Raw genomic sequence first — 55,802 nt, forward strand, 5'->3', positions numbered from 1 at the left:
CCACGCTCCGGGGACGGGTCGTCGCTGTCGGAGCCGTGCCGTGGGGCGGGGACACGGAGGAGGGTCCCCGCAGGACGAGCGCGCAACCCAGGCCGTCTGGCAGAACCACGGCCGCCTGGCGCGAGCCGAGGAGACCCTCCTGCGGGGCACCGCCCCACCCATCAAAGCCCCGCCGGCGTTTGAGGCGACCCACCTCGGCACGAGGCAACGTGCCACCGAGCCGCAAAACCGCCGAGCCCCCGCAGGGGACCCGGCCCCGCCGGCGTTTGAGGCGACCCACCTCGGCACGAGGCAACGTGCCACCGAGCCGCAAAACCGCCGAGCCGCCCGCAGGGCACACCGCAGGGCTACCGCCGCGTCAGGAACGCGGCCACGCGGGGGGAGCGTTGGTGGGGGATGAGGGTTGCGGCTGTTTCCGAGAGCATCGACCGGATCCGGGTGGACTGGACCTCGGTCAGCAGGTCCAGCACCCGGCCGCCCGCCCACGCGGCCTCGTCGGGGGCGCCCGCGCGGGCCAGGTCGCCGGCCAGCTCGGCGGTGTAGAGGGCCACGTTCCGGGCGAAGTGCGGGTCCTGGAGGTCGGCGGCGCGGCGGGCGTGCCGGGCCGCACGGGCGTGTTCGCCCAGCGCCGACCAGCAGCGCGCCTCCAGGGACTCCAGCTCCGCCTGTCCGAAGAAGGACATCCATTCGGGGTCGGCGTCCGATTCGCCCCGGGCGAATTCCGTGTGCGCCCGGGTCAGCGCATCCTCGCAGGCCCTGCGGTCGGCCAGCCCCGCCCAGCCGCCGGCCTCCCGCAGCGCGAGCAGGGACAGCAGCCGCGGGGAGCCGAGGGAGCGGGCGGCGCGGTAGCCCGCCTGGGCGGCCCGTACCGCTTCCCGGGAGCGGCCGCAGTCCCGGGCCAGGAAGGCCATGTTGCTGAAGGCGTGCGCCTCCAGGCCCGCGTCCCGCGCGACCCGGGCCGTCGCCAGGGCCTCCGCGTAGTGCGAGCGGGCGTCGTCGAAGCGGCCCGAGTCGTGGGCCAGCCAGCCGACGGAGACGGCCAGTTCGCCGGCGCCCGAGTGCAGCCGGTCCTCGGTGGACTGCCGGGTGGCTCCCGCGTCGAGCAGTGCGTAGGCGGTGCGCAGGGGTTCGGCGGCCCGCCGGTACAGGGAGTCGGCGCCGTGCCGGTCGTCCAGGAGGCGGATCTGGCGTACCGCGTCCTCGACGGCGGCGGCCTCGGACTCGCCGGCGCGGGTGGGGAGCCGGCGGGCGTCGCCGAGCAGGGTGAGGCTGAGCGTCGCGGCCGCCACGGTCGCGGAGCCGCCCGCCATGAACGCGCGACGCAGCACGTCGCTCTCCTTGGCACTGGAAGGGGAACGGGGTACGGGGACGGAGAGGGGATCGCGCTGGGCCGAGCGGCCGCGGACGCTCTCGCGGGGGGAGAAGCCCAGATCGGCCAGGGCGCGGCCGGGGAACATGTGGAGGAAGACCCGCTCGTAGGCGTAGTTGGGGCAGCGGATCTCGCCTGATTCGACCCGGCCGATGTAGCGCGCGTCGCAGGAAACCGTTTCTCCGATCTCCTTCGCCGCCCGGCGCACCAGGGCTGCGAACTCGGCCGGGGAGTGCTGTCCGCGCAGCTGCCGGAACGTGGAGTTGGGTGAGTGGGGGGACGCCGCCATGGACGTGACCTCTCTGGCAAGGAACGCAGCACCGGTGGTGTGACGGGGGGTCCGGCGCGCACGAAAGTACCGCCAGCGAGGGGGTGTTCATGCAATGTTTGGCCACAAAAGGGATATCTCACCCGCGATCCGCCATGAACTGCCATCCTTTGTGGCGTCTTGCCGCCGCACCTGTTGACGTTCCCGTGCGTTGAACCCGTGCGGATCCGGATCGAGGAGGGGTTCCCTTGGTGGAGGGCGGCATGGAGAGCACTGCAACGAACACCGCGTCCGAGTCCGGCGCGGCCCCGGACCTGGACCTGGTGACCGTTCCCACGCGGCAGGGGCTGGAGGCGGTGGACATCATCCGCCGCGCCGCCAGCCAGGCCGGCGGGGTCGGGCCGGTCCTGCACGACGGATCCGGTGACACCCTCGGCTTCCTCGTGCCGTCCGGCACCGCCGACGCGTGGGACCTGCCGGGCAGTGCCTGTACGCAGACCAACGGGCGCGGCATGCGCTTCGGCGACGCGGCCTCGCCCACCGCGGACGCCCCGGACGCCACCGGCTGGCTGCTCCCGCCGGAGGCCGTCGCGCCGGTCACCGATCCGGACGTGCTGCGGGCGGCGCTCGGTGAGGCGGCCCGGCTGATCGAGGCCGCGGACAACTGCCGCTGAAGCGTCCGGGCCGGGTGCTGCGCCGCCGCCCGTCACAATGGGGTGGTGGCAGGCAAGGACAGGAACAAGGGCAAGCAGCGCGGCCGCGGCAGCGCCGAGGCGGTCGTCGGGCAGGTGGACGGTGGCCGGGCGGAGCTGGAGCCGGACCGGGAGCGGGCCGGGGCCTGGACCCTGTTGATCGACGGGGCCCCGCAGTCGCACGTGGACCTGGAAGATCCCGGGTACCTGGACTTCGCGTACCAGCGGCGGATCGGCCACCTGATCGACCTCGTCGCACCCGCCCGGCAGCCCCTGAACGTGGTGCACCTGGGCGGCGGCGCCTTCACCCTCGCCCGCTACACCGCGGCCTCCCGGCCGCGCTCCACCCAGCAGGTCGTGGAGATCGACGCCGCCCTGGTGGCCTTCGTACGGGAGCACCTGCCGCTGGACCCGCAGGCGCGGGTCCGGGTCCGGGCCGTGGACGCGCGGGCGGGCCTGGCCAAGGTCCCGGACGGCTGGGCGGACCTGGTGATCGCGGACGTGTTCAGCGGGGCGCGCACCCCGGCGCACCTGACGAGCGGCGAGTTCCTGGACGACGTGCGCCGCGCCCTCGCCCCCACCGGGTGGTACGTGGCCAATCTGGCGGACGGTCCGCCGCTGACCCATCTGCGGAGCCAGATCGCGACGGCCGCGTCCCGGTTCACGGAGCTGGCGCTGGCCGCCGATCCGGTGGTGTGGCGGGGGAAACGGTTCGGCAACGCCGTCCTGGTGGCCGCCGACCGGGAGCTGCCCGTCGCGGAGTTCACCCGCCGGGTCGCGAGCGACCCGCACCCGGGCCGGGTCGAGCACGGCCGGGCCCTGGCCGACTTCGCGGGCGGCGCCGCGCCGGTCGTGGACGCCTCGGCGGTGGCCTCTCCGCAGCCGCCGCCCTCGGTCTTCCGCTAGACGGTCTTCCGCTGGACGGTCGCCCGCCCCTCAGGGGTCGACGATCTCGACCAGCGGCGGGTGGTCGTGCCACGTGCAGAACACCGACACCTCACGGCCGTCCCGGGTGAAGGTGACCCGGATCCAGAAGTCCGTCTTCCACACCTGCATCCGCCAATCGGCCGCCGGCGTCGCCGAGACCAGCTCGGCCGAGGAGGCGCCCAGGGAGAAGACGACCCGGCCGCCGGAGACCGGATAGGCCTGCACCTTCCCCGCGTCCTGGCCCAGCCGCTGGTTCGGGCCGGGGGCGGTCGACGGCTTCGGGGACTTCTCCGGGGAGGTCCCGGCGCTCGGCGACGCGTCCGCGGTGGGCGACCCGGAGGGCGACGGGGATGCGGACGCGGACGGGGTCGGGGAGGGGGACGGGGAGGCCTGCGCGCCGTGCGTCGACGAGGACAGCGGACGGTTGGTCAGGGGCACCGCGAGGGGCGGATCGTAGGCCGTTCCCGACATGACGGTGTGCACGCCCCACCACGACAGCGTCACCGCCGCGCCGGTCGCCAGCATCCATGCCATCGCATGAAGAAGTCCTCGTCGCATCAACGCACATACTGCACCACCCGCCACAAGAGTGGCCCGACACCCCGCCGGGTCGCCCGGATGGACTACGGTGCGGGCCATGGCAAGTGTGCTCGTGGTCGAGGACGACCAGTTCGTACGTTCCGCCCTCATCCGGCACCTGACGGAGGCCTCGCACACCGTGCGGAGCGTCGGCACGGCCCTGGAGGCGCTGCGCGAGGTCGCGCACCACCGCTTCGACGTGGTCATCCTCGACCTCGGACTGCCCGACCTGGACGGGTCCGAGGCGCTCAAGATGCTGCGCGGCATCACCGACGTACCCGTGATCATCGCCACTGCGCGCGACGACGAGGCGGAGATCGTCCGGCTGCTCAACGACGGCGCCGACGACTACCTGACCAAACCTTTCTCCGTGGAGCACCTCTCCGCCCGGATGTCCGCCGTCCTGCGCCGCGCCCGGGCCGCCGCCGGGGCCGAACCGCCCTCGCGCGTCCTGCGCGTCGGCGGACTCGCCATCGACCCGCTGCGCCGCCAGGCCGAGCTGGACGGGGCCGTACTGGACCTCACCCGCCGGGAATTCGACCTGCTGGCCTTCCTCGCCGGCCGCCCCGGGGTGGTCGTGGCCCGGCGCGAACTGCTCGCCGAGGTCTGGCAGCAGTCGTACGGGGACGACCAGACCATCGACGTCCACCTGTCCTGGCTGCGCCGCAAACTCGGCGAGACCGCCGCCCGGCCCCGCTACCTGCACACGCTGCGCGGGGTCGGGGTCAAGCTGGAGCCGCCCCGGTGAGCGCGCGATGAGATGGGCGCTCGTCAAGGTGTGCCTCGCGGTCACGGCCATGGTGGTCGTGGCCTTCGCCGTACCGCTGGGCCTCGTCGTCCAGGAGATGGCCAGTGACCGGGCCTTCTCCAACGCCGAACGGCAGGCCGCCAGCATCGGCCCGACGCTGTCCATCACCACCGACCCCGTGCAGCTGCGCAAGGCGGTGGAGTCCACCCAGATGGGCGCCGCCCGGCGGATGGCCGTCCACGTGCCCGCGATCGGCGACAGCCCGCCGGTGAACATCGGCCGGGGGCGGGCCGGGGAGCGCGCCGTCGCGGAGACCCGGCGGATGGGACGGGGTACGACGGCCAAGGTCTCGGGCGGCGGCTCGGCGCTGCTCCAGCCGACCGCGCTCGGCTCCGGTGACATCGCCGTCGTGGAGATCTTCGTACCGGAGAGCGAGGTCAGCAACGGGGTCGCGACCGCCTGGCTGGTGCTCGCGGGCGTCGGCCTGGCCCTGATCATCGGCTCGGTCGGGGTCGCCGACCGGCTCGGCGCCCGGCTGGTCCGGCCCGCCGAACGGCTCGCGGACGCGGCCCACCAGCTCGGTGAGGGCCGGCTCGGCGCCCGGGTGCCCGAGGCCGGGCCGAAGGAGCTCCGCTCGGCGGCCGCCGCGTTCAACGCGATGGCGGACCAGGTCGTCGAACTCCTCGCCAACGAACGGGAACTGGCCGCCGACCTCTCGCACCGGCTGCGCACCCCGCTGACTGTGCTGCGGCTCAACACGGCCTCGCTCGGCGACGGCCCGGCCGCCGAGCAGACCCGCGCCGCCGTGGAGCAGCTGGAGCGCGAGGTCGACACGATCATCCGTACCGCCCGGGAGCAGCGCCCGGCCACCGGCCCGGGGGCCGGGGCGGGCGCGGGCTGCGACGCCTCCGAGGTCATTCGCGACCGGATGGCCTTCTGGTCGGCGCTCGCGGAGGACGAGGGCCGCGAGGTGCGGCTCGCCGGCGTGGACCGTACGGTACGGATCCCCGTGGCGCGGCCCGAACTCGCCGCCGCCCTCGACGCCATGCTCGGCAACGTCTTCCGGCACACCCCCGAGGGCACCCCCTTCGCGGTGGACGTCCACGACGCGGGCGACGCCGTGATCGTGCTGGTCTCGGACGCGGGTCCCGGCATCGAAGACCCGGACGCGGCCCTGCGCCGCGGCAACGACGGCGGCCGCGACGGGTCGACGGGCCTCGGCCTGGACATCGTGCGGCGGGTCGCGGAGTCGACCGGCGGCGACGTACGGCTGGGGCGCTCGGTGCTCGGCGGGACCGAGGTCCGGGTCTGGATCGGCCTGGACGGGCGGAGCCTCGGCGGCCCCGGCGCGGGGCGGGCCGCGCGCGGCCGACGCGGCAACCGACGTAACCGGGGGCGCGCCTCGCAGGCGTGATGTCGCCGTCTCGGTACGGTCCGCGGCATGGACACCCTGATCTTCGGCGGGCTCCTCGCCACGCTGATCGCCCTGTACCGGGGCGCGTCCCGGACGGTCGTGCTCGGCGCGTGGTGGGCGGTGCTGATCGCCGTCACCCTGCTGACGGCGCACCACATCACCAGCGGCCTCGCCCTGAAGCTGAGCTACTGACCGTGACCGCGACGATGCACAGCCTCGTGCCCGACGCCCCGCCGGAGAGCGGCCTGCTGGGCCGGGTCCAGTACTGGTTCGCCTGCCTCTTCGCCTTCGGCTGGTCGGTAGCGGTCTGCGCCGGCCTCTACTACCAGTTCGGCCGCGGGGACATCCCGTGCCCGCTGTGCGTCGTGCAGCGGATGTTCATGCTGCTGGCCGCCCTGGGCGCGGCGTACGTCATCCGCGCGGCGCTGCTCAGCGGCACCGTGCCGGCCCGCGTCTACATGACGGGCTGGGGGATGTCCCTGGTCGCGGCGATCGGGGGCTCCTTCGCGTCCTGGCGGCAGACCATGCTGTACGTCCTGCCGGGGGCCGAGGGGTACGGGGGCGAGGTGCTCGGCCTGCACCTGTACCACTGGGCGTGGATCCTCTTCCAGTTCTCGGTGGTCGCCATCGGCGTCGTCCTGGCCTTCGCCCACGCGACGGCCGACCGCGCCGTCCTGGCGGTCCGGCCGGGACCGCTGCGCACGGCGGGCATGTGCGCGCTGTGGTTCCTGGGCATGGTGATCGCCGTGAGCACCCTGGCGGTCTTCCTCCAGGAGGGCTTCCACTGGTTCCTGCCGGACGGCCCGAACCGGTACCAGTTCTTTTACGATGTCGGGATCTTGGGCTGACCGGGTCCGGGGTGGGCCGGGACGGCCCGGCCTCCGTTCGACGAATGGATCTCCGCAATGCGCTACGCAGTCCTCGGCACCGGGATCGTCGGCCGTACGGTGGCCGCCCGGCTCGACGGCCTGGGCCACCAGGTGGTCATCGGCACCAGGGAACCGGCAGCGACCCTCGGCCGCTCCGAGTACGCCGAGTGGCAGGAGGCCCACCCCGCGGTCGGGCTGGCCACGTTCGCGCAGGCGGCGCGGGACGGCGAGGTGCTGGTCAACGCCACCGGCGGGCAGGCCAGCATTGCCGCGCTGACGGAGGCGGACGCCGCCCACCTCGACGGCAAGGTCCTCATCGACATCGCGAACCCGCTGGACTTCTCGGGGGGCTTCCCGCCGGTCCTGGACCCGGTCAACGACGACAGTCTGGCCGAGCTGATCCAGCGGACCTTCCCGCGGCTGCGGGTGGTCAAGACGTTGAACACGATGAACTGCCAGATCATGGTGGACCCGGCGCGGGTCGCCGGCGAGCACCACGTCTTCCTCTCGGGCGAGGACGCGGACGCCAAGAAGTCCGTGCGCGAACTGCTGTACGCCTTCGGGTGGCCGGAGGCGAGCGTCCTCGACCTCGGGGGCATCGAGACGGCCCGGGGCACCGAGATGCTGCTGCCGATCTGGCTCCGCCTGATGGGCGCGCTCGGCCACGCGGACTTCAACTTCCACGTCCAGGGCGCGTAGGTCGTCCCGGGCCCGCCCCGGACGGGGGCGCACATGTTGCTGCGCCCCCGCCCCCGGCCGAGGGTGGGCCTGAGGGAAGGAGCCACGCATGAGAGTCATGCTCAGGGCGCACATGGACACGGCCGCCACCAACGAGGGCATCAAGACCGGCGCGCTGCCCCAGGCGATCAAGACGCTGATGGAGAAGGTGAAGCCGGAGGCGGCCTACTTCGGCCTGCACGAGGGCGTGCGCTCCTGTTGGCTCGTCTTCGACATGCAGGACAGTGCGCAGATGCCGCCGCTGATGGAGGACCTGTTCCTGCATTTCAACGCCGAGATCGACGTCGCTCCCGTGATGAACGCCGAGGAGCTGGCGAAGGGCCTGGCGGCGATGAAGGCCTCCTCCTGACCGGCTTCTGACCGGTTTCCGACCGGTTTCTGACGTTCTCCTGCCCGGCTCCTGAGGGTAAAACCGGTGGAGCGGCGCCGCTGTGCGCCGTTACCGTGCTGCCGAGTCAAGTCGTCTAGGCAAGGACGTGCCGTTGTACACCCTGTGAGACCCCCCGAGTGCTGATCTGCCGCGCGTCGCGCCTGTGCGCCGCGCTGCTTTTTGCTGCGGACTTCTCACTGAAGGTGTACTTCTGTGCTCAATGACTGGGTGGTCATGCCCACCTGCCTACCGACCGTTCTCCGCCGTTGTCCCGCGTGCGCGTCCGACCGCTTCCGGGCGAACGGCAAATTCCGCGTCAACGCACACCACAAGCTCCTCGACGCCTGGCTCCTCGTGCTCTGCACCGCTTGCGGGGACACGGCAAAGCTCACGGTCCTCGAGCGGGTGAACGTGCGCTCCGTACGACCCGATCTGCTGGACCGGATGCATGACAACGACCCTGACCTGGCAGCTGAGTTGCTCCAGGATCCCGTCATGCGGCGCCGCAATCGCATCGCCCTCGACTGGGACGGCGCATGGCGCCTCGACACCGGCGGATCGGATCACCTGGACCGCGAGGTGATCGACGTTTCGGTCCGCTTCGCGGCCCGGATCCCGGTCCGGCCGGTGCGACTGATCGCCGAAGGGTGCGGTCTTTCGCGGGCCGAGGTCGAGGGGCTGATCACGGAGGGCGCACTCGTTTCGGCAGTCCGGCTGAGCGGCAAGCTCTCCGGCGACTTCGCTTTCACGCTCAAGCGCTGAGCCCTCCTCGGGACCGGGGGCCCGTCCGGCAAGATCCGCCGGACGGGCTCCCTCCCGGCGTCGGAGCCGTCAGCGGAGGGAGTCGATCCAGCGTTCCAGGCGGCGGATCTCGGCGGCCATCAGCTCCGGGTCGCGGAAGGTGTTGGTGAGCAGTGAGATGCCCTGGTAGGCGGCGATCAGGGCGACGGCGAGTTCGCGGGCGTCGGCCCGGTCCATCTGCGCGAACTGCTGCTCGGTCCAGTCGAGCAGGACCTGCATGACGGCGGCGATCGAGCGGCCCGGGCCGTCGGCGCGCTTGTCCAGCTCCGAGGCGAGGGTGCCGGTGGGGCAGCCGTACTGGGCGGTGAGCTCGCGCTGTTGGGCCCAGCCGGCCAGCAGGGCCTTCAACCGCTCCTCGGGGGTGGGCAGTTCGTCGAGGGCGGCGATCAGGCCCCGGAGGGTCTGGGCGTGCGCGTCGATCGCGGCCTCGACGAGTTCTTCCTTGGTCTTGAAGTAGTAGTAGACGTTGCCCACGGGGACATCGGCCGCCCGGGCGATGTCCGCGAGCGTGGTCGGGGCGACGCCCTGGGCGTGGAGGACCCGGGCCGCGGCGGCCGCCAGCCGCTCCCGTTTGCCGGACGTCCGCCGGCCCTTCTTTGAGTCAGTCACCTGACTCACTCTAGACGAGCGATCGGGCGAGGGGCTATGGTCACAATTAAGTCAGCCGACTAACTCACAAGGGGGATCACCATGATCGTAGTGACGGGCGCGACCGGGAACGTGGGGCAGGAACTCGTACGGATCCTCGCCGACGCCGGCGAGCGCGTGACCGCCGTCTCCCGGCGGCCGGCAGAACTGCCCGAAGGCGTCCGCCACCACCAGGGCGACCTCGCCGAACCGCAGGGCCTCGGCCCCGCGCTCGAAGGGGCCGACGCACTGTTCCTGCTCGTCGCCGGCGAGGACCCGCACGGCATCCTGGAGCGGGCCGCGGCCGCCGGGATCCGCCGGGTCGTGCTGCTCTCGTCCCAGGGCGTCGGAACCCGCCCCGAGGTGTACGCCCACCCCGCGCGGTTCGAGGACGCCGTCCGCAGCAGCGGCCTGGAGTGGACGGTCCTGCGCTCCGGCGGCCTCAACTCCAACGCCTACGCCTGGGCCGAGACCATCCGCACCCGGCGCACGGCCGCCGCGCCCTTCGGCGACGTGGGGCTCCCGACCGTCGACCCGGCGGACGTCGCCGAGGTCGCGGCCGCGGTCCTGCGCGAGCCGGGCCACGCGGGCCGGACCTACGAGCTCACCGGGCCCGCCCCGGTCACCCCGAAGGAGCGGGCCGAGGCGATCGGCGCGGCCCTGGGCGAGCCCGTCCGCTTCGTCGAGCAGACCCGGGAGGAGGCCCGCGCCCAGATGCTGACCTTCATGCCCGAGCCGGTCGTGGAGGGCACCCTCGGGATCCTCGGGGCACCCCTGCCCGCCGAACGGGAGCCGAGCCCCGCCGTGCGGCAGATCCTCGGTCGGGCTCCCCGTCCGTTCGCGGACTGGGCGGCCCGCACGGCCCCGGCCTTCCGCTAGAACGCCTCCTCCGGATAGGCCCGGAAGCTCCCTTTCCGGGCTAGGCGGGCGTACCAGTGGGCGCTGGAGCGGGGGGTGCGGGCCTGGGTCTCGTAGTCGACCTGCACGATGCCGAAGCGCTTGCTGTACCCGTAGGACCACTCGAAGTTGTCCATCAGCGACCAGAGGAAGTAGCCCTCCACCGGAGCGCCGTCCACCAGGGCGCGGTGGACGGAGGCGAGGTGGGCCTCCAGGTAGCCGATGCGCTGCGGGTCGTGCAGGTCCGGGGCGTACGCCGCGCCGTTCTCGGTGACCAGCAGCGGCAGCCCGGGCGCCTCGCGGGTGAAGCGCATCAGCAGGTCGTACAGGCCGGTGGGGTCGATCGACCAGCCCATGTCGGTCCGCTCACCCGGGGGTTGGTGGAAGGCGACCGACTCCGCCCCGGGCCACGGGGAGTGCGCCGCCGCCCCGTGCCCGTCGGCGCGCGGGCCGGTCCCGCCGGGGGCGGCCGAGACCACCGCCGGCGTGTAGTAGTTCACCCCGAGGTAGTCCAGCGGCTGGTGGATCAGCGCCTCGTCGCCGTGGCGGACGAAGGACCAGTCGGTCACCGCGGCGGTGTCCGCGAGCAGGTCCTCGGGGTAGGCGCCGTGCAACAGCGGGCCGGTGAAGACCCGGTTGGCCAGGGCGTCGATCCGGCGGGCCGCGTCCAGGTCGGCCGCCGATCCGGTCAGCGGCCGTACCGCGCTGGGGTTGAGCGCGATACCGGCCCTGGCCCGGGCCGGCAGCGCCGCCGCGGCCAGCCCGTGCGCCAGGTTGAGGTGGTGGGCGGCGCGCAGCGAGTCGGCGGGGGAGGTGCGGCCGGGCGCGTGGACCCCCGAGGCGTAGCCGAGGAAGGCGCTGCACCAGGGCTCGTTGAGGGTGGTCCAGAGCTCCACCCGGTCGGCGAGCGCCGCCGTGACCTGCTCGGCGTACCGGGCGAAGGCGTAGGCCGTCTCCCGCTCGGGCCAGCCGCCCGCGCTCTCCAGCTCCTGCGGCAGGTCCCAGTGGTACAGGGTCACGCAGGGCCGGATCCCGTACGAGAGCAGCTCGTCGACCAGCGCGTCGTAGAAGCCGATCCCGCCGGCGAGGACCCGTGGCCAGGACACCGAGAACCGGTAGGCGCCGAGTCCGAGCGAGGCCATCAGCCGCACGTCCTCCCGCCACAGCCGGTGGTGGTCGACGGCCACGTCGCCCGTGTCACCGCCGTGCACCTTGCCCGGCGTACGGCAGAAGGTGTCCCAGATGGACGCTCCGCGCAGGGCCCGGGCGCCCTCGATCTGGAAGGCCGCCGTGGCCGTCCCCCACAGGAACCCGTCGGGGAAGCTCAGCTCCCGCCCGCCGGTGTCCGTGTCCGTGTCTGCTTCCGCTTCCGCGTTCGTGTGCGCGTTCGTCGGGAGTTGGGTCATCCCTTCACCGCTCCTTGCATGATGCCGCCGACGATCTGCCGGCCGAAGACGAGGAACACCAGCAGCAGCGGGAGCGTGCCCAGCAGCGCGCCCGCCATGATCACCGATTGGTCGGGGACGTAGCCCCGGCCCAGCCCGGTCAGGGCCACCTGCACCGTCGGGCTGCCGTTCTGGGTCAGCGCGACGACCGGCCAGAAGAAGTCGTTCCAGGCCATGACGAAGGTCAGCATCCCCAGCACCGCCATCGCGGGCCGGGCGGCGGGGAACACCACGTGCCACAACACCCGCAGCGAACTCGCCCCGTCCGTGCGGGCCGCCTCCACCAGCTCCATCGGCAGCGCGTGCACCAGGTACTGGCGCATGAAGAACACCCCGAAGGCGCCCACCAGGGTCGGCAGGATCACCGCCTGCAGCCGGTCGGTCCACGACAGCTCCGCGATCAGCATGTAGAGCGGCACCACGCTCAGCTGCGGCGGGATCAGCATCGTCCCGATCACCAGCGCCAGCAACGGCCGGCTGCCGCGGAAGCGGAGCTTGGCGAAGGCGAAGCCGGCGAGCGTGGAGAAGAACACCGTGCCGGCGGCGACCGTGCCCGCCACGATCACCGTGTTCAGCAGGGCGGTGCCCATGTTGGCGTCGGTCCAGGCGACGTGGAGGTTGCGCCCCAGATTTCCGCCGAACCAGAACGGCGGCGGGGTCTGGGCCAGGCGGGTATTGCTCCGGGACGCCGCGATCGCCGTCCACACGAGCGGGAAGAGCGAGCCGGCCGTGAACAGGGCCAACACCACGTACGTGAACCGGCCCGCGCGCAATGACCTCATCGGGAGTCCTTCCGTCCGCGCAGCAGCCGCGCCGCCCCGGCGATCACCAGCAGGATCAGGAACATCGCCCACGCGATCGCCGAGGCCCGCCCGAGGTGCAGGTTCACCCAGCCCTGCTCGTACAGGTACAGCCCGAGCGTCTGGAACTGGTGGTCCGAGCCGCCCGTCGCGCCCGCCCCGCCGTTGAACAGCAGCGGTTCGCCGAACAGCTGGGTCGCCCCGATCGTCGACACCACACAGGTGAAGAAGATCGTCGGCCGCAGCGAGGGCACCGTGACGTGCAGGAACTGCTGGAAGCGCGAGGCCCCGTCCAGCGCGGCGGACTCGTACAGCTCGCCCGACACGGCCTGCATGGCCGCCAGGTAGATCAGCGCGTTGTAGCCGGTCCACCGCCAGATCACGATGGTGGAGACGGCGAGTTGGGAGGCGAAGGTGCCGTTCTGCCAGTCGACCGCCTCGAAACCCACGGCCGAAAGCGCCCAATTGACCATCCCGTGGTCCCGGCCGAAGAGCAGGACGAAGACGAGCGTGGCCGCCGCGACCGAGGTCGCGTACGGGGTGAGCACCGCGACCCGGAAGAAGGCGGAGCCCCGCAGCCGGTAGTTGAGGAGGTGGGCCAGCCCCAGCGCGATCGCCAGCTGCGGCACCGTGGACAGCAACCCGATGGTCACCGTGTTGCGCAGCGCGTTCCAGAAGAACGCGTCGTCCCACAGCCGGGTGAAGTTCCGCAGCCCCACCCACGTCATGCCGTCCGGATTGGTCAGCTCCACCTGGTGCAGCGCCGCCCAACCCGTGTAGAGCAGCGGGAACAGCCCGAAGGCGGCGAAGAAGAGGAAGAAGGGCGCCACGAAGGCGTACGGGCTCCAGCGCAGGTCCCAGCGGTAGCGGCGCGAGCGCCACACCTGGCCCGGCCGGCCCCGGCCGCCCCCCTCCGCCGCCGGCCGCTCCGGGCCGACGGCGGAGGGGGACAACACAGCCGTCTCGTCCGTCACCGCCGCCTCACTGGTCCAGGGCGTTGTCGATCGCCTTCACCGCGGCCTCCCAGCCCTCCTGCGCGCTGCGGCCCTTCTGGTCGACCTGGAGCATCCCGATGTCCGCCAGGTTCTGCGCGATCACGAGGTCCTTCGGGCCGACCACCGTCACCGGCACGCCCTCGGCGGCCTTCGCGAAGATCTCGCCGATCGGGGCGCCGCCGAAGTACGCGTGCTGCGCGCCCGACACCGTCGGCAGCTTGTACGCGGCGCTCGCGCTCGGGAAACTGCCGCGCTTCTCGAAGAGCTTCGCCTGCTGCTCCGGGGCCGTCAGCCAGGCCGCCAGCTTCGCCGCCTCCTCGGCGTGCTTGCCCGCCTTCGGCACCACCAGGAAGGACCCGCCCCAGTTGCTGGGCTTCGGCGCCTGGGCCACGTCCCATTTGTCCTTGCCCGCCGGGCCGGCCTTGTCCTGGATGTAGCCGAGCATCCAGGCCGGGCAGGAGACCGTGGCGAAGGAGCCGTTGGAGAAGCCCTGGTCCCAGGCCGGGGTGAACTGCTGCAGTTTGGCGCTCAGCCCGCCGGTGGCGAAGGAGGCCGCCAGGTCGAAGGCGCCGCGCACCGCCGGGTTGGTCTTGTAGACGACCTTGCCCTGGTCGTCGTAGAAGCGCTGGGCGCTGCTCCCGGTCACCGCCGCCATGACGCCCGAGGCCGAGTCCACGAAGGCCTTCCCCTCGCCGGCCTTCGCCTTGTAGGTCCGGCCCGTCTCCAGGTACTTGTTCCAGTCGCCCGCCCACAGCGCCCCGACCGCCGTCCGGTCGGTGGGCAGTCCGGCCGCCTCGAAGAGGTCCTTGCGGTAGCAGATGCCCTGCGGGCCGATGTCCGTACCGAGGCCGACCGTGGCCCCGCCCTTGGCCGCGGGCGCCGTGCCCTGGGCCCACTTCCAGGGCAGGTACGCGGCCTTGTCCACGCCGGGGGCCTTCGCCAGGTCCACCAGCTTGTCGGCCTGGGTGGCGGTGATCTCGGCGATGTTGTTGACCTCGACGGCCTGGATGTCGGCGAGCCCGCTGCCCGTGCCCAGGTGGGTGAGGAGCTGGGGGTAGTAGTTCTCGTTCCGCTCGATGGAGGTCTGCTCGATGCGGATCCCGGGGTTCTGCGCCATGTACGCGTCGTAGAGCCCGGCCTCCTGGAGTCCGAAGGCCCCGAAGACCCCGACGGTGAGGGTGGTCCGTGCGCCGCCGGAGGTGCCGGTGGAGGGGGCGCCCCGGCCGGGGCCCTCGTCGGGGTCCTGTGCGCACCCCGCGAGCAGCAGGGCCGCGGTCGCGACCGCGGCGACGGTCGTGACGAGGGCTCTTCGGGATCGGGCTCGGGATCGGGATCGGACGCGCATGTGCTTCCTCCCAGAAGGACGAAACGTGCCGGGTGTCGTGTGACACAGTGTGGGAGCGCTCCCACAGCCGTCAAGAGGTAGATTCACAACCGGGAGGAAGTCATGAACGGGCACGGGCGCAGTGGGGGACGACCGACCCTGGAGGAGGTCGCGGCGCGCGCCGGAGTCGGGCGCGGCACGGCCTCCCGGGTGATCAACGGATCCTCCAAGGTCAGCGAGCACACCAGGGTCGCCGTCGAGGCGGCCGTGGCCGAGCTGGGGTACGTACCGAACCGCGCCGCGCGCGCCCTCGCGGCCAACCGCACCGACGCCATAGCCCTCGTGATCCCCGAGCCCGAGGCCCGCTTCTTCGCCGAGCCCTACTTCTCCGAAGTGGTCCGCGGGGTCGGCGCCGAGCTCGCCGACACCGAGGTCCAGCTCGTCCTCACCCTGGCGGGCAGCGACCGCGAGCGCCGCCGGCTCGCCCAGTACCTGTCCGGGCACCGCGTCGACGGGGTGCTGCTCGTCTCCGTCCACGCCGGGGACCCACTGCCGGAGCTGCTGGCCGAGCTCGGCATCCCGACGGTGATCAGCGGCCGCCGCTCCGCCGCCGAGACCCTGCCCAGCGTGGACTCCGACAACCTGGCGGGCGCGGCCGAGGCCGTGAGCCACCTCCTCGACCGGGGCCGCCGCGCGATCGCCACGATCACCGGCCCGCTGGACGTGTACGGGGCCCAGTGCCGCCTCGACGGCTACCGGCAGGCCCTGGCCCTCGCCGGACACCCCGTCGACGAGCAGATGATCGCGGTCGGCGACTTCACCGAGGAGGGCGGCCGGCGGGCCATGCGGGCCCTGCTGGAGCGCCGCCCCGGGCTCGACGCGGTCTTCGCCGCCTCGGACGTCATGGCGGCGGGCGCCCGGCGGGAGCTGCGCGCGGCAGGCCGCCGGATCCCGCGGGACGTGGCGCTGGTCGGCTTCGACGACTCGGTGGTGGCCCGGCACATGGACCCGCCGCTGACCAGCGTCCGGCAGCCGATCGAGGAGATGGGCCGGACCATGACCCGGATGCTGCTGGACCGGATCGCGGGGGAGCGGGCCGAGGTGGCCGCCGTGCTGCCGAACCGGCTGGTGGTCCGCGAGTCGTCCTGACGGCCCCGGCCGTGGGGCCGGGAGGAGACCCCGGTACCCCGGTCGTGAAGAAGGCCCCTGGTCATACAGAAGGCCCCGGTCCGCATCCGCGAACCGGGGCCTTCCCACAGGGTGAGTGACGGGACTTGAACCCGCGGCCACCTGGACCACAACCAGGTGCTCTACCAACTGAGCTACACCCACCATGTCCGGTCGGAAAACCGACCGGCCGAAGAAAAGGGTACAGGGTCCGGGAGGGTGCTCGCTCCTCCCTTTCCCCGCGCCCCCTCCGGAGGGGCCCGGCCGGAGCTACGCGCCCGGCACGACGTGCTTGGCGGCGATGCTGCGGGCCGTGTCCGAGTCGGGCCCGGGCTGCGGTACGAAGACCGCCTCCCGGTAGTAGCGCAGCTCGGTGATGGAGTCCTTGATGTCCGCCAGCGCCCGGTGGTTGCCGTTCTTCGGCGGGCTGTTGAAGTACGCCCGCGGGTACCAGCGGCGCGCCAGCTCCTTGACCGAGGACACGTCCACGATCCGGTAGTGCAGGTAGCTCTCCAGCGCGGCCATGTCGCGCAGCAGGAAGCCGCGGTCGGTGCCGACCGAGTTTCCGCAGAGCGGCGCCTTGCGGGGCTCCTTCACGTGCTCCCGCACGTAGGCCAGGACCTGCGCCTCGGCATCCGCGAGGGTGGTCCCGCCGGCCAGCTCGTCGAGCAGGCCGGAGGCGGTGTGCATCTCGCGCACCACGTCGGGCATGGTCTCCAGCGCGGCGTCCGGCGGGCGGATCACGATGTCCACGCCTTCGCCGAGCACGTTGAGCTCCGAGTCGGTGACCAGTGCGGCCACCTCGATAAGTGCGTCGTCCGTCAGCGAGAGCCCGGTCATCTCGCAGTCGATCCACACCATGCGATCGTTCATGTGTCCCACCTTATGCGGTCCCCCACGGCGCGGACCGCATATGCGGAAGGTCCTCCATCGGCGGTGACCGATGGAGGACCTTCGTGCGCCGTACTCAGCTCGCGGTCAGGCGTGTTCCCGCAGGACCCGGCCCGGGGCGTACAGCTCCGTCACCGTGGGACCCGATGCGGCCAGGGCCGCCGCCGCCCGGTGGGGCTGCGGAGTGCGTTGGTGCGGAACCGGACCGGCGTTGATGTCGGACACCTGCGCCACGTCGGCCTGCGGCCGGCGTGCCCGGTAGGCGGAGCGGTAGGCGGCCGGGGAGGACCCCAGCTGCCGCCGGAAGTGACCCCGCAGGGCGACCGGCGAGCGGAACCCGCAGCGTCCGGCGACCTCGTCGACCGAGTAGTCGGAGGTCTCCAGCAGCCGCTGTGCCTGGAGCACCCGCTGGGTGATCAGCCACTGGAGCGGAGCGCTGCCGGTGAGCGAGCGGAACCGCCGGTCGAAGGTGCGCCTGCTCATGTAGGCGCGGGCGGCCAGCGTCTCCACGTCGAACTGCTCGTGGAGGTGTTCCAGTGCCCAGGCGACGACCTCGGCCAGCGGGTCGGCGCCGATCTCCTCCGGCAGCGACCGGTCGAGGTAGCGTTCCTGGCCGCCGGTGCGGCGCGGAGGCACGACGAGCCTGCGGGCCAGGGCCCCGGCCGCCTCGCTGCCGTGGTCCGTGCGCACGATGTGCAGGCACAGGTCGATTCCGGCCGCAGTGCCGGCGGACGTGAGCACGTCGCCGTCGTCGACGAAGAGTTCGCGCGGGTCGACGTGGACGGACGGGTACCGCTTGGCCAGCGTCGGCGCGTACATCCAGTGCGTCGTCGCGGGCCGGCCGTCCAGCAGACCGGCGGCGGCGAGCACGAAGGCTCCCGTGCACAGTCCGACGATCCGGGCCCCCTCCTCGTGCGCCAGACGCAGTGCGTCGAGCGCCTCCGGCGGCGGCGGCGAAGTGATGGAGCGCCAGGCGGGAACGACGACCGTTCCTGCCCGGGCGATCGCCTCCAACCCGTACGGCGCGGTCAGTTCGAGTCCGCCGGTGGTCCTGAGCGGACCGTCCTCACCAGCGCACACGAGCAATCGGTAGCGTGGAACTCCCGCGTCCTGCCGGTCAATGCCGAACACGGAGAGTGGAATGGAGCTCTCGAAGATCGGTCCGCCGCTGAAGAGCAGCACCGCGACGATCTCCCTGCGGCGACGCCCCGCGAGCTTCCGGCCGGCGTCTGCTGCGACGACGGCGGTGGAATCCTGGCTCATGGCGCTAAGCCCCCCTTGGGTGTCGCGACTCCTTGGTCTGGTCGCACCTGCACGTTTCCCCTCGGCCTTGCACGTGGATCCCCCGCCGTAAATACATGATCGAATCTACTGCGTCCCGTGGTGTCGGCGTGACAAGTTCAGCACGCAGCGCTATGTCGACTTCTCAACTTGGCGAAAAGCATTCGATCAGTAAGCGTTCCACTCCGCTACCCGAACGGGAAGCGTGCCGCCCGGCCATGGCCAGTACCTGTAGGGCCGGAACGCCCCCCGGGGTCTGTCGTCGCTGGTGATGAGGGGGACGGGGGGACATTCCGGCAAGGAGGGCACCCTGTCGGGAAGTTGGCTGAAAACATGCGTGTGTGGGTGTGCGAATGAGTCAGTCGTGCGGGGAGAGTAGGCGGGAACCCCGGCATCCGCGGTGCATCCCGCCACCGGCGCGCGAGTGTCGGCCGCGGTGGGCGGGCGGAAGGTGGCCCTCCGCGGGCCCCCGGGCCGCGGCCCGCCGGTTCTCCTCCGAGTGGCGCAGCAGGACCCGGCACACGGCCGTGACGGCGAGCAGGCCGAGGGTCGCGACGGCCGCCCCGCCGAAGGAGGTTCCGTAGACGACGAGGACCACGGGGACGAGCAGGCAGCTGAAGGCCGCCCAGCGCACCACGTCACCCGCGGGGTCGTCGTGGGGCCGCCCGGCGGAACGCACGGACGGGTGAAGGTTCGAGCGGGGGGCTGGGGCGAACTGCGGGGCGGGGTGGGCGTGCTGGGGGTACGGGGCGGACTGCGTCGGCTGAGCTGGCTGGCCGGGGTGAACCGGGTGACCGGGCACGGCGTGCTCCCTGCGGGCTCTTACCTGTTGGTCGGACGCATGTCCCAACGCCCGGCGGCGGGCTCGGTCACTGCGCCAACGGGTGGCGGTGGCCGGCCTCGTCACTGGCTGTAGGGGACAGCGGACATTGCCAAGGCGCGCTCGCTCCGGCATGCTCCCTGGGACGCTCTCCAAGGGCGGCATGCCCTGTGCAGGACAGGAGTGTCGCCGTACCCTGGTGGGTACGGGCTTGGGAAGATGCTTCCCGGACAGAGCTCCGTCACACTGCGTCGCCGATTTCGCCCCTGTTGCTTCCTCCAAGGACCTCTTCGCCGAGACACCCATGGCCGGTCACGAATCCCCCGAACCCGCGGACCGCAAGCGCAAACGCGTCGTCGACCCCGAGTCGGCCGCCGATCTGCGCGCGGCGGAACAGGCACGTGTGCACTGCGATCCGGCCTTCCGGCACGGGGTCGTCGTGGGATTCGACGGATCCACGTCCAGTGAACGCGCACTCGCCTATGCGATCGGCATGGCCCGACGCTCCGGATCCGGTCTGATCATCGTCCATGTCGCCAATCGACTGCCCACCACGGTGTGGGCCGGCTGCGAGCCGCCCGTCTTCGTCGACGTGCCGGACCACCGCACCGAGGTGCTCGGGCTGGAACTCGCCTGCGCGGACTATCTGGCCGAAGTGCCGTGGATCCTGGTCGAGCGCGGTGGTGACATCTGCCACGAGCTGGAGGAGGTCGGCCGGGAGTATTCGGCCGACGCCATCGTCGTCGGATCCACGCACGGGATCGTGGGCCGGATCTTCGGTTCGGTCGCCGGCCGCTTGGCCAAGCGCGCACAGCGACCGGTCGTCGTCATTCCTTGACCGCCTCCTCCCTCGAGCGCGACGGTGGGCGACCGGACCGGTCGCCCACCGTTGTCGTTCCGTGACCGTTCGTTAAGCCGCTTGTACGGTTGTGCCCCTGTGTAAAGGGTAGATAAATGCTGCTGGGACGCAGCAAACAACTGCAGATCGAAGGGAGCCCGCCGTGGACAATGGTGTCTCTGCGGGAAGCACGGCCTCGACTTCGACCCTCGGGAACATCGCCCTGGGTCTCACCCTTCTCGCATTCGGTATCGGCCACACCGGCGTCATCGACGGCGTGTCCGCTGCCAACTCCGTGTCGCTCGCGATGTACGTCGGTGGCGCGGCCCTGTTCCTCCTCGGCCTCCTGGAGTACCGCGGCGGCGACGGGTTCAACGGCACCGCGTTCGCGGGCCTCGGCATCTTCTGGTTCACGTGGGCCAAGGGTGCGGGAGGTTCGGTCTCCGACGAAGCAGCCGGAACGTTTCTTGTCCTCTTCGCGATGCTCGCGCTGACCCTTGCGGTCGCCGCCGCGAGCGGTCTGTTCGGTCAGGGCGTCTACGCCCTGCTGACCCTGTCGCTGCTCCTGCTGGCGCTGGGCGCGTTCGTGGACAACGGCACGCTCGCGAAGGCGGGCGGCTGGGTCGCCGCCGTCTCCGGACTGCTGGCCTGGTACGGCGCCACCGCGGCGCTGGCGCACTGGCCGATGGCCTTCGGCAAGGCCCGTAGCGGCGGCGCGGTCGCCGCGAGTTGATCGGCTACGTAAGAACGGAACGGTCCCCGAGATTCTGGGGGCCGTTCTCATCTATAAAAGGGCATTTTCTATCTTTTTCGCGCATAGGGGCATTGCGTTGATGAGTCGTCGGCACGATAGGCCGCGTGAAGGCGGACGCGGGGCGCAAGTATCGTGCGTACCCCACCGAGGTCCAGGACCAGGTCCTGGTGCGGTGGGGGCATACGGCGCGTGCTCTTTGGAACGTGGCTCTTGAGCAGCGGGTGTACCTGTGGGAGCAGCGTCGGTACACCCTGCGTTCTGTCGAGCAGTGCAAGTTCCTGACGGCCGCCCGGACCGACCTGGACTGGATGGGTGACCTGCCCGCGCAGTCCGGGCAGCAGATTCTGCGCAGCCTGGACCGTGCGTACGACAATTTCTGGAACCCAAGCCACTCCGCTGGGTTTCCGGCGCGGAAGAAGCGCGGGCACCGTCTGTCGATCCCGCTCCCTGGCCAGGCGGTCGAGGTTCGCAAGCTGAACCGCAAGTGGGCCGAGGTGCGTCTGCCCAAGCTCGGCTGGCTGCGGTTCCGGCTCTCCCGAGCGATCGGCGGCACGGTCCGCAATGCCACGGTCTCCCGGGACGGCAATGGCTGGCACGTCTCGTTCGGCGTCCACACGGGCCGCATGCCGGACGAGCTGAACGGGAAGCCCGCGTGCGGGGTGGACTTCGGTGTTGCCGCGTCCGCGTTCGTCTCCACCGACACCACACCCCGCCTCATGCCCCCGTCACTGAAAGCCAAGGAGAAGAAGCGGCTCAAGGCGCTGGAACAGCGCAAGGCGCGACAGATCACCTACGCCAAGAAACACAACGGCGGGAAGTACAGCTGCCGCCTGCGCACCACGATCGCTCAGATCGCAAGGCTCACTACCCGCCGGGCCAACCGACGACGGGACTTCACGCACAAACTCACCACCGACCTCGCCAAAAGCCACGGCCTGATCGGTATCGAAGACCTGCGCGTGAAGAGCATGACCGCCTCTGCGAAAGGTACTGCCGCGGCCCCGGGGAGGAACGTCCGGGCGAAGGCCGGGCTGAACCGGTCGGTCCTCGACAACACTCCGGGGGAGCGGCGGCGGCAGCTTGAGTACAAGGCGCGCATGTACGGGTCTGTACTCGTCGCCGTGCCGCCGTTCCACACCTCTCAGACCTGCGCCGCCTGCGGCCTGGTCGATCCCGGGTCCCGTAAGGGATGCGGCCGGCTGTTCGCCTGCACCCGGTGCGGGCACGAGGATGACGCCGACCGCAATGCCTCGATGGAGATCGAGGCCCGAGCCCGCCGGACGGGCGGCTCGGACATCAACAGCACGCGCAGCATCCCCCGGATGCGAGTCCCGGCCGCCGGCCGGAGGCGGATGCGTGAAGCCCTTCAGCCCGCTCACGCGGGCTGAAGGGAATCCCCGCCTTCAGCGCGGGGAGGATCGTCACTCGACCGTTACCGACTTCGCCAGGTTGCGCGGCTTGTCGATGTCCCGGCCCATGGCCAGGGCCGTGTGGTACGCGAGCAACTGGAGCGGGATGCCCATCAGGATCGGGTCCAGCTCGTCCTCGTTCTTCGGCACCACGATGGTGTGGTCCGCCTTCTCCTGCTCGCGGTGGGCGACCGCCAGGATCCGGCCGCTGCGGGCCTTGATCTCCTCCAGCGCCGCGCGGTTCTTCTCCAGCAGGTCGTCGTCCGGGACGATCGCGACCGTCGGCAGCGAGGGCTCGATCAGCGCCAGCGGACCGTGCTTGAGCTCGGAGGCGGGGTAGGCCTCGGCGTGGATGTAGGAGATCTCCTTCAGCTTGAGGGAGGCCTCCAGCGCCACCGGGTAGCCACGGACCCGACCGATGAACATCATCGACTTGGCCTCGGCGTACTCGGCCGCCAGCTTCTTGATGTCCTCTTCGCCCTCGAGGATCTCCTGGATCTGCGCGGGCAGCTTGCGCAGGCCCTCGATGATCCGCTTGCCGTCGGTGACCGAGAGGTCGCGGATGCGGCCGAGGTGCACGGCGAGCAGCGCGAAGGCCACGACCGTGTTGGTGAAGCACTTGGTGGAGACGACGCAGACCTCGGGGCCGGCGTGCACGTACACGCCGCCGTCGGCCTCGCGGGCGATCGCGGAGCCGACCACGTTGACCACGCCGAGGACGCGGGCGCCCTTGCGCTTGAGCTCCTGCACCGCCGCGAGGACGTCGTACGTCTCACCGGACTGGGAGACCGCGATGTAGAGGGTGTCGGGGTCCACGACCGGGTTGCGGTAGCGGAACTCGGAGGCCGGCTCGGCGTCCGCGGGGATCCGGGCCATGCCCTCGATGAGGCCGGCGCCGATGAGGCCCGCGTGGTACGAGGTGCCGCAGCCCAGGATCTTGACCCGGCGGATGCCGCGCGCCTCGCGCGGGTCCAGGTTCAGGCCGCCCAGGTGCACGGTGCTGAAGCGGTCGTCGATCCGGCCGCGCAGCACGCGGTCGACCGCGTCGGGCTGCTCGGAGATCTCCTTGTGCATGTAGGTGTCGTGACCGCCCATGTCGTACGAGGCGGCCTCCCACTCCACGGTCTCCGGGGTGGCGTTGGTCGTCGTGCCGGAGGTCGTGTAGGTGCGGAAGTCGTCGGCCTTGATGGTGGCCATCTCGCCGTCGCCGAGGGTCACGACCTGGCGGGTGTGGGCGACCAGCGCGGCGACGTCCGAGGCGACGAACATCTCCTTCTCGCCGATGCCGAGGACCACGGGGGAGCCGTTGCGGGCGACGACGATGCGGTCGGCGAAGTCGGCGTGCATGACGGCGATGCCGTAGGTGCCGTCGATGACCTTCAGCGCCTCGCGGACCTTCTCCTCCAGGGAGTCGGCCTCGGAGCGGGCGATCAGGTGGACGATGACCTCGGTGTCGGTCTCCGAGACGAAGACGACGCCCTCGGCCTCGAGCTTGGCGCGCAGCTCGGAGCAGTTGTCGACGATGCCGTTGTGGACGACGGCGACCTTGTTCTCCGGGTCCAGGTGCGGGTGGGAGTTGATGTCGCTCGGGGCGCCGTGCGTGGCCCAGCGGGTGTGGGCGATGCCGGTGGTGCCGGCGAAGCGCTTGGGAACGCGGGACTCCAGCTCGCGGACGCGGCCCTTGGCCTTGACGACCTTCAGGGCCGGGGCCTTCGGGGTGTTGACCACGATGCCCGCGGAGTCGTATCCGCGGTATTCCAGCCGTGCCAGGCCCTCCAGCAGCAGCGGTGCCACGTCACGCTTGCCGATGTAACCGACGATTCCACACATACGGTTTTGCCCCTCCTGAAGTTCGGTTCCGTGCTCGTCCGGTGCCGCGTGCGGCGGCCGCCGGCTCAGCCGTAGACGATGCGGCGCAACTGCCGGAGCGAGAGCTCCGGCGGCGCCACTGCGCGGTGCGGCAGCTCGGCCGCGATCCGCTCGAAGATCTCCGTGTTCACCGCTCCGCCGGACTGCAGTTCCCGGTGGCGGCGGCGGACGAACTCCTCGGTCGTCTCGTCGAAGTAGGCGAGCACGTCCAGTACCACCCGGGCCGCCTCGCCGCGCTGGAGCGCGGTGCTGCGCACCAGGTGGTCGACGAGGTCGTCATGCGACGGGCGGCGATCGAGCACTCGTAGATATTGGCGGCTAATGGCGATGAACGCAAAGATCCTGCCCGATTCCGGGCAGGATCGGACTGGTCTGGACCAGTGGGGTGCTCGGTGTGCCCCCCTTCGGATGATTTCCGGCCGCCCCGGATTCGCTCACCGGACGGGACGGCCCGCTTGGCCTATACCTGTGCGCATGAGAGTCCTGCGACGCACGCTCGGCACCCTCCTCGCCTTCGCCGCGGCCCCGGCCCTGGTCTCGGCCTGCACCTCCGCCCACGGTGACGACGCCAGGCCCGGGGACGACCCGCCGGTCGCCCTCGCCCCCTTCGAACGGCTGCTGCCCGTGCCCCTTTCCGCGCACGCCGAAGGCCCCGGGTACTCCTTCGGTGCGGGGACGGTCATCCGTACCGGCCGGGGCCCGGACGAGGAGGTCCGCCGGGTGGGCGAGCTCCTGGCCGAGCAGCTGCGCGGCCCGAGTGGGCTGCCGCTGCCGGTGGTCGACGGGGCGCAGGGGGACGGGATCCGGCTCCGGATCGACGAGGGGGCGCAGGGGGTGGGCGAGGAGGGGTACCGGCTGGAGTCAGGCCCGACCGGGGTCACCCTCACCGCGCGGACCCCGGCCGGGCTCTTCCACGCGGGGCAGACGCTGCGCCAGCTGGTGCCGGTGGCGGGTCCCGGCACGGTGCCGGGCGGGACGGTCACCGACCGGCCGCGCTTCGCGTACCGGGGGGCCATGGTCGACATCGCGCGCCACCACTTCTCGGTGGACCAGGTGAAGAGGTACGTGGACCAGCTCGCCCAGTACAAGGTCAACACCCTGCACCTGCACCTGACCGACGACCAGGGGTGGCGCCTGGCGATCGACTCCTGGCCGCGACTGGCGGAGTACGGGGGCGGCAGCGAGGTCGGTGGCGGGCCCGGCGGCCACTGGACGAAGGACGAGTACCGGGAGCTGGTGGACTACGCGGGGCAGCGGTACGTCGACGTGGTCCCCGAGATCGACATGCCGGGGCACGTGAACGCGGCGCTCGCCTCCTACGCCGAGCTGAACTGCGACGGGAAGGCCCCGGAGCGGTACACCGGCGTCAAGGTGGGCTTCAGCTCCCTGTGCGTGGCCGAGGAGCGGACGTACGAGTTCATCGACGAGGTCCTCGGGGAGCTGGCGGAGCTCACCCCGGGCCGCTACCTGCACATCGGCGGCGACGAGGCGCACGCGACGCCGGCGGCGGACTACGCGGCCTTCATGGACCGGGCGCAGGCGGTGGTGGGGAAGTACGGCAAGACGGTCGTGGCCTGGCACCAGCTGGCGGCGGCCCGCCCGGCCCGGGGGGCGGTGCTCCAGTACTGGGGCCACGACAAGACCGCGGCCGCGGACAAGGCGGCCGTGGTGGCGGCGGCGAAGGCGGGGCACCCGCTGATCCTGTCGCCGGCGGACCGGCTCTACCTGGACATGAAGTACGACCCGGCGACGAAGCCGGGCCTGGCCTGGGCGGGGTACGTCCCGGTGCGCCGCGCCTACTCCTGGGACCCGGGGGCGTACCTGGCCGGGGTCCCCGAGTCGGCGGTCCTGGGCGTGGAGGCCCCGTTGTGGACGGAGACCGTCGCGACGCGCGGCGACTGGGAGCTGCTGGCCTTCCCGCGGGTGTTGGGCCTGGCCGAACTGGGCTGGTCGCCGGCGGCCGCGCTCGACTGGACCTCCTACGGCCGCCGGCTGGCGGCGCAGGCGCCCCGGCTGGAGGCACAGGACATCGGCTTCTTCCGGGCGCCGGACGTGCCGTGGACGTAGTCCCTCGGTCCGCGTCGGCTGACGCGCCGGCGGTCCGGCGCGTCGGCCGCTACGGCCGTGCCCGCCAGACCAAGGCCTGGGCGACGACGATGTGTTCACCGTTGAAGGTGATGGCGGGGCCTTCGTGTGGTTCGTAGCCGAGGCCGATCGCTTCGCTCACACGTTGGCAGAACGTCGCGTCGTCCCGGCCGGTCAGAACTCGGTAGACGGGCAATCCTTCTGGTGGTGTGCTCATGAGGAAGAGGATGCCCTGCCGGCCGGGGCCGAAGCGGCGGTCCCCGGAGGAAACCGGTGGACCGCCGCGGGCGACCGGAGCCGGGTCAGGAAGTCTGCTTCCCGCCCGCCGGCTTCCGGAACAGGAGCATCGTCGAAGATCCGAACGCCTCGGTGTTGGTGTGCGTACTGCTCACCAGGTCGAAGCCGTGCCGAGTGATCTCCTCGGCCAGGGCGCCACCGGACCGTTCCGAGAAGGGCAGCACCTCCAGGCCGATCTCCTTCTCGGAGTCCGCGACCCGAATCCTCCTGGAGATCACGTTCCCCGGAACGAGGTCGCCGGCTATCTCCGTGTAGTCCGGAATGGAGAAGAAGCCCTTCCCCCATTCGCTCGCGCAGTGGTCCACGATGAAGTGGCCGCCCGGGCGAAGGATGTCGTGGACGCGGGAGATGTGCTGTGCGCGCTGCTCCTCCTCGACGAGCATGTGCAGGCAGCCCATGTTCATGGCGAGATCGAAGGCGTTGTCGTCGAAGCCGCGCAGATGGATGACGTCGCGCTCCACGAACCCGGAGGCATCCAGGTTCGCGGCGGCGGCCCGCTCGCGCGCGCGGGCCAGAGCGGAGTGCGACACGTCGACCGAGACGACGTCGTGTCCCTGCGACAGCAGGTACAAGGAGTCGCGGCCTTCGCCGCATCCCAGGTCGATGATCTGTCCGGAGAAGAGGTCCGGGCGTTCGTCGATCATCTGGAGGAGCGAGGCGTTGGGATCCTCCGACTCCCACAACTGGGCGCCGTTCTCGTACACGGTCCGGTAGCGGTCTTCGTAGCCGAAGTAGTAGTCGCCGATCGTGGCGACGATGCTCCGTACGTCGTCGGTGGTGGGCGAGAACTCCACCGGTGAGACGGTGAGGTCCGCATCCGCACCCAGCACCGTGAGCACGGTGTCGTCGAGCAGCCCGATCGCCAGAAGGTACTGGGACTCGTCGCACTCGACCGCTTCGCCGACGCCGAAGGGCGAACAACACTCTTTCAGTGCGTCCAGTGTCAGGGCGCCGGCCTTCTCACAGGTGAATATGGCTGCTCGTCCCCGGGTCACCTTGGCGGCGAAGCCGGCCGAGCCGTCCAGCTGCCACACGGTGGCGGTGTCGGCGAGTTTGATCTCGGTCAGGTTCAGACCGTCGGGTGCCGTTTCGTCGAGGATCGCTCGGTAGAGACTCATGTGTGTTCCCCCTGTGTGTGGTTCTCGGATGTGCGCAGAGCCGCCAGACGGGCTTCGTACTCCTGGAGTACGGGGCTTCGATGGCGGAAGATCCTGCCGGAGTCGCGAAAGTGTTGTGCGACCTCGTGGTCGTGGGAGCGAAGGGCGGCTTCGATCCCGGTGAGTTCGATGACGTCGCGCTGGGCGTTGCTGCCGCCCATCGGGAAGGACCGCTGGAAGGACCTGGCCAGTCGGGCCGCGGCATCGGCGTAGTCGCCGGTCGTGAAGGACCGGAACCCGAGGAATATGTCGACCATTTCCTCGGGCACTTCCTTGCCGCGCGCTCGGACCGCCTCCAGGAGGGAGTCGGCACGGCCGTACTCTCCGACCTGGCAGTAGGTGATGTAGGCGTGGAAGTCGTTGAAGAGGTACCAGTTCTCCTCCAGGTAGGGCTTCCAGTCCTGGAAGAGCGACTGCCAGTAGGCGGAGAGGTCGAGCGACGGCTTGACGAGGGCGAGACGCCACAGCAGCGTGACGGCGTCCAGGTCCTCAGCCGAGCGCAGTGACGTCTTTCGGCGTATGCCGATGCGGTAGCAGGCCAGTACGTCCTGGATGTTGTCCGCGTAGAGCTCGAACAACGCGTAGTGCCACCAGATGTGGATGCGCATGGGGGTCGAGCCGTCCCTGCCGCGCATGTACTCCTGGATGTAGCGGGCCCCCTCCTCGTGGCGCCCCGTCTCGTAGAGGCAGTGCACCATCGCGTGCATCGCGTAGACGTCGTCGGGGTTCAGTTCCAGTGCGAGGCGCGAGCGTTCGATCGCCGTGTCGATCAGACCGTTCTCCTCGAGTGCGAACCCGTGCAGGCCGTGCAGGTAGCCGATGACCGGGTCATCGGCCGCAAAGGCCGGGACAGTCTCGGCTATCGACGCGAGCATGTGCGGTGCGTCGCCGAGGTAGAAGTCCAGCGCGTGAACGGTGAAGATCGACACGGCATCACCCGGATGCGCGTCGACGATGGTCTGGAAGCCGTTCCGGGCGGCGACCAGATCCCCGGCGGTCCAGAATTCGATGGCGGAGAGCATCGCCCTGGTCCGCGCCTCGGTCGGTCCGGTCTCGGCGAGGGAGGCGCAGATCGTCGCGGCCTCCATGACCGCCGGGCGCTCCATGGAGCACAGCAGGTCCACGGCGAGCACGAGTTGGACTGCCACGGGTGGTGTGGACCGGGCGGACGGACGACATCGGTCGTGGTCCAGTTTCATCGAGACCAGTTGGATGATCGCGCTCTCGACGAACTCCATGTCCGAGGGCCGTTCGACAAGATGAGGAACGCCCCGGGAATCGGTGAGAACGCTCATGTGTACACCTCGGTTGTGCTGGGTCGGCTGCTTTGGGCCTTGCGTATTCGGTGGAACGACAGAACGAGCAGCAGCGTCAGTGCGAACGGAGCCAGCCAGATCTGGGAGGAGACGAACCGTCCGCCCGCCAGGACGACGGCCAGCAGTACGAGGGAGCAGGCGTTCGCGTTCGCCACGATCGCACCGACCTGTCGCGGCGAGAAGACCGATGCCGCTTCCGCGCGCAGGATCACCCGCAGGGAGCCGAAGGCCCATCCGAGGGCGAAGATGGCGACCATCTGCGGCACCCCGAAGCCCGGGAGGAGGAGCCAGATCGCCATCGCCGCGGTCACGGCGCCGACGGCTCCCACCAGAACCCAACGCACTTCCAGGTTCTTCGTGAGGCGGTGGAGGAGGGTTCCTGCGACAGCCATCCCGATACCGAGAAGCATGTCCATGATTCCAACGGTGAGCATGCCTTGGTCGTGGGCCAGGGCCTGCAACGGCAGCATGAAGTTGAACGTGCCCAGGACGGGCCAGATGAGCATGAAGGCCAGGAGGTACAGGGCCTTGAGGTTGCCCGTGCGCTCCGGTAGGGCTTCCTTCCGGGACTCCTCAGTGGCGGCCGCGGTGCGGTGTGATCCCAGACTCAGGGCCGCGACGCCGGCGAACAGGACGGCGCAGACGACCAGCACCCACTCGGCTCGCATCACGCGTGTGAACAGGGGGGCGAACAGCGGGCCCACCATGAGCGCGACCTGGTTGACGGTCATGGTTAGCGAGCTGTGCTTGCGCAGGGTGGAGCCATCGAGCCCGGACGCCTCGTCGTTGAACCACACTTCCCAGGTCGACTCCAGGAAGAAGAAGAAGATCCACAGGACGAAGTTCAGGGCGACCAGCACGTGCACGTGGTCGTAGCCGGCCGCGATCAGGAGCAGTGTCAGGGAGACTCCGGCGAGCCCTGCGGCGGTCATCCTGGCCCCGCCGGCGATCGGGCTGAAGCGGATCAGCGGCGGAACGAACACGGCGGGCACGAAGGAGAGCGCGGTCGCGATGGCGAGTGCGTCGTAGCCTCCCCCCTGCGAGGAGGCGATGTGCCAGTTGAGGAGCAGCAGCACCACTCCGTTGAAGAACCGATAGAAGCCGGAGTAGACGGTGTACCGCTTCACTCGTCGACCGTGTCTCCGATCGCGAAGATCTGATCGGACAACTCCTTGGCCGTGGTCACTGGCAGCCAGGTCTTCTCGCTGAAGAGCTCGTCCCATTCGAGCTCGATGAGGCCCTCCCTGGTGCTCCAGTTCTTGGCGGCCTGGGAGAGGTCGCCGGGCTTGGCGCTGATGTTGATGCTCCGCACCTCGAACGGCAGCGGCTTCCCGTCGAGGACGTTCTGGATCCGTCCGGGCGCGGCCTTGAGGAACGCGATCGCCGAGGTCTTGGTGGGCACCGCGTCGGCGACGACGTCGAGGAGGTCGGATCCGAGGTACGAGCTGACGTGCAGCCAATAGGGGTTGATCGCGTAGGCCCGCTCGACCTGGTCCATGATCCCGTCGCCGCCGGGCCGGGCGGCGACTTCGATCACCCAGGCCGTCCCGTCCGCATCGAACTTGATCTCCACATGGGCGAGACCCCGGTCGATGCCCAGGGCGGCACAGGCCCGTACGGCGAGGTCGGTCAGCACCTCGTCTCCGGTGCGGTGACTCGGCACCATGTGCGCGATCTCGGCGAACCAGGGTCGAGGGGACAGGTACTTCTCGGTCACGGCGAGAACCCGTGCACCGCCGGCCCCGCAGAGGACCTCGACGGACACCTCGTCATCGGAGTCGACGCACTGCTCGACGAGGTACTTGTCGCCGAGGATGTTGAACGACGATCCGTACTGCGCGATGACGGCCTTCGAGGCCGCGAGACCGGCGACCGCCTCCTCGCGGGTGGTGGCCAGGACGACGCCGCCGCTGCCGCCGAAGTCGTACGGCTTGATGACCGCGGGCAGTCCGATGGTCTCGATGGCTTCGAGCAACTCCGACTCGGACTCGACCAGTTGGGAGCGGGGAGTCTGGACGCCGGCGGCCACGAGGGCCTGCTTCATGGCGTGCTTGTTCCGGGCGTTGGTCACCGTCGTGGCGTCCAGTCCGCCCAACCCCAGGACGCGGTTGACGGTGTTCGCCGAATCCACCGTCCAGTCGTTGAGCGGAACGACGATCCTGGGGTGCCAGCCCTGGGCGGAGTGCGCACGAATGGCCCTCAGCAGGGATTCCGAGTCCGTGGGATCGGCTGACAGCATGTTGTCGAAGGTGCGGTTCAGCTTGCGTACGGCATCTTCCGCAGCTGCCCAGACGGGGATGTCGGTAGCCTGTTTCGCCCCCGAGAAGGCCCGTTCGCGAAGATACTGGTCGGCCCCGAGCAGGAGTACGTACTCTTTTAACTGCATGGATTCCCCGCCATATTCCAGGATGCCCCGACCTGCGATGTCCGCCCTCGACGATTGCCGCCGGGAATCGGGGTGAGATGAGTGAATCAATTCGTGGGCCGGGAGGGTCAACTGCAGTCGTTCGCAGCGATTCGCATTCCACCTCTACCGGCGTGCCACGGGAATGCTTGCGCATACCCCCCAATTTCTCCGCAAGATCATAACGGTGCACCAGAGAGGGCGCCAACGATTATTTTCGGAAAATGGCGTGAAATCCACTGCGGGTCGTGGACCGGGTCAGGACCAGCAGGAGGTCGCGGCCCCGTCCGCCTCCGAGCCCACCGATATCTCGAAGCCGGAACCCGAGGCGAACTCCGCGGCCGCCTCGGGACCGTAGAACTCGGTGACGAAGCGCATGGGAGGGAAGTCGAGGGTGAGCACCTGGGCCCGCCCGTCCCCGCCCTTCGTGAAGCACGCGCCCCCCGCGTCCTGACCGGACATCGGGGCGGGCACGAACCGCCAGCCGTCGGCCTCGGCTGCCCTGCGGTAGTGGTCGAGGACCTCCTGGCGGGTGCCGGGATACACGTAGGTGCGCCCGGCGGACAGCCAGGCGTCGCCGCTGTCGTCCGCGCACTCGGAGGAGACGCCGTCGAAGGTGCGGGGAGACGTCGCGCCGGGCGGCGGCGAGGCGAGCAGGGGCAGCGACTCCAGCTCCTTCATCCGGGCCCCGGTTCCCTCGCAGGTCTTGAACGGAGACAGGAAGGAACAGCCGGACAGCCCCCCGGCCACGAGCGCGGCCGACAGGAGCAGGGCGGCCGTACGGTCCGGGCGGATCAGGAACGGCACGGGGGCTCCCGGAGGGTCTCGGGCCGTGAACTGCGGCCGCGGGGGCGGACGCACGAAGGCGTGACCGCGAGGAGGGCCATTGTTGCCCCGCGGTCACGCCGTCGGTACAGGGGGTGGGGAGAGGAAGGCATCGAGGGACCGTATCGATGCCTCCCCCTCCCCGGGTTCACCGCCGGGCGAAGGCCGCGACGGGGTTCTTGAGGTTGCCGATCAGCTGGAGGGCCGCCGCCGGGTCTGCGAGGTCGACCATCTGCTTGTTGTTGCGCAGCTGGAGGCGGTTCAGGCAGGACAGCTGGAACTCCTCGGCGAACAGGTCGTACCGCTGGAAGCGCTCCGCGAGCTGCGGCATCGACTCCTGGTACTCGTGGCCGCACTCCGCGACCGCCCGCCAGAAGGTGTCCTCGTCGCAGACGCCCTCGTCCGCCAGGATCGCGCCGAGGAAGCGGAAGAAGCAGTCGAAGACGTCGGTGAAGATCGACAGGAGCTTCATGTCCTCGGGGATGTCCGCCCGGACCCGCTCGACCGCGGGCGGCAGCACCGCGTCCGCGTCCATGATGACGATCTCCTCGGCGATGTCCTTGAAGATCGCCCGCTTCACCAGGCCGCCCTCGATGACGAGGATGGTGTTCTCGCCGTGCGGCATGTACGCGAGGTCGTACTGGTAGAAGCAGTGCAGCAGCGGCACCAGGTAGGCGCGCAGGTAGTGGCGCAGCCACTCGGCCGGGGTCAGACCCGACTCCGCGATCAGCGCGCCGACGAAGGACTTGCCCTCGGCGTCCACGTGCAGGAGCGAGGCCATCGTGGCGAGGCGCTCGTCGCCCTCGATCATGTTGACCGGGGACTCGCGCCACAGGGCGGCCAGCATCTTGCGGTACGGGGAGTACCGGTCGGTGGCGCGCTCGTACTGGCGGTGGTGGTAGCCGATCGCCGCGCGCTCGCGGATGATCGAGAAGTCCACGGACTTCAGGACCTCGTCGCCCTCGATCAGCTGGTGCAGCCAGTCGTTGATGGCCGGGGTGGCCTCCATGTACGCGGCCGACAGGCCCCGCATGAAGCCCATGTTCAGGACCGAGATGGCGGTCTTGACGTAGTGCTTGCGCGGCGCGCTCTGGTTGAAGAAGGTGCGGATCGACTGCTGCGCGAGGTACTCGTCCGGGCCCTCGCCCAGCAGCACCAGGCGGTGGTTCGCGATCTCGGCCGCGAAGGTGACCGTGGTCTTGTTCCACCACTGCCAGGGGTGGATCGGGAAGAGGTGGAAGTCGGCGAGGTCCAGGCCCAGCGCGGTCATCCGCTCGGCGAAGACGCCAATGGTCTCGTCGCCGAGCTCCTCGTGCATGAAGGAGTCGTGGTCCAGGCCGGCGCCCGCCGTGAAGGTGGAGACGTCCTTGCGGGCGGCCACCCACACCAGGTGGACGGGGCTGGCGGTCTCCGGGGCGTACGAGAGGTACTCGTGCACGCCGAAGCCGAGCCGGCCGTTGTTCGCGACGAAGCAGGGGTGGCCCTCGGTCATGCCCGTCTCGATGTCCTGGAAGGAGGACTTCGCGAGGACGTCGGAGGAGACCTGCGGCTTCGTGTACTTGTAGCCGGTGCCGGCCAGGGTGGAGGAGATCTCCTCCAGGTAGACGGGCAGCACCTCGGGGCTCAGACCCAGGGTCTCGCGCAGCTCGATGTGGAAGTCGAGGGCGTCCAGCTCCAGCTCGGCGCCGTCCCGGTGGCGGGTGATGGAGGCCTCGTCGACCGACCAGTGGTCGAGGGCGTGCAGGACCGCCTTGAAGCGGTACTCCACGGTGGAGTCGTCGCTGAGGACCGAGTAGGAGCCCTCGCCCAGCGGCTTCGGGGTCAGCAGGCGCTCGTGGGAGAACTCCGCGAGGCCCTTGCGGACCAGGGCGCGGTTGGCGCGGGCCCACAACTCGGGGTTCAGGTGTGCGACGGCGTCGGCGAGGCTCATATGGAGACCCCCTGGGCGGCCGTGGCGGCCTCGAACTGGGCGCGGGTGCAGAAGCTCAGCAGGGCTTCCTTCTCCGGCTTGGTGATCTGGCGCTCCGGCACGAAGCCGACGGCCTCGTTCAGGGCGTGCACGGCGGTGTTGGCGACGTCCGGCTCGACGACGACGCGTTCGGTGGCCGGGTCGGCGAAGACCGCGGCCATCACCGTGGTGATGACGGCGCGGGTGAAGCCGTGCAGCGGGGTGTCGCTCGGGGCGACGAGGAAGTGCATGCCGACGTCGCCGGGCTGGGCGTCGTAGAGGCCGACCAGCTCCAGCTCGGACGGGTCGTAGGTCTCCATCAGGAAGGCGGGACGACCCTCGTGCAGGCCGATGAAGGCCTGGTGGTGCTCGTGGGCGGCGATCCTCATGTACTCGCGCTCGACGTCCGGCAGGGACGCGTCCTGCATCATCCAGAACGAGGCCTTCGGGTGGGTGACCCAGCCGTGGAGCAGCTCCGCGTCGGCGAAGGGGTCCAGGGGGCGCACGGCGAAGGAGCCGAGTTCTTTGTCGGTGCGGGAGAAGAGGAGTTCGGTGGTGCTCATCAGAGGGTGCCTTCCGGGGCGGCGAACTGCTGGAACGCGATGGACTTCTCGACCTTGTAGTGCTCGCGGCCGAGGAGCTCACCGACGATGTACGCGTTCCGGTACGCCGCCATGCCCAGGTCGGGCGAGGTGAGGGAGTGGTTGTGGGTGGTGCCGTTCTGCAGGTAGACCCCGCGGCCCGTGGTGTCGATGCTGTAGTTGCGGGCGGCGTCGAGACGGCCGTGCCCGTCGAAGTTCAGGCGGCCCCGCACCGGGTTCAGGAACTCCGGGAACGTGTACTTGTAGCCGGTGGCCAGGACCAGGCCCTCGGAGGTGAGGGAGAAGTCCCGCTCCTGCTCCTCCTGGCGCAGCCCCAGCGTGTACGTGCCCGTGGTGGTGTCGTACGCGGTGCTGTTCAGGGAGGTGTTGGTCAGCAGGGTGGTCGGGACCTGGCCCGGCATGCTGATCTTCTTCTGGTAGAGCAGGTCGAAGATGTCGTTGATCAGGTCGCCGTCGATGCCCTTGAAGAGGTTCTTCTGCTGGGTCTCCAGCCGGTACCGGGTGTCCTCGGGGAGCGCGTGGAAGTAGTCCACGTACTCGGGGGAGGTCATCTCCAGGGTCAGCTTCGTGTACTCCAGCGGGAAGAACCGCGGGGAGCGGGTGACCCAGTTGAGCTGGTAGCCGTGGACGTCGACCTCGGCGAGGAGGTCGTAGTAGATCTCGGCCGCGCTCTGGCCGGAGCCGATGAGGGTGATCGACTTCTTCTTCTGCAGCTCCGCCTTGTTCTGCATGTAGGCGGAGTTGTGGAGGAAGTCGCCGCCCAGGCCCTCGCAGGTCGGCGGGACGTGCGGCGGGGTGCCGGTGCCCAGGACCAGGCGGGGGGCCCGGTGGGTCTCGCCCTTGTCCGTGTGGACCTCGTACAGGCCGGCCTGCTCGTCGTAGGTGACCTCGGTGACCGAGGTGGACCACTGGACGTTGTCGAGGCGGTCGGCGGCCCAGCGGCAGTAGTCGTTGTACTCGGCCCGCAGCGGGTAGAAGTTCTCCCGGATGTAGAAGGAGTACAGCCGGTCCTTGTCCTTCAGGTAGTTCAGGAAGGAGAAGGGCGAGGTCGGGTCGGCGAGCGTGACCAGGTCCGACATGAAGGGCGTCTGCAGGTGGGCGCCGTCCAGGAACATCCCGGCGTGCCACTCGAAGTGCGGCTTCGACTCGATGAAGAGACCGTCGATCTCGTCGAGCGGGGCGGTCAGGCAGGCGAGTCCGAGGTTGAACGGACCGACGCCGATGCCGATGAAGTCGTGGGTCTTAGCGGTGGAGGGCAAGGGATTCTCCCAGGAACTGCTCGGCATGTGCGGCGAGAAGGTCGAGGACGGCCGCGATGTCGGCCGTCGTGGTCTGCGGGTTGAGGAGGGTGAACTTCAGGTACTGCTTGCCGTCCACCTTGGTGCCGGCGACGACGGCCTCACCGGAGGCGAACAGGGCCTTGCGGGCGTGCAGGTTGGCCTCGTCGACCAGGTCGGCGCGGACGTCCTCGCCCTGCGGTACGTAGCGGAAGACGAGGGTGGAGATCGTCGGCTTGACGACGACCTCGTAGCGCGGGTCGGCGTCGATGACGTCCCAGCCGGCCGCGGCCAGGTCGATGACCTCGTCGAAGAGCGAGCCGACGCCGTCGGCGCCCATGACGCGCAGGGTCACCCAGAGCTTGAGCGCGTCGAACCGGCGCGTGGTCTGGATGGACTTGTCGACCTGGTTGGGGATGCGCTCTTCGGCCATGCGGCGCGGGTTGAGGTAGTCCGCGTGGTACGTGGCGTGCTTGAGGGTGTCGCGATCGCGCACCAGCATGGCGCTGGAGCTGACCGGCTGGAAGAACGACTTGTGGTAGTCGACCGTGACCGAGTCGGCGCGCTCGATGCCGTCGAGGAGGTGGCGGCGGGTCGGGGAGGCCAGCAGCCCGCAGCCGTAGGCGGCGTCCACGTGCATCCACGCGGAGTGCTCGTCGGCCAGGCGGGCGATCTCGGGGAGCGGGTCGATGGACCCGAAGTCGGTGGTGCCGGCGGTGGCGACGACGGCCATCGGGAAGAGGCCCTCGGAGGCGCACTCCTCCAGTTCCAGGGCGAGCACCGCGGTGTCCATCCGGCGGTTGCGGTCGACCGGGACGGAGATGACGGCCTCGTAGCCGAGTCCGAGCATGGCGGCCGACTTCTGGACGCTGAAGTGGCTGGCCTCGGAGGTGAAGATGCGCAGCTTCGGCAGGAGCTCGGCCTTGGTGAGCTCGCGGCCCTCGTCGAGCGCCTTCTTCATGACGAGGCGGCAGGCCTCGTCACGGGCGAGGAGCAGCGCGTGGAAGTTGGACTGGCTGCCGCCGGAGGTGAAGATGCCGTCCGCGGCGGGGCCGAGGCCGATGCGCTCGGTGGTCCAGTCGATGAGGCGGCGCTCGATGAGCGTGCCGCCGATGGACTGGTCCCAGGTGTCGAGCGAGGAGTTGACGGCCGAGAGGATCGCCTCGCCGAGCACGGCGGGGATGACGACCGGGCAGTTGAGGTGGCCCAGGTAGCGCGGGTGGTGGAAGTACACCGCGTCGCGCAGGTAGACGTCTTCCAGCTCGTCCAGGACGGCGGCCGCGTCGGCGAGCGGCTTGTCCAGGTCGATCCCGTTGATGACCGGGGCGAGCTCGTCGACGGATATACCGGTGTGGGGCCGCTGCGTGGTGGCGAGTTTGGCGGCGACGCGGTCGACGCCCTCGGTGACGGAGCGCCGGTAGAGGTCCGCGGTCGTCTCGTTCAGCAGATGCGAGCGCATCAACTTTCCTCCGGGCAGGGGATGGAGATGGGGCGTGGGGTGTGGCGTGTGAGGATTAGGTTAGCCTAACCTTAGTATTTCGCCAAACGCAGATGGGCCCTGGCTGAAAAGCCAGGGCCCATCGCAACTGCTCTATGGGGTAAGGAAGCTGACTACAGCTCGGACGCGGGGTCCTCGCTCGGGGCCTTGCCCGCGTACGCCTCGGCGAGGAGCTGTTCCTCGCTCGCGCCGAGTCGCCAGTAGCCGGTGAAGCGCACGGCACGGCGGTCGATGGATCGTTCCTGCACGACGTGGCGGCGGACCGCGCGGATCGTGCCGGCCTCGCCCGCCAACCAGGCGTACGGGGCTTCGCCGGTGACGGGTCCGGCCGCGCGCAGCGCGCCCAGTACCTGCTCCGTCCGCTCCCGGCCGTCGCTCTCGCGCACGATCCAGGTGACGTCCGCGTCGGCGGGCGCCCGGAGTTCGAGCCGGTCGTCCTCGTGCGGGACCTCGAACCAGGCCCGGACCCGGGTTCCGGCGGGCAGCCGGTCCAGGATCGCGGCCGCGGCCGGCAGGGCGGTCTCGTCCGCGTACATCCAGATCTCGTCGGTGTCGGCCGGCGGCTGGAAGCGTACGGACTTGTTCTCCGCGACGGCCGGTCCGATCGCCATGATCCGCCGGCCGACCGCCGCCCGCCCCGCCCAGCGGGACGCCGGGCTGGAGTCCCCGTGGAGGACGAAGTCGATGTCGACCTCGTCCGCGCCCTCGGGCGTGCGGCGCTGCTCGCGCACCGTGTAGGAGCGCATCACCGGCCGCTCCTCCTCCGGCATTGCGCGCCAGGCGGCGAACCAGGTGTCCTCGTCCGTGGACGGGAGCACCGTGTGCTCCTGGCCGGACGCGGGCAGGAAGAGCGACAGGCTCTGGTCGAAGCCGCCCGAGCGGAAGCCCGCGAGGGACTCCCCGCCGAACGTGACCCGCAGGAACGAGTGGCCCAGACGGCGCGTGCGGACCACTTCGAGCTCGAAGAACCGGAAGTGTGCGACGGCCGGGGCGTCGGATGCGGTGGCGGTCATGCGGAGAGGTCCCCCCTGGGAATCAGCCGGAGTGGAAGGCGGTCAGCCGAGCTTCTTGGCGTTCTGGATGGACTTCGCGAGGTCTTCCAGGATCTGCGCGCACTTGTCGTACGAGAAGATCGGCTCGGTCACGCGCGGGACGACCTGACCGGCCTTGACGGCGGGCAGCTCGTTCCAGGTCGGCTTGGCCTTCAGCTGCTCGGGCTGCAGGGTGCCGGTGCGGTTGTCGAGCAGGATGACGTCGGCCTTGTACTTGCCGGCGTTCTCCCAGCTGAGCGCCTCGAAGAAGCCGGCCTCGTCCAGCTTCTCCGGGGTGATGAACTCGACGCCGAGCTCCTTGAAGTACTTCAGATCGGCCGCGGTGTCCGGGGTGGAGGCGTAGAAGAGGGCGTCGGCGCCGGAGCCGGCGAGCACCTTGACGCCGGGGTTCGCCTTGGTGGCCTCGCGGACCTTGGCGGCGGCGGCCTCGAAGCGCGCCTTGGAGTCGACGACGTTCTTGGCACCCAGGTCGGCGCCCAGGGACTTGGCCAGCTCGGCCGTGCGCTCCAGGGCCTTGGGCATCGTGGTGTCGCCACCCACGGAGACGGCGGCGGCCGGGGCCAGCGAGAGGATCTTGTCCTTGGAGGCCTCGGGGACGTACCAGTAGGTGCCGTCCCAGGTGTTGGTGACCAGCAGGTCGGGCTGGAGGGAGGCGTACTTCTCGACGTTGAACTGGTCGAAGACGTTGCCGAGGATCTCGACCTTGGTGACGTCGAGCGAACCGGCCTGGACGTCGGGCTTGCCGTCGGCGGTCGTGGTCGGGCCGAACACGCCCTTGACTGGGATGCCGTAGTCGTGGAGCGCGGCGGCGGTGCCGGTGAAGCCGACGATGTTCTTCGGCTTGGCCTTGGTGGTGACGTCCTTGCCGAGGTCGTCCTTGAAGGTCCAGGCGGCGGACGCCGTGGCGCCGTTGTCCTTGCTGCCGTCGCCCTTCGCCGAGTCGGTGCCGCCGCACGCGGCGAGGACCGCTACGAGGCCGAGGGCGCCACCTGCCGCGACGAAGCCGCGACGGGTGAAGGAGGAGGTTCGGGACTTGGGCATGTCGATGTCCGCTTTCGTGCGTGCAGGGTGGCCGCTCGGCCGTTCGGTGAGAAGGTTAGCCTAACCTAAGAGTATGTCCAGAGCTGGGGGAAGGTCCGATCGTGAGGTGGATCACCATCCTGGAATCCGGCCCGACCGGCCGGCCCCCGTATCGCCCGTAGTGAGGCTCGAGTTGGGGGACTCTGCGAGCGGGCGAGGGGGATCGGCCCGCGTCGGGCTCCGCCCACCCGTGGCCGCGACCGGACCCCGCCCGTCATCCACGGAATCCGATCATGCGTGTGAATACTGAGCCCATGCGAAGGAAGTGGTGGATAACCGCAGGAGTGAACCTGCTGATGGGAGTGCCGGCTGTCGTGCCGGTCTGGCTCCTTTGGTACCTGGCCGTCAACGGGCCGCTCGCCGAACTCGGTTGGACCCAGCGGGAGCCCACGGAGAACGACGGCATGCTGCTCTGGCTGGTGATCGTGGTGCCGGTCGTGACCGCGTTCGGACTGCTGTGGTGGCTCGCCAACGACTTCACGCGGCGGTGGAACACGGCGGCCGCCCGGGTCTACTGGCCGTTGTGCGCCCTGGTGACCCTGGTTCCCACGGCCGCGCTCATCATCTTCTCCTGACCGCTCGCGGACATGCCGACGTCCGGCGCGGGCACGCGGCCCGCGCCGGACGTCGTCATCGGGTGCCTCAGCCGGCGAAGCCCAGCTCGCGCGCGATCAGCATGCGCTGGACCTCGCTCGTGCCCTCACCGATCTCCAGGATCTTGGAGTCCCGCCACATCCGGGCCACCGGGTACTCGTTCATGAAGCCGTAGCCGCCGTGGATCTGCGTCGCCTCGCGGGCGTTGTCGACGGCGACCGTCGAGGAGTACAGCTTCGCGATCGCCGCCTCCTTCTTGAACGGCTCCCCGGCCACCAGTCGCGACGCCGCGTCGCGCCAGCCGATGCGGGCCATGTGGGCGCGCATCTCCATGTCGGCCAGCTTGAACTGGATGGCCTGGTTGTCGCCGATCGCCTTGCCGAAGGCGTGCCGCTCCTTCGCGTACTTCACCGACTCGTCCACACACCCCTGCGCGAGACCGGTCGCGAGCGCGGAGATGGCGATCCGGCCCTCGTCGAGGATCCGCAGGAACTGCGCGTAGCCGCGGCCCTCCTGGCCCACCAGGTTGGCCAGCGGGACCCGGACGCCGTCGAAGGACAGCTCACGGGTGTCCGAGGAGTTCCAGCCCACCTTGGAGTACGGCGCGGCCACCGTGAAGCCCGGGGTGCCGGACGGGACGATGATCGAGGAGATCTCCGGGCGGCCGTCCGCCTTGCGGCCCGTCACGGCCGTGACGGTCACCAAGCCGGTGATGTCCGTACCGGAGTTGGTGATGAAGCACTTCGAGCCGTTGATGACCCACTCGTCACCGTCCTTGACGGCGGTGGTGCGGGTGCCGCCCGCGTCGGAGCCGGCACCGGGCTCCGTCAGGCCGAAGGCGCCGAGGATCTCGCCGGAGCACATCTTCGGCAGCCACTCGCGCTTCTGCTCCTCGGAGCCGAAGAGGTAGATCGGCATGGCGCCGAGGGAGACCCCGGCCTCCAGGGTGATGGCGACCGAGGAGTCGACGCGGGCCAGCTCCTCCAGGGCGATGCCGAGGGCGAGGTAGTCCCCGCCCATGCCGCCGTACTCCTCCGGGAAAGGCAGGCCGAACAGGCCCATGCGGCCCATCTCGGCGACGATCTCGTAGGGGAACTCGTGCCGCTCGTACAGGTCGCCGATCTTCGGGGCGACGACGTCGTGCGCGAACGCCTCCACGGTGCGGCGGAGTTCCTCGTGCTCAGGGGTGAGCCGGTGGTCGAGGGACATGGTGTGACTACTCCTTGTGGGAGAGGGCGCGGACGGTACGGGAAGGGCTGGGACGGCCCAGTTGTTCGGCCATCCACACGCTCGTGGCGGTGAGGGCGGCCAGGTCGACCCCGGTCTCGATGCCTAGGCCGTCGAGCATCCACACCAGGTCCTCGGTCGCGAGGTTGCCGGTGGCGCTCTTCGCGTACGGGCATCCGCCGAGGCCGCCTGCGGAGGCGTCGACGGTGCTCACGCCGTGCTGGAGCGCGGCGAGGGTGTTCGACAGGGCCTGGCCGTAGGTGTCGTGGAAGTGCACGCCGATGCGGTCGGTCGTCACGCCGGCCTCGTTCAACGCGGCCAGCAGGGCCTGGACATGGCCCGGCGTGGCCACGCCGATCGTGTCGCCGACGCTCAGCTCGTCACAGCCGAGGTCCAGCAGGGCCTTGGCGACGGAGACGACCTGGTGGACCGGGACGGCGCCCTCCCAAGGGTCGCCGAAGCACATCGAGAGGTAGCCGCGCACGTGCGCGTCGCCCTCCTTGGCCCGGGCCACGACGGGCTCGAACATGGCGAGGGACTCGGCGACGGTGCGGTTGAGGTTGCGGGAGGCGAAGGTCTCGGTGGCCGAGCCGAAGACGGCGATCCGGGTGGCCCCGAGGGCGAGCGCGCGGTCGAGGCCGCGTTCGTTGGGGACGAGGACGGGCAGATCCGCGTCGATGCCGGCGAGCTGCGGGAACAGCTCCTCCGCGTCGGCCAGCTGGGGCACCCACTTGGGGTGCACGAAGCTGGTCGCCTCGATGGTCGTCAGCCCGGCGGCGGCGAGGCGGCGGATGAACTCCGCCTTGACCCCCGTGGGCACGGCCGACTTCTCGTTCTGCAGGCCGTCGCGGGCGCCGACCTCGTGGATGCGGACCCGGGCCGGGAGGCCGGGGGCCGGGACGTTCATGGGCAGCCCGATCACGCGACCCCCTCCTCGTCCGGCGTGACGACGGCCAGGACCTGGTCCATGGCGACCGTGGTGCCGGGGGTCACGTCCAGCTCGGTGACGGTGCCGGCGTGCGGGGCGGAGATGACGTGCTCCATCTTCATGGCCTCGACGACGAGCAGGCTCTGCCCGGCGGTCACCTTGTCGCCCACGGCCACCTTGACGACCGTGACGGTGCCGGGCATGGGGGCGGCGAGGGTGTCCGCGCCGCTGCGCCCGCCGCCGCCGAGGTTGGCCGCGACGGGGTCGTACGCCTGCACGTGCCAGGAGTCGGCGTCGCGCCCGAGCCAGGTCCCCTCCGGGGAGGCGGCGTGGCTGAAGCGGTGCGTGACGCCGTCGAGTTCAATGGTGACGGTGTCGGGGGTGCGGGCGACGATCCGGCCGCGGGCCGGTGCGCCGGGGGCGCTGCCCCCGGACCCCCGCGCCTCAAGCGCCGGCGAGGCTGAAAGGGCCAGCTCGGTGTCGGAGCCGGAACGCCGGCTACGGACCTCCACGGCATCCTGGCCCGGGAGGCGGAAGTGGTGGACCGTCCACGCAGGCGTGCCGCCCAGGCGCCAGCCGTCACCGGCGTCGAAGGGGTCGACCCACCTACCCAGCCCGTCCGGCGTTTGAGGACCGGGTCCGGGCAGAGCCCGGGGACCCTGCGCCAGCAGGGCCGCTGTGGCGTACACCTCGTCCGGGACGCCCTCCGGCAGGAGGGACGGCAGGTCCCGCTCCACCAGGCCGGTGTCCAGGTCGCCGGACACCACGTCCGGGTGGGCCAGCAGGCGGCGCAGGAAACCGGCGTTGGTCTGCACGCCCAGGATCACCGTGTCGGCCAGGGCCCCGCGCAGCATGCGCAGCGCGGTGGCCCGGTCCGGGCCGTGGACGATGACCTTCGACAGCATCGGGTCGTACGTCGAGCCCACCGGAACGCCCGCCGTCAGCCCGGAGTCGGTGCGCACCGCACCGCCCGACGGCTCCGACAGGGCCAGCACCGTGCCGCCGGACGGCAGGAAGCCGCGCGCCGGGTCCTCCGCGCAGACGCGGGCCTCGATGGCGTGCCCAGTCAGCGTCACCTCGGACTGGTCGAAGTCCAGCGCGGCGCCCGCGGCCACCTTGATCTGCTGCTCCACCAGGTCCAGCCCGGTGATCAGCTCCGTCACCGGGTGCTCGACCTGGAGGCGGGTGTTCATCTCCATGAAGTAGTACGAGGAGGGGTCGCCGCCCGGCACGATGAACTCCACCGTACCCGCGCCGACGTATCCGCAGGAGCGGGCCGCGTCGACGGCCGCTGCACCCATCGCCGCCCGGGTCTTCTCGTCGAGCAGGACCGACGGGGCCTCTTCGATCACCTTCTGGTGCCGGCGCTGCAGCGAGCACTCGCGCTCGCCGAGGTGCACCACGTTCCCGTGGGCGTCCGCCAGCACCTGGATCTCGATGTGCCGCGGCCGGTCCACCCACCGCTCGACCAGCAGGGTGTCGTCGCCGAAGGAGGACCTCGCCTCGCGGCGGGCCGCCGCGATCTCCTCGGCCAGCACCGCCTCGTCGCGCACCAGCCGCATGCCCTTGCCACCGCCGCCCGCCGAGGGCTTCAGCAGCACCGGCATGCCGATCTCCGCGGCCGCCGCGACCAGTTCCGCGTCGGTCAGGCCGCTGCCCGAGGAGCCCGGGACCACGGGCACGCCCGCCGCCTTCACGGTCTCCTTGGCGCGGATCTTGTCGCCCATCAGGTTGATGGCGCCGGCCGGCGGCCCGATGAAGACGAGGCCGGCGTCGGCGCAGGCCTGCGCGAAGGCCGCGTTCTCGGCGAGGAAGCCGTAGCCGGGGTGGACGGCCTCGGCGCCGGTCCGCTTTGCGGCATCCAGGAGCCGCTCGACCGACAGGTAGCTCTCGGCGGCCGCGGCCGGGCCGATCCGGACGGCCGTGTCGGCCTCCCGGACGTGGCGGGCGTCCGCGTCGGCGTCGCTGAAGACGGCCACGGAGCGGATGCCGAGCTGCCGCAGGGTGCGGATGACCCGGACCGCGATCTCGCCCCGGTTCGCGACCAGAACAGTGCTGAACATCAGTGAGGTCCTCACGTCACAACGTCACATACGGAAGATGCCGAAGCCCGAGTCGCCCAGCGGGGCGTTCGCGCACGCGGTCAGGGCCAGTCCCAGCACCTGCCGGGTTTCCATCGGGTCGATGACCCCGTCGTCCCACAGCCGCGCCGTGGCGTAGTAGGCGTTGCCCTGCTCCTCGTACTGCGCGCGGACCGGGGCCTTGAAGGCCTCCTCGTCCTCGGCGGGCCACTCCTGGCCCGCGCCCTCGATCTGGTCGCGCTTGACCGTCGCGAGCACCGAGGCCGCCTGCTCCCCGCCCATCACCGAGATCTTGGCGTTGGGCCACATCCACAGGAAGCGGGGCGAGTACGCCCGGCCGCACATCGAGTAGTTGCCGGCGCCGTACGAGCCGCCGACCACCACCGTCAGCTTCGGCACCCGGGTGCAGGCCACCGCCGTCACCATCTTGGCTCCGTGCTTGGCGATGCCGCCGGCCTCGTAGTCCTTGCCGACCATGAAGCCGGAGATGTTCTGGAGGAAGAGGAGCGGGATGCCGCGCTGGTCGCACAGCTCGATGAAGTGCGCGCCCTTCTGCGCGGACTCGGCGAACAGGATGCCGTTGTTGGCGATGATCCCGACCGGGTGTCCGTGGATCCGGGCGAAGCCGGTGACCAGCGTCTGGCCGAACTCGGACTTGAACTCCTGGAAGCGGGAGCCGTCCACGATCCGCGCGATGATCTCGCGGGCGTCGTACGGGGTGCGCGAGTCGACGGGGACCGCGCCGTACAGCCCGTACGGGTCCACCTTGGGCTCTTCCGGCGCCTCGACCGACCAGGGCAGGGCCCCGCGCTCGGGCAGGGTCGCCACGATGTTCCGTACGATCCGCAGCGCGTGCGCGTCGTCCTCCGCGAGGTGGTCGGTCACGCCGGAGACCCGGGAGTGGACCTCGCCGCCGCCGAGCTCCTCGGCCGTGACCACCTCACCGGTGGCGGCCTTCACCAGCGGCGGGCCGCCCAGGAAGATCGTGCCCTGGTTGCGGACGATGACGGCCTCGTCGCTCATGGCCGGTACGTAGGCACCGCCGGCGGTGCAGGAGCCGAGGACGGCGGCGATCTGCGGGATGCCGGCGCCCGACATGCGGGCCTGGTTGTAGAAGATGCGGCCGAAGTGCTCCCGGTCGGGGAAGACCTCGTCCTGCATCGGCAGGAAGGCGCCGCCGGAGTCGACCAGGTAGAGGCAGGGGAGACGATTCTCCAGGGCCACCTCCTGGGCGCGCAGGTGCTTCTTGACGGTCATCGGGTAGTACGTGCCGCCCTTGACGGTGGCGTCGTTCGCGACGATCACGCACTCGCGGCCGCTGACCCGGCCGATGCCCGCGATGACCCCGGCGGCGGGGGCGGCGCCCCCGTACATCCCCTCGGCGGCCAGCGGGGCCAGCTCCAGGAAGGGCGATCCCGGATCGAGGAGGGCGTCCACGCGGTCGCGCGGGAGGAGCTTCCCGCGGGCGGTGTGGCGGGCGCGGGCCTTCTCGCCGCCGCCGAGCCGGGCCGCGTCGAGCCGGGCGCGCAGGCCCTCGGTCAGCTCGCGGTGGGCGGCCTCGTTGGTCCGCCAGGCCTCGGACGCCGGGTCCGCGGCGCTCGTCAGCACTGGTGCCTGCTGCATCGGTCGAGCTCCCTTGCTCGTTCCACGCGGTTAATGAGCGTTAACGCTTGTGGACTCAGGTTAACGACCGCTAACGGCCCTGTCTAGAATGGTTTCCCATGAGCACCAGAGCGGCCGCCCCCACCCGTCGTGAGCAGATCCTCAGTGAGGCCGCTCGCCTCTTCGCCGCGCGTGGGTTCCACGGCGTGGGCGTCGACGAGATAGGGGCCGCGGTGGGCATCAGCGGCCCCGGCCTGTACCGGCACTTCGCGGGCAAGGACGCCATGCTCGCCGAGCTGCTCGTCGGCATCAGCGAGCGGCTGCTGACCGGCGGCCGGCACCGCGTGGCGGAGGCGGCGGGCGAACCGGCCCGGGTGCTGTCCTCCCTCATCGACGGCCACATCGACTTCGCGCTCGACGACCGGGCGCTGATCACCCTGCACGACCGGGAGCTCGACCGGCTCCGGGAGGCCGACCGCAAGCTCGTACGGCAGCTCCAGCGCCAGTACGTGGAGCTGTGGGTGGAGGTCGTGCGGGAACTGCACCCGGAGGTCGGCGAGGCGGAGGTGCGGGTCGCCGTGCACGCGGTCTTCGGCCTGCTCAACTCCACCCCGCACCTGGGGGCGCTCGGCCGGGAGGCCACGGAGTCACTGCTGCGCCGCCTGGCCCACGGGGCCTTCGGGGCGCTGTCGACGTGAGCCGGGGTGTCCGCCGGCCGGAATGGACGCGCCGCCTCCGCCCCGGCGGCGGCAGAATGGCCCGTATGCCGAAGCCGATAGAGACGTCCGTACCCACCCGCGCCGAACTCATCGACCATCTGGTCCGCACGCGGATCGCGGGACAGGTCGCCACGCCGCGCGACAACAACCTCAGCCACTACCGCAAGCTCGCCAACGGCGACCGGCACTACTGGCTCGGCCTGGAACTGGGCGACCGCTGGACGGACGAGCAGGACGTGCTCGCGGTGATGGCGGAGCGCTGCGGCGTCGTGGACGACCCCGAGTTCCGCTTCGGCCAGGACACCATCGACCCCGAGCTGACCGTGGCCGGCCTGGACCGGCTGGCGGCGCGGCTACGCAAGGCCGCGTCGGACCGGCAGAGCGTGCTCTTCGCCACCGGCCACCCGGGCGGCCTCCTGGACGTCCATCGCGCCACGGCGGCGGCCCTGCGGGCGGCGGGCTGCGAGATCGTGGTCATCCCCCGGGGCCTGGTCGCGGACGAGGGTTCGGTGTGGCAGTTCGCCGACGTCGCGGTGCTGGAGCGGGGTGCGACGCTGTGGCACACCCACTCGCCGGAGCCGATGAACGCGATCCTGGACGGCCTCGCGGCCGAGGGCCGCCCGCTGCCGGACCTGGTGGTCGCCGACCACGGCTGGGCGGGCTGCGCGGCCCAGCGCGGCCTGGACGCGGTGGGCTACGCGGACTGCAACGACCCGGCCCTGTTCATCGGCGAGGCGGAGGGCACCCTCCAGGTGACGGTCCCCCTCGACGACCACGTCCGCGACCCCCGCTACTACGACCCGATGGTGGCGTACCTGCTGGACGCGGCGGGGCTGCTGGGGGAGTAGCCGCACCAGACACGGAGAAGCCCCGGCCGGGATACCGGCCGGGGCTGCTTGCGTGTCGCCTCTCGGCGCGTACGAGTGATGTCGACGGACGCAGGCTCGGGGCGAGCCGAGACCCGCTCGCCTCGTATGTGGCGGGGGCGGGTCCCGGTCCAGCTTGGTGCACCGAGCGCTTCCTGCGTGGATCAGCCCTGCTGCGCGGCCGAGCGTACGTAGTCCACCCCGGTCGGGTCTTGGGGGAGGAACCCCTTCGTGGCCTCCTTCAGCGAGAAGACCACGAGGTAGATCTTGCACGGCTTGGCAGTAGCGGGTCCCTGATAGTCGAATCTGATCCCCGGCTTCTCGTCGGGGTAGGTGTCGAAGACCCATGTAGCCGGCCCGGTGTAGGACCGACCCGCCGCATCCGTGGACTGCCCGCAGTCCAGGCTGGGTCGTGTGACCCGTTCCAAGTCTGCGGTACCGTCCGCCCTAACTGTCAGACGGGCGCCGTCCGAGCTTTCCCAGGCCCCCACCACATCAGTGATCGCGAGCGGATCCTCAGGGTCCTCGAGGAGATTCATAAGGAAGGCAGCCGCCAACATCACGAATAGCCCGAACGAGCCTATCAACCACCAGATGGTCCGCCGAAGGCTAGTGCTCACTAAGTCCTCCTTCTGATATCAGCCGCCATTCTCCGGCTCGAACATTGAACGCTCTGCAAACTCGCCTGATTGTACGTACGCTTTTGATTCTTGGATGATTTGGGTAACGAAATGCTGAGTTCCCAGTAGGATATTGGTGCTGGCTGCGTTCTCGCGGGCGCGTTTGCCGATCTCCCGCCCGCGTACATTGTTGTAGAGGTCCGCCAACTGGTCGCCTCGCTCGCCTTCGTGCAGGTACGCCTCATGGGCGTCGGCCCACGTGAGTGCACGGTCCTCTCCGAACTCCAGCGTCAGTCTGGCCTGCCATAGAGTGTGGCGGTAGGCGTTGGTGTCCAAACCTGTGCGCTCCTTCTCCTCGTTGGCCAATCGCTGAGACCATTTCTCGATCCCGTAAGCTTTCAGGCATTCCATCAGATTGTGTCTGCACTCGGTGCGCTCTGCGAGGTTCGGTTTAAACAGTGGATTCTTGGCTTTCGTGTTCCCTCCCTCGCCCGGAATCCAGTTGAGTGGCCAGGTTTGCCGACCGAAATAGTCCTGCTCCAAGCGGAGCGCCTGAGTCGCGATCTCTTGCTTGCTGCGACCGTCGAGGAGTCTCACATAGAGCCCGACCGGACGCTTCGGCGGCCCGCAGTAAATCCCACAGAGCTGGACACGCCTGGATCGCAGCGTGCCGTATCCGGTGGTGTACCTACTTGCGGCCTGGACGACATTCTGGGGAGCGGACTCGAAGCCACCGTCGTCGTTGTTGCCTTCGAAGTACTTGAGGCCGTCCGGGTCGGAGAAGGTGAATGGGTTGTTCGCGGCATAGGTGTAGCCATGGAGCTGCTGGGCATCTTTGAGGTCCATGATCGGGTCGACTGAGATGAAACGGCCGATCAGGGGGTCGTACTCGCGGGCGCCGATGTGGGTCAGGCCGCTGCGTTGTCCTTGGTGCCTCCGACGAAGGTCTTCTCACCGGTCCAGGTCGTGGGCTGGGTGCCCCGGGTCTCGCCGAACAGGCCAGTCTTGCGCCGGGTGACGGTTTGGGTCACATCTGCGGCGATCTGGATGGTGCCGGTCTTGTGGTGGTCGGCGAGGGTGAAGGTGAGCTTGCCCCCTGTCCGTACCGCGATGTCCCCGTAGTAGCGGGTGCCCGTGACCGTGCCCGCCTTGTTGAGCTTCAGCTCGTTGCCCGCAGGCAGGTAGAGCGTGGTGGCGTCCTTCTCCTGGCGCAGGATGCGGTTGCCCGAGGTGTCGTAGACGTAGTTATCGGTGGATGTTCCCCGGGTCGCCGTCTTCAGGTGTCCTTCGGCGTCCCAGTCGAAGGACTGGGTCTCACCGGTTCCGATTCTGCGGGTCTTGGTGTTCCCGGATGCGTCGTAGGTAAAGGTCTCCTCGTGCGGGTCGGTTCCCGTCTGGGTGACCTTGGGCAGGTCGTGCTTGCCGGCGGTCGGTGCCCCATAGGTACGGACGGTGTCGGTGGACGGGCCCGAGGCGGTCTTGTGCTTGGTCTCCGTCTTGCGGTTGCCGACGGCGTCGTAGGTGTACGTCGTCCAGTACGGGGCCTCGCCACCGAGGACGGATGCCGACGGGGAAGCCGCGCAGGTCTCGCCCTTATTGGTCCAGGCCTGGGTGATGCGGCGCAGGGCGTCGAGGCTGACGCACTGGATGTCGGTGGTACGGGCGGCGTCCTGACCGTAAGCGGCGGCGATGGACTTCAGGTTGCCGACCTGGTCGAACCCGTACTTGGTCTCTTCGATCCTCTTCGGTGCCACGTCGCGGTCGGTGGTCGTGCGGATGACCGCGCCGGTGTGCTCGTCGTACTCATTCGACGTGTAGATGCGCTGCTTGGTGGCACCGAGTTCCTGACGGAGCGCGCGGCCGTAATGATCGTAGGTCGTTGCCGCGATGAGGCGTTCGTTGTCGGTGGCCATGCTGTCCAGCAGGCCCGAGACCTCGTGGTAGGTGAGGCCGACCGTCTCGGCCGGGAGGCCGCCGATGGCGGGGTGGTCGGTCGACACGGGCTGACCAATGATGTTGTAGGTATTCGTCCACTTGTATGTGCCGGCAAGAGCGCCGGTCGTCGGGGTGGACCCTGGAGATCAAGCCCGACCAGGCCCTCCTCGCGAGTGCCGAGACGAAGTACCCGGTCTACATCGACCCGTCGGTGGCGTGGGGCGAGCGACAGAACTGGTCGTGGGTCTACCGCACGTGGGAGAACAACTCCTACTGGAACACCAAGGAGGACGTGCGGGTCGGGTTCGAGAACAAGACGAACGGCCTGTCGCGGGCCTTCTTCCAGCTCGATACCTCCGCCGTCCGGGGTGCTCAGGTGTCGAAGGCGACCTTCCGGATCAAGGAGACCTGGTCCTGGTCCTGCACGCCCAAGCCCGTGGAGCTGTGGAGCACCCACGGCATCTCGCCGGCGACCACCTGGAAGGAGCAGCCGGGCAGGCGCAACTGGCTCGACATCGTCAATGCCGCCAAGGGCCGGCCCGATTGCGCTGCGGGGAACCTCGAGTTCAACGCCACCGCCGCTGCCCAGGAAGCGGCGTCCAACGGCTGGTCCAGCATGACCGTGGGCCTGTACGCGTCGAACGAAGGTGACGAGTACCACTGGAAGCGCTTCGACCCCAAGACCGTCACCCTGGAGATCGAGTACAACAACCCGCCCGACACGCCCTCGGACCCGGGCAGCTCACCGTGGGTGCCGTGCGACCAGGGCGGCTCGATCGGCAATACGACCATCGGCCTCCATGCGACGATCTCCGACCGTGATTCAGGCAACCTGAACACCGAGTTCCAGATCTTCAAGGACGGCCAGAGCGCCCCGGCCCTCAGCCAGTCCATCCCGGCCAACAACGGCAGGGTCGCCACCTGGAACGTCCCGGACGCCTCGCTCCCCAACGGGAGCTACAGCTGGAAGGCGCGGACGACCGACCAGGACGGCGCCCAGTCGGCCTGGTCCCAGGCGTGCAAGTTCAGCGTGGACCGCAACCGGCCTGCGGAGGCGCCGAAGATCACCTCGACCGTCTTCCCCGACGGCAGGAACGGCTGGCCCGCGGGCACCGGCAAGGCCCGCACGGCAGGGGACTTCGTCCTCTCCGCCAACGGCGTTCCGGACGTCACCTGGTACGGCTACTACACCGACTGGGACCCGGAGGTGAAGAGCACCACCGTTGCCGCCGGTGCTTCGTTCACGGCGAAGCTCACGCCGCCCGGCGCGGGCCCGCACTTCGTCTACGCCTTCAGTCAGGACGCTGCCGGGAACCGGTCCGACACCACTGTGTACCAGTTCTACGCGGCCCGCACGGAAGCGGCGGACGGGCCGCACGACCTCAACGGGGACGGCCTCCGCGACATATGGAGCAGCGATCTCTTCGGCAGCCTCCTGACCTACACCGGCCAGGGAAACGCGAAGTTCTCCGCGACGGTCGGCTCCGCCAAGTCCTTCACCGGCTCACAGGTCGCCACCTTGGGCGACTGGAACGGTGATGGTTACAACGACATGCTCAGCCTCGAGCAGCGGACCGGTGCGGACCGCAAGACGCTGTGGATCTACAAGAACAAGGACGGCCAGGGCACCGTCGGCAATCCCACCGAGTTGAAGGCGCGGGACACGGGCGGGGTCGGGTACTGGTCCGAAGCCGACCAGATCATCGCCCCCGGCAACCTCGACGGCAACGAACTCCCGGACATCCTCGTCAAGCGCAAGAACCAGCTCTGGGCCTACTTCAACACCTTCAACGGCATCCTGCCGACGCCGGTGCTCGTCGGCGGCACCGACTGGGACAAGTACACGGTCATCGCCCCCGGCGACCTCAACGGTGACAAGGTCCCCGACCTGTGGCTGAGGGATAACGCCACCGGTGACGTCCTGCGTACCTACGGGAAGAAGAGCCTGGACCCGAACCAGGCGGTCGACCTGGCCACCTGGGGCACCCAGACCCGAACGAAGGTCGGCTCCGGTATGAGCCAGGCCGCCTATCCGCAGGCCGGTTCGTCCGGCGATCTCAATGGTGACGGCGTCCCCGACCTGTGGGCCCGTCAGGCCGACAACACGATGGTCGGCCGGCCCGGCCAGCTGGCCGCCGACGGCAAGAGCGTGAGCTCCTTCGGCTCGCAGTTCGAGATCGACGGCGTACCCGGCGCGCGCATTCCTTCCGGCACCACCCTGACCTCGGGCCAGGAGTTCTCCAGCGGCAACGCCAAGCTGCGGATGCAGGCCGACGGCAACCTCGTGATGCTGAGCAAGGGCGACAAGCAGCTCTGGGCCACGGGAACCGGGGGCAACCCGGGCGCCACGGCACGCATGCAGAGCGACGGCAGCTTCGTCGTCGTCACGGCCGACGCCAGGAAGACCCTGTGGAGCAGCAACACCAAGACACCGTCTGCGTACGCGGTGCTCCAGCCTCGTGGCGTGCTCGTGCTCTACGGCCCCTCCGGGCAGAGCCTGTGGACCAGCGGCACCCAGAGCCGTCCGGACTACAACGGTGACGGCTACACCGACGTGGCCGCCCGGGACGTCAACGGTGACCTGTGGATCTACTCGGGCACCGGCGGTACGGGCACCGGCACGCTCGGCAGCCGCTACTTCGTGGGCAACGGCTTCTGGCGTGACTACTGGACGAACATCTACACCGCCGACCTCAACAACGACGGACACACCGACCTCGTCGTGCGCACTCAGGTCGGGGAGCTGTACCTGTTCCCGGGTACCGGCCGAGGTGGAGCCGAACCGTTCGGCAACCGCACCCTGATCGGCACCGGCTGGAACATGTACGCGGACCTCGGCTTCGGCGATATGAACGGTGACGGTCGCACCGACCTCATCGCCCGTGGCGGCGACGGCAACCTGTGGGTCTACCCCCACACCGGCGGTATCGGCACCGAAACCCTCGGCAGCCGGGTCTTCGTCGCTGACGGCTGGTGGACCGACCACTGGAAGAACATCCGGTTCGCCGACCTCAGCAACGATCAGAAGGTCGACATCGTCGGGCAGACCGTTGACGGCAATCTCCACCTCTACGCGAACACGAGCAACGGCGAGGGCGCCATCAGCTTCGGCCCCCGCACGTTCCTCGGCGACGGCTGGTGGCCCGGCATCTGGAACCCCTATCCCACCGACCTCAACAGTGACGGCAGGCCGGAGTACACCGGCGTGACCAGTAACGGGGAGCTCTTCGACTTCCTGGACACCGGCAGGACCCTGGTCGGTACCGGCTGGAACGGATACGACCTGGCCCTCTGATCCGGGCCGATTGTTGAGAGGGGGGTGAGGTCCCATGGGGGACCTCACCCCCCTCTTCCGTTCCGCACGACCTTGTCGGCTCCGGTTGTCAGTGGCGGTGGTTACGGTCGCCGTATGTGGAAGTCTCCGAAGGCGCGCAACCCGCTGTCCGTCCTGGCCGACGATCCCCAAGGGCGTTCCCTGAGGCTCGAGTTGCCCGCCGGTGGGCTCATCGATGTGCCCGGACGGCGGGGGTGGTGGCGGGAGGCCGCGCCGTTGCTGTGGGTGTCCGACGAGGCCGTGGGGGTCGGGGCGCTGGCCGCGCACCGGACTCCCGCGCTCGCAGCCGCCGGGCTACAGGCCGTGTTGCTCCAGGGGCGGCGCGGGCTGGAACGGTGGTGGCAGGAGCGGGAGTTCGAGCCGGAGCGGATGTCCGACCCCGACGACCACCACGTCGAGCCGGTGCTGCGCGAGTTCTGGAGCGCGGTGTTGCCCGACCCCGAGGAGGGGGCGGAGGGGGAGGAGCTCATCGCCCCCTTCGGTCGGGACTGGCCCGGGCTCGCGGAGCCGGGGCCCGAGGGCGGGGCGGATCCGGACGCCGTGGCCCGTGCGCTCGCGGACGGGCTGATCGCGAGCGGCTTCCTGCCGAGCCCGCGGCTCGCGCTGGTCCCCGCGGTCCGCGGGGCCGACGTACCGACCGCGATGGGCTGGTGCGGTCCGACCAACCACGAGAACGACACCGCCCTCATCAGCACGGTCCTGCGCTCCTGGGAGGACCGCTTCGGCGCCCGCGTCGTCGCCCTCGGCTTCGACGAGCTCCACGTGTCCGTCGCGGCCCCGCCGCGTACGGCCGCCCACGCGCTCCCCGTCGCGGCGGAGCACTTCGCCTTCTCGCCCGACAACATCTGGCAGGGCTCCGGCAGCATCCGCGCCTACGCCGACGAGGCGGTCACCGGCAGCAACCACTGGGGATTCTGGTGGGACTGAGACGGGCGGGCGCAGGTCACGCACGCGGGACGCGTACGACACCCTCCTGGATGACCGTCACGGCCAGCCGGCCGTCCTGCGTCCAGATGCGGGCCTGGCCGAGGCCCCGGCCCGCGGCCGCCGAGGGCGACTCCTGGTCGTACAGCAGCCACTCGTCCGCGCGGAAGGGCCGGTGGAACCACATGGCGTGGTCCAGCGAGGCGCCGACCACGTCGCCCACCGCCCAGCCGCCCCGCCCGTGCGCGAGCAGCACCGAGTCCAGCAGGGTCATGTCGGAGACGTAGGTGGCGAGGCAGGTGTGCAGCAGTGGATCGTCGCTGTCCAGCTTGCCGGCCGTACGGAACCACACCTGCGAGCGCGGCTCCACCGGCTCGCCGATGCTGCCCCAGGGCGGGGTCGTGGCGTAGCGCAGGTCCACCGCCTCCCGCGTCTCGATCAGCCGCTCCACCGTGCCGGGGTCGCGGAAGATCTCGCGGTACGCGGGCAGCGACTCGGCCGCGGTGGGCAGGGACTCCGGGTCCGGGGCGGACGGCATGGCGACCTGGTGGTCGAGGCCGTCCTCGTACTTCTGGAAGGACGCGGAGAGGTGGAAGATCGGCTGGCCGTGCTGGACGGCGACGACCCGGCGCGTGGTGAAGGAGCGCCCGTCACGGATCCGGTCCACCGAGTAGACGATCGGCGCGGAGGTGTCCCCGGTGCGCAGGAAATACGAGTGCAGCGAGTGCGCGGTGCGGTCCGCGGGGACGGTCCGGCCGGCCGCGACCAGGGCCTGGGCCGCGACCTGGCCGCCGAAGACGCGCGGTACCAGCGAAGGCCGGCTGGTACCGCGGAAGATGTTCTCCTCGATCTGCTCGAGGTCGAGCAGATCGAGGAGCGTCGTCAGTGCGTCGTTCATGGGGGAAGGGTAGGTGCCCCGTGTTTCGTGTCCGGGGCCCTTACAGGCCCATGGACTTGGCGATGATGGACTTCATGATCTCGCTGGTGCCGCCGTAGATGCGGTTCACGCGGTTGTCGGCGTACAGGCGGGCGATCGGGTACTCGTTCATGTAGCCGTAGCCGCCGTGCAGCTGGAGGCAGCGGTCGATGACGCGGTGCGCGACCTCGGTGCAGAACAGCTTGGCGGAGGCGGCCTCGGCCGGGGTCAGCTCGCCGGCGTCCAGGGCCTCCAGGGCGCGGTCGGAGACGGCCTGCGCGGCGTCCACCTCGGCCTGGCAGGCGGCCAGTTCGAACTTGGTGTTCTGGAAGTGCGCGACGGGCTTGCCGAAGACGGTGCGCTCCGTGACGTACTGCTGGGCGAACCGGACGGCCGCGGCGGCCTGGGCGTACGCGCCGAAGGCGATGCCCCAGCGCTCGGAGGCCAGGTTGTGGCCGAGGTAGTAGAAGCCCTTGCCCTCCTCGCCGAGCAGGTCCTCGACCGGGACCTTCACGTCGACGAACGCCAGCTCGGCGGTGTCGGAGGTCTTCAGGCCCAGCTTGTCCAGCTTGCGGCCGATGGAGTAGCCCTCGGACTTGGTGTCCACGGCGAAGAGGGAGATG

Annotated in this window: 53 protein-coding genes and 1 tRNA gene (1 of these 54 running past the window's edge); 20 read left to right on the forward strand and 34 right to left on the reverse strand. The window is 70.2% G+C overall.

Annotated elements, in window-relative coordinates; genetic code table 11:
• Nucleotides 1-347: 347 nt before the first annotated feature.
• Nucleotides 348-1,658, reverse strand: coding sequence for a tetratricopeptide repeat protein (locus ACIQK6_RS36910; RefSeq protein ID WP_329101731.1), 1,311 nt, complete (start codon nt 1,656-1,658; stop codon nt 348-350).
• Between the two features lie 242 nt (nt 1,659-1,900).
• On the opposite strand from ACIQK6_RS36910, the gene ACIQK6_RS36915 reads away from it, so the two are divergent.
• Together ACIQK6_RS36915 and ACIQK6_RS36920 are read left to right on the forward strand one after the other, a co-directional pair.
• On the forward strand, nt 1,901-2,311 hold the full coding sequence (locus tag ACIQK6_RS36915) for a hypothetical protein (RefSeq protein WP_329101733.1): 411 nt from the start codon (nt 1,901-1,903) through the stop codon (nt 2,309-2,311).
• Nucleotides 2,312-2,356: 45 nt separating this feature from the next.
• On the forward strand, nt 2,357-3,235 hold the full coding sequence (locus tag ACIQK6_RS36920) for a fused MFS/spermidine synthase (protein WP_329101735.1): 879 nt from the start codon (nt 2,357-2,359) through the stop codon (nt 3,233-3,235).
• A 30-nt stretch (nt 3,236-3,265) separates the two neighbouring features.
• Here the strand turns inward: ACIQK6_RS36920 and ACIQK6_RS36925 are convergent, their stop codons facing one another.
• Nucleotides 3,266-3,814 carry a hypothetical protein gene (locus ACIQK6_RS36925; RefSeq protein ID WP_329101736.1) on the reverse strand — a complete coding sequence of 183 codons (549 nt, stop codon included), beginning with the start codon at nt 3,812-3,814 and terminating at the stop codon, nt 3,266-3,268.
• A 79-nt stretch (nt 3,815-3,893) separates the two neighbouring features.
• Between ACIQK6_RS36925 and ACIQK6_RS36930 the strand changes: the two genes are divergently transcribed.
• The 7 genes from ACIQK6_RS36930 (at nt 3,894) to ACIQK6_RS36960 (ending at nt 8,736) form a co-directional block, all read left to right on the forward strand.
• A complete protein-coding gene (locus tag ACIQK6_RS36930) occupies nt 3,894-4,583 on the forward strand; it encodes a response regulator transcription factor (protein ID WP_030010722.1) in 690 nt (229 codons plus the stop codon).
• A gap of 7 nt (nt 4,584-4,590) precedes the next feature.
• On the forward strand, nt 4,591-5,997 hold the full coding sequence (locus ACIQK6_RS36935) for a HAMP domain-containing sensor histidine kinase (protein WP_329101738.1): 1,407 nt from the start codon (nt 4,591-4,593) through the stop codon (nt 5,995-5,997).
• A 27-nt stretch (nt 5,998-6,024) separates the two neighbouring features.
• Nucleotides 6,025-6,189 (forward strand): DUF5993 family protein, encoded by a 165-nt coding sequence (locus ACIQK6_RS36940; protein ID WP_189737231.1) that lies wholly within the window; start codon nt 6,025-6,027, stop codon nt 6,187-6,189.
• A 2-nt stretch (nt 6,190-6,191) separates the two neighbouring features.
• Entirely contained in the window at nt 6,192-6,845 is a 654-nt protein-coding gene (locus ACIQK6_RS36945) for a disulfide bond formation protein B (protein WP_329101740.1), read from the forward strand.
• Between the two features lie 57 nt (nt 6,846-6,902).
• The gene (locus ACIQK6_RS36950; RefSeq protein ID WP_329101742.1) at nt 6,903-7,565 is read left to right on the forward strand and encodes an NAD(P)-binding domain-containing protein; all 663 of its coding nucleotides are present in this window, start codon (nt 6,903-6,905) and stop codon (nt 7,563-7,565) included.
• An 88-nt stretch (nt 7,566-7,653) separates the two neighbouring features.
• Nucleotides 7,654-7,953, forward strand: a complete 300-nt coding sequence (locus ACIQK6_RS36955) for a hypothetical protein (protein ID WP_329101744.1) — start codon at nt 7,654-7,656, stop codon at nt 7,951-7,953.
• 234 nt (nt 7,954-8,187) lie between these two features.
• Entirely contained in the window at nt 8,188-8,736 is a 549-nt protein-coding gene (locus ACIQK6_RS36960) for a DUF1062 domain-containing protein (protein ID WP_329101746.1), read from the forward strand.
• A gap of 69 nt (nt 8,737-8,805) precedes the next feature.
• Here ACIQK6_RS36960 and ACIQK6_RS36965 read toward each other — a convergent pair whose 3' ends face one another.
• Nucleotides 8,806-9,384, reverse strand: a complete 579-nt coding sequence (locus ACIQK6_RS36965; protein WP_402696852.1) for a TetR/AcrR family transcriptional regulator — start codon at nt 9,382-9,384, stop codon at nt 8,806-8,808.
• Between the two features lie 81 nt (nt 9,385-9,465).
• Here ACIQK6_RS36965 and ACIQK6_RS36970 point away from each other — a divergent pair, with 81 nt between their 5' ends.
• Nucleotides 9,466-10,281: an NAD(P)H-binding protein gene (locus ACIQK6_RS36970; RefSeq protein ID WP_329101751.1), complete on the forward strand. Its 816-nt coding sequence runs from the start codon at nt 9,466-9,468 to the stop codon at nt 10,279-10,281.
• Here ACIQK6_RS36970 and ACIQK6_RS36975 read toward each other — a convergent pair.
• Genes ACIQK6_RS36975 through ACIQK6_RS36990 form a run of 4 tightly spaced genes read right to left on the reverse strand, consistent with a single transcriptional unit; the run spans nt 10,278 to nt 14,884 of the window.
• The gene (locus ACIQK6_RS36975; protein WP_402696853.1) at nt 10,278-11,705 is read right to left on the reverse strand and encodes a GH1 family beta-glucosidase; all 1,428 of its coding nucleotides are present in this window, start codon (nt 11,703-11,705) and stop codon (nt 10,278-10,280) included. The two genes, ACIQK6_RS36970 and ACIQK6_RS36975, sit on opposite strands and share 4 nt — an antisense overlap.
• Complete coding sequence (locus ACIQK6_RS36980; RefSeq protein WP_329101755.1) at nt 11,702-12,526, reverse strand: carbohydrate ABC transporter permease; 825 nt, start codon at nt 12,524-12,526, stop codon at nt 11,702-11,704. The genes ACIQK6_RS36975 and ACIQK6_RS36980 overlap by 4 nt, the downstream gene beginning before the upstream one ends.
• Nucleotides 12,523-13,518: a carbohydrate ABC transporter permease gene (locus ACIQK6_RS36985; RefSeq protein WP_402696855.1), complete on the reverse strand. Its 996-nt coding sequence runs from the start codon at nt 13,516-13,518 to the stop codon at nt 12,523-12,525. Before ACIQK6_RS36985 ends, ACIQK6_RS36980 begins: the two co-directional genes overlap by 4 nt.
• 7 nt (nt 13,519-13,525) lie before the next feature.
• The gene (locus ACIQK6_RS36990; protein ID WP_329101757.1) at nt 13,526-14,884 is read right to left on the reverse strand and encodes an extracellular solute-binding protein; all 1,359 of its coding nucleotides are present in this window, start codon (nt 14,882-14,884) and stop codon (nt 13,526-13,528) included.
• Between the two features lie 102 nt (nt 14,885-14,986).
• On the opposite strand from ACIQK6_RS36990, the gene ACIQK6_RS36995 reads away from it, so the two are divergent.
• The gene (locus tag ACIQK6_RS36995) at nt 14,987-16,012 is read left to right on the forward strand and encodes a LacI family DNA-binding transcriptional regulator (protein ID WP_329101759.1); all 1,026 of its coding nucleotides are present in this window, start codon (nt 14,987-14,989) and stop codon (nt 16,010-16,012) included.
• A gap of 110 nt (nt 16,013-16,122) precedes the next feature.
• On the opposite strand, the gene ACIQK6_RS37000 is transcribed toward ACIQK6_RS36995, so the two are convergent.
• From ACIQK6_RS37000 to ACIQK6_RS37015, 4 genes are all read right to left on the reverse strand, one after another.
• Nucleotides 16,123-16,195, reverse strand: a tRNA-His gene (locus ACIQK6_RS37000).
• A 105-nt stretch (nt 16,196-16,300) separates the two neighbouring features.
• Nucleotides 16,301-16,903, reverse strand: a complete 603-nt coding sequence (orn, locus tag ACIQK6_RS37005) for an oligoribonuclease (RefSeq protein ID WP_030008729.1) — start codon at nt 16,901-16,903, stop codon at nt 16,301-16,303.
• 105 nt (nt 16,904-17,008) lie between these two features.
• A complete protein-coding gene (locus tag ACIQK6_RS37010; RefSeq protein WP_329101762.1) occupies nt 17,009-18,184 on the reverse strand; it encodes a helix-turn-helix domain-containing protein in 1,176 nt (391 codons plus the stop codon).
• Between the two features lie 376 nt (nt 18,185-18,560).
• Entirely contained in the window at nt 18,561-18,881 is a 321-nt protein-coding gene (locus tag ACIQK6_RS37015; protein ID WP_402696857.1) for a hypothetical protein, read from the reverse strand.
• Nucleotides 18,882-19,326: 445 nt separating this feature from the next.
• Between ACIQK6_RS37015 and ACIQK6_RS37020 the strand changes: the two genes are divergently transcribed.
• From ACIQK6_RS37020 to ACIQK6_RS37030, 3 genes are all read left to right on the forward strand, one after another.
• Entirely contained in the window at nt 19,327-19,860 is a 534-nt protein-coding gene (locus ACIQK6_RS37020) for a universal stress protein (RefSeq protein WP_329101764.1), read from the forward strand.
• A 163-nt stretch (nt 19,861-20,023) separates the two neighbouring features.
• On the forward strand, nt 20,024-20,593 hold the full coding sequence (locus ACIQK6_RS37025) for a GPR1/FUN34/YaaH family transporter (protein ID WP_329101766.1): 570 nt from the start codon (nt 20,024-20,026) through the stop codon (nt 20,591-20,593).
• A 125-nt stretch (nt 20,594-20,718) separates the two neighbouring features.
• The gene (locus ACIQK6_RS37030) at nt 20,719-22,002 is read left to right on the forward strand and encodes a transposase (RefSeq protein ID WP_329101768.1); all 1,284 of its coding nucleotides are present in this window, start codon (nt 20,719-20,721) and stop codon (nt 22,000-22,002) included.
• Nucleotides 22,003-22,035: 33 nt separating this feature from the next.
• Here ACIQK6_RS37030 and glmS read toward each other — a convergent pair whose 3' ends face one another.
• Nucleotides 22,036-23,853, reverse strand: a complete 1,818-nt coding sequence (glmS, locus tag ACIQK6_RS37035; protein WP_266596228.1) for a glutamine--fructose-6-phosphate transaminase (isomerizing) — start codon at nt 23,851-23,853, stop codon at nt 22,036-22,038.
• Nucleotides 23,854-23,918: 65 nt separating this feature from the next.
• On the reverse strand, nt 23,919-24,194 hold the full coding sequence (locus ACIQK6_RS37040) for a hypothetical protein (RefSeq protein ID WP_329101771.1): 276 nt from the start codon (nt 24,192-24,194) through the stop codon (nt 23,919-23,921).
• 172 nt (nt 24,195-24,366) lie between these two features.
• Here ACIQK6_RS37040 and ACIQK6_RS37045 point away from each other — a divergent pair, with 172 nt between their 5' ends.
• Complete coding sequence (locus ACIQK6_RS37045) at nt 24,367-25,959, forward strand: beta-N-acetylhexosaminidase (protein ID WP_402696860.1); 1,593 nt, start codon at nt 24,367-24,369, stop codon at nt 25,957-25,959.
• Between the two features lie 49 nt (nt 25,960-26,008).
• Here ACIQK6_RS37045 and ACIQK6_RS37050 read toward each other — a convergent pair whose 3' ends face one another.
• The 12 genes from ACIQK6_RS37050 to ACIQK6_RS37105 form a co-directional block, all read right to left on the reverse strand.
• Complete coding sequence (locus ACIQK6_RS37050) at nt 26,009-26,194, reverse strand: DUF1737 domain-containing protein (protein WP_329101775.1); 186 nt, start codon at nt 26,192-26,194, stop codon at nt 26,009-26,011.
• A gap of 85 nt (nt 26,195-26,279) precedes the next feature.
• The gene (locus ACIQK6_RS37055; protein ID WP_329101776.1) at nt 26,280-27,392 is read right to left on the reverse strand and encodes a class I SAM-dependent methyltransferase; all 1,113 of its coding nucleotides are present in this window, start codon (nt 27,390-27,392) and stop codon (nt 26,280-26,282) included.
• Complete coding sequence (locus ACIQK6_RS37060) at nt 27,389-28,726, reverse strand: hypothetical protein (RefSeq protein WP_329101778.1); 1,338 nt, start codon at nt 28,724-28,726, stop codon at nt 27,389-27,391. Before ACIQK6_RS37060 ends, ACIQK6_RS37055 begins: the two co-directional genes overlap by 4 nt.
• Nucleotides 28,723-29,874 carry a hypothetical protein gene (locus ACIQK6_RS37065; RefSeq protein ID WP_329101780.1) on the reverse strand — a complete coding sequence of 384 codons (1,152 nt, stop codon included), beginning with the start codon at nt 29,872-29,874 and terminating at the stop codon, nt 28,723-28,725. Before ACIQK6_RS37065 ends, ACIQK6_RS37060 begins: the two co-directional genes overlap by 4 nt.
• Nucleotides 29,871-31,133, reverse strand: coding sequence for an ATP-grasp domain-containing protein (locus ACIQK6_RS37070; RefSeq protein ID WP_329101782.1), 1,263 nt, complete (start codon nt 31,131-31,133; stop codon nt 29,871-29,873). The genes ACIQK6_RS37065 and ACIQK6_RS37070 overlap by 4 nt, the downstream gene beginning before the upstream one ends.
• A gap of 276 nt (nt 31,134-31,409) precedes the next feature.
• Nucleotides 31,410-31,958 carry a hypothetical protein gene (locus ACIQK6_RS37075; protein ID WP_402696862.1) on the reverse strand — a complete coding sequence of 183 codons (549 nt, stop codon included), beginning with the start codon at nt 31,956-31,958 and terminating at the stop codon, nt 31,410-31,412.
• A gap of 166 nt (nt 31,959-32,124) precedes the next feature.
• Nucleotides 32,125-33,906 (reverse strand): IucA/IucC family siderophore biosynthesis protein, encoded by a 1,782-nt coding sequence (locus ACIQK6_RS37080; RefSeq protein WP_329101786.1) that lies wholly within the window; start codon nt 33,904-33,906, stop codon nt 32,125-32,127.
• On the reverse strand, nt 33,903-34,487 hold the full coding sequence (locus ACIQK6_RS37085) for a GNAT family N-acetyltransferase (protein ID WP_329101788.1): 585 nt from the start codon (nt 34,485-34,487) through the stop codon (nt 33,903-33,905). The genes ACIQK6_RS37080 and ACIQK6_RS37085 overlap by 4 nt, the downstream gene beginning before the upstream one ends.
• Nucleotides 34,487-35,785, reverse strand: a complete 1,299-nt coding sequence (locus tag ACIQK6_RS37090; RefSeq protein ID WP_402696863.1) for a lysine N(6)-hydroxylase/L-ornithine N(5)-oxygenase family protein — start codon at nt 35,783-35,785, stop codon at nt 34,487-34,489. The genes ACIQK6_RS37085 and ACIQK6_RS37090 overlap by 1 nt, the downstream gene beginning before the upstream one ends.
• Nucleotides 35,769-37,262, reverse strand: a complete 1,494-nt coding sequence (locus ACIQK6_RS37095; protein WP_329101792.1) for an aspartate aminotransferase family protein — start codon at nt 37,260-37,262, stop codon at nt 35,769-35,771. The genes ACIQK6_RS37090 and ACIQK6_RS37095 overlap by 17 nt, the downstream gene beginning before the upstream one ends.
• 152 nt (nt 37,263-37,414) lie before the next feature.
• Nucleotides 37,415-38,314 carry a siderophore-interacting protein gene (locus tag ACIQK6_RS37100; protein WP_402696864.1) on the reverse strand — a complete coding sequence of 300 codons (900 nt, stop codon included), beginning with the start codon at nt 38,312-38,314 and terminating at the stop codon, nt 37,415-37,417.
• Nucleotides 38,315-38,356: 42 nt separating this feature from the next.
• Complete coding sequence (locus ACIQK6_RS37105) at nt 38,357-39,394, reverse strand: ABC transporter substrate-binding protein (RefSeq protein WP_329101795.1); 1,038 nt, start codon at nt 39,392-39,394, stop codon at nt 38,357-38,359.
• Nucleotides 39,395-39,687: 293 nt separating this feature from the next.
• On the opposite strand from ACIQK6_RS37105, the gene ACIQK6_RS37110 reads away from it, so the two are divergent.
• Complete coding sequence (locus tag ACIQK6_RS37110; protein WP_402696866.1) at nt 39,688-40,008, forward strand: hypothetical protein; 321 nt, start codon at nt 39,688-39,690, stop codon at nt 40,006-40,008.
• A 67-nt stretch (nt 40,009-40,075) separates the two neighbouring features.
• On the opposite strand, the gene ACIQK6_RS37115 is transcribed toward ACIQK6_RS37110, so the two are convergent.
• From ACIQK6_RS37115 to ACIQK6_RS37130, 4 genes are read right to left on the reverse strand one after another with little or no spacing between them, the layout of a single operon-like run.
• Complete coding sequence (locus ACIQK6_RS37115; protein WP_382509154.1) at nt 40,076-41,236, reverse strand: acyl-CoA dehydrogenase family protein; 1,161 nt, start codon at nt 41,234-41,236, stop codon at nt 40,076-40,078.
• Nucleotides 41,237-41,243: 7 nt separating this feature from the next.
• Nucleotides 41,244-42,161 carry a hydroxymethylglutaryl-CoA lyase gene (locus ACIQK6_RS37120; RefSeq protein WP_329107932.1) on the reverse strand — a complete coding sequence of 306 codons (918 nt, stop codon included), beginning with the start codon at nt 42,159-42,161 and terminating at the stop codon, nt 41,244-41,246.
• Nucleotides 42,162-42,172: 11 nt separating this feature from the next.
• Nucleotides 42,173-44,245, reverse strand: a complete 2,073-nt coding sequence (locus ACIQK6_RS37125) for an acetyl-CoA carboxylase biotin carboxylase subunit (protein ID WP_329101801.1) — start codon at nt 44,243-44,245, stop codon at nt 42,173-42,175.
• 24 nt (nt 44,246-44,269) lie between these two features.
• Entirely contained in the window at nt 44,270-45,886 is a 1,617-nt protein-coding gene (locus tag ACIQK6_RS37130; RefSeq protein ID WP_329101803.1) for a carboxyl transferase domain-containing protein, read from the reverse strand.
• 98 nt (nt 45,887-45,984) lie between these two features.
• Here ACIQK6_RS37130 and ACIQK6_RS37135 point away from each other — a divergent pair, with 98 nt between their 5' ends.
• Both ACIQK6_RS37135 and ACIQK6_RS37140 read left to right on the forward strand, forming a co-directional pair.
• Nucleotides 45,985-46,563, forward strand: a complete 579-nt coding sequence (locus ACIQK6_RS37135; protein WP_329101804.1) for a TetR/AcrR family transcriptional regulator — start codon at nt 45,985-45,987, stop codon at nt 46,561-46,563.
• 56 nt (nt 46,564-46,619) lie between these two features.
• Nucleotides 46,620-47,432, forward strand: a complete 813-nt coding sequence (locus ACIQK6_RS37140; RefSeq protein WP_329101806.1) for a phosphatase — start codon at nt 46,620-46,622, stop codon at nt 47,430-47,432.
• Nucleotides 47,433-47,614: 182 nt separating this feature from the next.
• Here the strand turns inward: ACIQK6_RS37140 and ACIQK6_RS37145 are convergent, their stop codons facing one another.
• The 3 genes from ACIQK6_RS37145 to ACIQK6_RS37155 are packed head-to-tail and all read right to left on the reverse strand — an operon-like array spanning nt 47,615 to nt 50,070.
• Nucleotides 47,615-48,070 (reverse strand): hypothetical protein, encoded by a 456-nt coding sequence (locus ACIQK6_RS37145; protein ID WP_402696869.1) that lies wholly within the window; start codon nt 48,068-48,070, stop codon nt 47,615-47,617.
• Between the two features lie 18 nt (nt 48,071-48,088).
• Complete coding sequence (locus ACIQK6_RS37150) at nt 48,089-48,982, reverse strand: RHS repeat-associated core domain-containing protein (RefSeq protein WP_402696905.1); 894 nt, start codon at nt 48,980-48,982, stop codon at nt 48,089-48,091.
• Nucleotides 48,979-50,070 (reverse strand): hypothetical protein, encoded by a 1,092-nt coding sequence (locus ACIQK6_RS37155; protein ID WP_402696871.1) that lies wholly within the window; start codon nt 50,068-50,070, stop codon nt 48,979-48,981. Before ACIQK6_RS37155 ends, ACIQK6_RS37150 begins: the two co-directional genes overlap by 4 nt.
• Before the next feature lie 38 nt (nt 50,071-50,108).
• Between ACIQK6_RS37155 and ACIQK6_RS37160 the strand changes: the two genes are divergently transcribed.
• Both ACIQK6_RS37160 and ACIQK6_RS37165 read left to right on the forward strand, forming a co-directional pair.
• Complete coding sequence (locus tag ACIQK6_RS37160) at nt 50,109-53,300, forward strand: FG-GAP-like repeat-containing protein (RefSeq protein ID WP_402696872.1); 3,192 nt, start codon at nt 50,109-50,111, stop codon at nt 53,298-53,300.
• Nucleotides 53,301-53,414: 114 nt separating this feature from the next.
• Nucleotides 53,415-54,266: a DUF4253 domain-containing protein gene (locus ACIQK6_RS37165; RefSeq protein WP_402696874.1), complete on the forward strand. Its 852-nt coding sequence runs from the start codon at nt 53,415-53,417 to the stop codon at nt 54,264-54,266.
• Nucleotides 54,267-54,282: 16 nt separating this feature from the next.
• On the opposite strand, the gene tesB is transcribed toward ACIQK6_RS37165, so the two are convergent.
• Both tesB and ACIQK6_RS37175 read right to left on the reverse strand, forming a co-directional pair.
• Complete coding sequence (tesB, locus tag ACIQK6_RS37170; RefSeq protein ID WP_030009022.1) at nt 54,283-55,161, reverse strand: acyl-CoA thioesterase II; 879 nt, start codon at nt 55,159-55,161, stop codon at nt 54,283-54,285.
• Nucleotides 55,162-55,201: 40 nt separating this feature from the next.
• On the reverse strand, nt 55,202-55,802 hold the 3' portion of the coding sequence (locus ACIQK6_RS37175) for an acyl-CoA dehydrogenase family protein (RefSeq protein WP_329101816.1). 557 nt of this gene lie beyond the right edge of the window; only the last 601 of its 1,158 coding nucleotides appear in the window; the start codon falls outside the window, past its right edge; it ends in the stop codon at nt 55,202-55,204.

The organism is Streptomyces sp. NPDC091682, from assembly GCF_044756625.1.
GTDB lineage: Bacteria > Actinomycetota > Actinomycetes > Streptomycetales > Streptomycetaceae > Streptomyces.

Coding starts and splice junctions, on each gene's coding strand:
- ACIQK6_RS36910 (WP_329101731.1), bottom strand. CDS start 1,658: ATGGCGGCGTCCCCCCACTCACCCAACTCCACGTTCCGGCAGCTGCGC.
- ACIQK6_RS36915 (WP_329101733.1), top strand. CDS start 1,901: ATGGAGAGCACTGCAACGAACACCGCGTCCGAGTCCGGCGCGGCCCCG.
- ACIQK6_RS36925 (WP_329101736.1), bottom strand. CDS start 3,814: ATGCGACGAGGACTTCTTCATGCGATGGCATGGATGCTGGCGACCGGC.
- ACIQK6_RS36930 (WP_030010722.1), top strand. CDS start 3,894: ATGGCAAGTGTGCTCGTGGTCGAGGACGACCAGTTCGTACGTTCCGCC.
- ACIQK6_RS36935 (WP_329101738.1), top strand. CDS start 4,591: ATGAGATGGGCGCTCGTCAAGGTGTGCCTCGCGGTCACGGCCATGGTG.
- ACIQK6_RS36940 (WP_189737231.1), top strand. CDS start 6,025: ATGGACACCCTGATCTTCGGCGGGCTCCTCGCCACGCTGATCGCCCTG.
- ACIQK6_RS36950 (WP_329101742.1), top strand. CDS start 6,903: ATGCGCTACGCAGTCCTCGGCACCGGGATCGTCGGCCGTACGGTGGCC.
- ACIQK6_RS36955 (WP_329101744.1), top strand. CDS start 7,654: ATGAGAGTCATGCTCAGGGCGCACATGGACACGGCCGCCACCAACGAG.
- ACIQK6_RS36970 (WP_329101751.1), top strand. CDS start 9,466: ATGATCGTAGTGACGGGCGCGACCGGGAACGTGGGGCAGGAACTCGTA.
- ACIQK6_RS36975 (WP_402696853.1), bottom strand. CDS start 11,705: ATGACCCAACTCCCGACGAACGCGCACACGAACGCGGAAGCGGAAGCA.
- ACIQK6_RS36980 (WP_329101755.1), bottom strand. CDS start 12,526: ATGAGGTCATTGCGCGCGGGCCGGTTCACGTACGTGGTGTTGGCCCTG.
- ACIQK6_RS36990 (WP_329101757.1), bottom strand. CDS start 14,884: ATGCGCGTCCGATCCCGATCCCGAGCCCGATCCCGAAGAGCCCTCGTC.
- ACIQK6_RS36995 (WP_329101759.1), top strand. CDS start 14,987: ATGAACGGGCACGGGCGCAGTGGGGGACGACCGACCCTGGAGGAGGTC.
- orn (WP_030008729.1), bottom strand. CDS start 16,903: ATGAACGATCGCATGGTGTGGATCGACTGCGAGATGACCGGGCTCTCG.
- ACIQK6_RS37010 (WP_329101762.1), bottom strand. CDS start 18,184: ATGAGCCAGGATTCCACCGCCGTCGTCGCAGCAGACGCCGGCCGGAAG.
- ACIQK6_RS37020 (WP_329101764.1), top strand. CDS start 19,327: ATGGCCGGTCACGAATCCCCCGAACCCGCGGACCGCAAGCGCAAACGC.
- glmS (WP_266596228.1), bottom strand. CDS start 23,853: ATGTGTGGAATCGTCGGTTACATCGGCAAGCGTGACGTGGCACCGCTG.
- ACIQK6_RS37045 (WP_402696860.1), top strand. CDS start 24,367: ATGAGAGTCCTGCGACGCACGCTCGGCACCCTCCTCGCCTTCGCCGCG.
- ACIQK6_RS37050 (WP_329101775.1), bottom strand. CDS start 26,194: ATGAGCACACCACCAGAAGGATTGCCCGTCTACCGAGTTCTGACCGGC.
- ACIQK6_RS37055 (WP_329101776.1), bottom strand. CDS start 27,392: ATGAGTCTCTACCGAGCGATCCTCGACGAAACGGCACCCGACGGTCTG.
- ACIQK6_RS37060 (WP_329101778.1), bottom strand. CDS start 28,726: ATGAGCGTTCTCACCGATTCCCGGGGCGTTCCTCATCTTGTCGAACGG.
- ACIQK6_RS37070 (WP_329101782.1), bottom strand. CDS start 31,133: ATGCAGTTAAAAGAGTACGTACTCCTGCTCGGGGCCGACCAGTATCTT.
- ACIQK6_RS37080 (WP_329101786.1), bottom strand. CDS start 33,906: ATGAGCCTCGCCGACGCCGTCGCACACCTGAACCCCGAGTTGTGGGCC.
- ACIQK6_RS37085 (WP_329101788.1), bottom strand. CDS start 34,487: ATGAGCACCACCGAACTCCTCTTCTCCCGCACCGACAAAGAACTCGGC.
- ACIQK6_RS37095 (WP_329101792.1), bottom strand. CDS start 37,262: ATGCGCTCGCATCTGCTGAACGAGACGACCGCGGACCTCTACCGGCGC.
- ACIQK6_RS37100 (WP_402696864.1), bottom strand. CDS start 38,314: ATGACCGCCACCGCATCCGACGCCCCGGCCGTCGCACACTTCCGGTTC.
- ACIQK6_RS37105 (WP_329101795.1), bottom strand. CDS start 39,394: ATGCCCAAGTCCCGAACCTCCTCCTTCACCCGTCGCGGCTTCGTCGCG.
- ACIQK6_RS37110 (WP_402696866.1), top strand. CDS start 39,688: ATGCGAAGGAAGTGGTGGATAACCGCAGGAGTGAACCTGCTGATGGGA.
- ACIQK6_RS37115 (WP_382509154.1), bottom strand. CDS start 41,236: ATGTCCCTCGACCACCGGCTCACCCCTGAGCACGAGGAACTCCGCCGC.
- ACIQK6_RS37120 (WP_329107932.1), bottom strand. CDS start 42,161: ATGAACGTCCCGGCCCCCGGCCTCCCGGCCCGGGTCCGCATCCACGAG.
- ACIQK6_RS37125 (WP_329101801.1), bottom strand. CDS start 44,245: ATGTTCAGCACTGTTCTGGTCGCGAACCGGGGCGAGATCGCGGTCCGG.
- ACIQK6_RS37130 (WP_329101803.1), bottom strand. CDS start 45,886: ATGCAGCAGGCACCAGTGCTGACGAGCGCCGCGGACCCGGCGTCCGAG.
- ACIQK6_RS37135 (WP_329101804.1), top strand. CDS start 45,985: ATGAGCACCAGAGCGGCCGCCCCCACCCGTCGTGAGCAGATCCTCAGT.
- ACIQK6_RS37140 (WP_329101806.1), top strand. CDS start 46,620: ATGGCCCGTATGCCGAAGCCGATAGAGACGTCCGTACCCACCCGCGCC.
- ACIQK6_RS37160 (WP_402696872.1), top strand. CDS start 50,109: ATGTGCCGGCAAGAGCGCCGGTCGTCGGGGTGGACCCTGGAGATCAAG.
- ACIQK6_RS37165 (WP_402696874.1), top strand. CDS start 53,415: ATGTGGAAGTCTCCGAAGGCGCGCAACCCGCTGTCCGTCCTGGCCGAC.
- tesB (WP_030009022.1), bottom strand. CDS start 55,161: ATGAACGACGCACTGACGACGCTCCTCGATCTGCTCGACCTCGAGCAG.